At 69.6% G+C, this 56,571-nt stretch carries 53 protein-coding genes (1 of these 53 running past the window's edge); 23 read left to right on the top strand and 30 right to left on the bottom strand.

The features are described from left to right. The 5 genes from dpdF to ACWF7A_RS05865 form a co-directional block, all read right to left on the bottom strand. Window positions 1–2,161, bottom strand: partial view of a protein DpdF gene (dpdF, locus tag ACWF7A_RS05885; protein WP_452249279.1) — the 5' portion only. Its footprint begins 389 nt before the window's first position; 2,161 of the gene's 2,550 nt are visible here — the first part of the coding sequence; its start codon is at window positions 2,159–2,161; the stop codon falls past the left edge of the window. After that, the gene (dpdE, locus tag ACWF7A_RS05880; RefSeq protein ID WP_452249278.1) at window positions 2,146–5,277 is read right to left on the bottom strand and encodes a protein DpdE; all 3,132 of its coding nucleotides are present in this window, start codon (window positions 5,275–5,277) and stop codon (window positions 2,146–2,148) included. Before dpdE ends, dpdF begins: the two co-directional genes overlap by 16 nt. A gap of 1,765 nt (window positions 5,278–7,042) precedes the next feature. Next, entirely contained in the window at window positions 7,043–7,399 is a 357-nt protein-coding gene (locus ACWF7A_RS05875) for a 5-carboxymethyl-2-hydroxymuconate Delta-isomerase (protein WP_452249277.1), read from the bottom strand. A 4-nt stretch (window positions 7,400–7,403) separates the two neighbouring features. Next, window positions 7,404–8,066, bottom strand: coding sequence for a GNAT family N-acetyltransferase (locus ACWF7A_RS05870; protein ID WP_452249276.1), 663 nt, complete (start codon window positions 8,064–8,066; stop codon window positions 7,404–7,406). Beyond that, a complete protein-coding gene (locus ACWF7A_RS05865) occupies window positions 8,063–8,566 on the bottom strand; it encodes a winged helix-turn-helix transcriptional regulator (RefSeq protein ID WP_452249275.1) in 504 nt (167 codons plus the stop codon). Before ACWF7A_RS05865 ends, ACWF7A_RS05870 begins: the two co-directional genes overlap by 4 nt. Window positions 8,567–8,654: 88 nt before the next feature. Here ACWF7A_RS05865 and ACWF7A_RS05860 point away from each other — a divergent pair, with 88 nt between their 5' ends. The 4 genes from ACWF7A_RS05860 to ACWF7A_RS05845 all read left to right on the top strand — a co-directional run bounded on the left by ACWF7A_RS05860 (window position 8,655) and on the right by ACWF7A_RS05845 (window position 11,175). Then, entirely contained in the window at window positions 8,655–8,945 is a 291-nt protein-coding gene (locus ACWF7A_RS05860; protein ID WP_452249274.1) for a putative quinol monooxygenase, read from the top strand. Beyond that, window positions 8,945–9,442, top strand: a complete 498-nt coding sequence (locus ACWF7A_RS05855) for a PaaI family thioesterase (RefSeq protein WP_452249273.1) — start codon at window positions 8,945–8,947, stop codon at window positions 9,440–9,442. The genes ACWF7A_RS05860 and ACWF7A_RS05855 overlap by 1 nt, the downstream gene beginning before the upstream one ends. Further along, complete coding sequence (locus ACWF7A_RS05850) at window positions 9,439–9,567, top strand: hypothetical protein (RefSeq protein WP_452249272.1); 129 nt, start codon at window positions 9,439–9,441, stop codon at window positions 9,565–9,567. Before ACWF7A_RS05855 ends, ACWF7A_RS05850 begins: the two co-directional genes overlap by 4 nt. A 147-nt stretch (window positions 9,568–9,714) precedes the next feature. Then, entirely contained in the window at window positions 9,715–11,175 is a 1,461-nt protein-coding gene (locus tag ACWF7A_RS05845; protein WP_452249271.1) for an alpha/beta fold hydrolase, read from the top strand. Between the two features lies 1 nt (window position 11,176). Here ACWF7A_RS05845 and ACWF7A_RS05840 read toward each other — a convergent pair whose 3' ends face one another. Next, the gene (locus ACWF7A_RS05840; RefSeq protein ID WP_452249270.1) at window positions 11,177–11,938 is read right to left on the bottom strand and encodes an SDR family oxidoreductase; all 762 of its coding nucleotides are present in this window, start codon (window positions 11,936–11,938) and stop codon (window positions 11,177–11,179) included. Window positions 11,939–12,039: 101 nt separating this feature from the next. On the opposite strand from ACWF7A_RS05840, the gene ACWF7A_RS05835 reads away from it, so the two are divergent. Beyond that, window positions 12,040–12,879, top strand: a complete 840-nt coding sequence (locus ACWF7A_RS05835) for a helix-turn-helix transcriptional regulator (RefSeq protein WP_452249269.1) — start codon at window positions 12,040–12,042, stop codon at window positions 12,877–12,879. Here the strand turns inward: ACWF7A_RS05835 and ACWF7A_RS05830 are convergent. Both ACWF7A_RS05830 and ACWF7A_RS05825 read right to left on the bottom strand, forming a co-directional pair. Beyond that, window positions 12,872–13,348, bottom strand: coding sequence for a GNAT family N-acetyltransferase (locus tag ACWF7A_RS05830; protein WP_452249268.1), 477 nt, complete (start codon window positions 13,346–13,348; stop codon window positions 12,872–12,874). The two genes, ACWF7A_RS05835 and ACWF7A_RS05830, sit on opposite strands and share 8 nt — an antisense overlap. Beyond that, window positions 13,345–14,367, bottom strand: coding sequence for an alpha/beta hydrolase-fold protein (locus ACWF7A_RS05825; RefSeq protein ID WP_452249267.1), 1,023 nt, complete (start codon window positions 14,365–14,367; stop codon window positions 13,345–13,347). Before ACWF7A_RS05825 ends, ACWF7A_RS05830 begins: the two co-directional genes overlap by 4 nt. A 54-nt stretch (window positions 14,368–14,421) precedes the next feature. Between ACWF7A_RS05825 and ACWF7A_RS05820 the strand changes: the two genes are divergently transcribed. The 5 genes from ACWF7A_RS05820 (at window position 14,422) to lnt (ending at window position 20,483) form a co-directional block, all read left to right on the top strand. Continuing rightward, window positions 14,422–15,003, top strand: coding sequence for a TetR/AcrR family transcriptional regulator (locus tag ACWF7A_RS05820; RefSeq protein ID WP_452249266.1), 582 nt, complete (start codon window positions 14,422–14,424; stop codon window positions 15,001–15,003). A gap of 47 nt (window positions 15,004–15,050) precedes the next feature. Continuing rightward, window positions 15,051–15,821 (top strand): SDR family NAD(P)-dependent oxidoreductase, encoded by a 771-nt coding sequence (locus ACWF7A_RS05815; RefSeq protein WP_452249265.1) that lies wholly within the window; start codon window positions 15,051–15,053, stop codon window positions 15,819–15,821. A 92-nt stretch (window positions 15,822–15,913) separates the two neighbouring features. Beyond that, window positions 15,914–17,485: a sigma-70 family RNA polymerase sigma factor gene (locus tag ACWF7A_RS05810; protein ID WP_452249264.1), complete on the top strand. Its 1,572-nt coding sequence runs from the start codon at window positions 15,914–15,916 to the stop codon at window positions 17,483–17,485. 99 nt (window positions 17,486–17,584) lie between these two features. Then, a complete protein-coding gene (gene mptB / locus ACWF7A_RS05805; protein WP_452249263.1) occupies window positions 17,585–19,015 on the top strand; it encodes a polyprenol phosphomannose-dependent alpha 1,6 mannosyltransferase MptB in 1,431 nt (476 codons plus the stop codon). Continuing rightward, window positions 19,002–20,483, top strand: a complete 1,482-nt coding sequence (gene lnt, locus ACWF7A_RS05800; RefSeq protein WP_452249262.1) for an apolipoprotein N-acyltransferase — start codon at window positions 19,002–19,004, stop codon at window positions 20,481–20,483. The genes mptB and lnt overlap by 14 nt, the downstream gene beginning before the upstream one ends. An 86-nt stretch (window positions 20,484–20,569) precedes the next feature. Here lnt and ACWF7A_RS05795 read toward each other — a convergent pair whose 3' ends face one another. The 3 genes from ACWF7A_RS05795 to ACWF7A_RS05785 all read right to left on the bottom strand — a co-directional run bounded on the left by ACWF7A_RS05795 (window position 20,570) and on the right by ACWF7A_RS05785 (window position 23,674). After that, window positions 20,570–21,493: an ArsR/SmtB family transcription factor gene (locus ACWF7A_RS05795; RefSeq protein ID WP_452249261.1), complete on the bottom strand. Its 924-nt coding sequence runs from the start codon at window positions 21,491–21,493 to the stop codon at window positions 20,570–20,572. Window positions 21,494–21,672: 179 nt separating this feature from the next. Then, on the bottom strand, window positions 21,673–22,095 hold the full coding sequence (locus ACWF7A_RS05790) for a peptidase inhibitor family I36 protein (RefSeq protein WP_452249260.1): 423 nt from the start codon (window positions 22,093–22,095) through the stop codon (window positions 21,673–21,675). A gap of 133 nt (window positions 22,096–22,228) precedes the next feature. Beyond that, on the bottom strand, window positions 22,229–23,674 hold the full coding sequence (locus ACWF7A_RS05785; protein ID WP_452249259.1) for a phenylacetate--CoA ligase family protein: 1,446 nt from the start codon (window positions 23,672–23,674) through the stop codon (window positions 22,229–22,231). An 89-nt stretch (window positions 23,675–23,763) separates the two neighbouring features. Here ACWF7A_RS05785 and ACWF7A_RS05780 point away from each other — a divergent pair, with 89 nt between their 5' ends. The 3 genes from ACWF7A_RS05780 (at window position 23,764) to ACWF7A_RS05770 (ending at window position 27,566) form a co-directional block, all read left to right on the top strand. Next, complete coding sequence (locus ACWF7A_RS05780) at window positions 23,764–25,461, top strand: choice-of-anchor B family protein (RefSeq protein ID WP_452249258.1); 1,698 nt, start codon at window positions 23,764–23,766, stop codon at window positions 25,459–25,461. 55 nt (window positions 25,462–25,516) lie between these two features. Then, window positions 25,517–26,380, top strand: coding sequence for a hypothetical protein (locus ACWF7A_RS05775; protein WP_452249257.1), 864 nt, complete (start codon window positions 25,517–25,519; stop codon window positions 26,378–26,380). Between the two features lie 73 nt (window positions 26,381–26,453). Continuing rightward, window positions 26,454–27,566, top strand: coding sequence for a glycosyltransferase (locus ACWF7A_RS05770; protein WP_452249256.1), 1,113 nt, complete (start codon window positions 26,454–26,456; stop codon window positions 27,564–27,566). Here the strand turns inward: ACWF7A_RS05770 and ACWF7A_RS05765 are convergent. Genes ACWF7A_RS05765 through ACWF7A_RS05740 form a run of 6 tightly spaced genes read right to left on the bottom strand, consistent with a single transcriptional unit; the run spans window position 27,538 to window position 35,588 of the window. Further along, window positions 27,538–28,815: a cation:proton antiporter gene (locus ACWF7A_RS05765; RefSeq protein ID WP_452249255.1), complete on the bottom strand. Its 1,278-nt coding sequence runs from the start codon at window positions 28,813–28,815 to the stop codon at window positions 27,538–27,540. The two genes, ACWF7A_RS05770 and ACWF7A_RS05765, sit on opposite strands and share 29 nt — an antisense overlap. 16 nt (window positions 28,816–28,831) lie before the next feature. After that, entirely contained in the window at window positions 28,832–30,127 is a 1,296-nt protein-coding gene (locus ACWF7A_RS05760; protein ID WP_452249254.1) for a cytochrome P450, read from the bottom strand. Further along, complete coding sequence (locus ACWF7A_RS05755) at window positions 30,121–31,116, bottom strand: alpha-hydroxy acid oxidase (RefSeq protein ID WP_452249253.1); 996 nt, start codon at window positions 31,114–31,116, stop codon at window positions 30,121–30,123. Before ACWF7A_RS05755 ends, ACWF7A_RS05760 begins: the two co-directional genes overlap by 7 nt. Next, window positions 31,113–32,651 carry an NAD(P)-binding domain-containing protein gene (locus tag ACWF7A_RS05750; RefSeq protein WP_452249252.1) on the bottom strand — a complete coding sequence of 513 codons (1,539 nt, stop codon included), beginning with the start codon at window positions 32,649–32,651 and terminating at the stop codon, window positions 31,113–31,115. Before ACWF7A_RS05750 ends, ACWF7A_RS05755 begins: the two co-directional genes overlap by 4 nt. Beyond that, complete coding sequence (locus ACWF7A_RS05745) at window positions 32,636–34,057, bottom strand: class I adenylate-forming enzyme family protein (RefSeq protein ID WP_452249251.1); 1,422 nt, start codon at window positions 34,055–34,057, stop codon at window positions 32,636–32,638. The genes ACWF7A_RS05750 and ACWF7A_RS05745 overlap by 16 nt, the downstream gene beginning before the upstream one ends. Continuing rightward, window positions 34,044–35,588: an NAD(P)-binding domain-containing protein gene (locus ACWF7A_RS05740; RefSeq protein WP_452249250.1), complete on the bottom strand. Its 1,545-nt coding sequence runs from the start codon at window positions 35,586–35,588 to the stop codon at window positions 34,044–34,046. Before ACWF7A_RS05740 ends, ACWF7A_RS05745 begins: the two co-directional genes overlap by 14 nt. A 63-nt stretch (window positions 35,589–35,651) precedes the next feature. On the opposite strand from ACWF7A_RS05740, the gene ACWF7A_RS05735 reads away from it, so the two are divergent. Then, window positions 35,652–37,148, top strand: a complete 1,497-nt coding sequence (locus ACWF7A_RS05735; RefSeq protein ID WP_452249249.1) for an aromatic amino acid ammonia-lyase — start codon at window positions 35,652–35,654, stop codon at window positions 37,146–37,148. Window positions 37,149–37,155: 7 nt separating this feature from the next. On the opposite strand, the gene ACWF7A_RS05730 is transcribed toward ACWF7A_RS05735, so the two are convergent. From ACWF7A_RS05730 to ACWF7A_RS05710, 5 genes are all read right to left on the bottom strand, one after another. Next, window positions 37,156–38,394 carry a sensor histidine kinase gene (locus ACWF7A_RS05730; RefSeq protein WP_452249248.1) on the bottom strand — a complete coding sequence of 413 codons (1,239 nt, stop codon included), beginning with the start codon at window positions 38,392–38,394 and terminating at the stop codon, window positions 37,156–37,158. Beyond that, window positions 38,391–39,080 (bottom strand): response regulator transcription factor, encoded by a 690-nt coding sequence (locus ACWF7A_RS05725; protein WP_452249247.1) that lies wholly within the window; start codon window positions 39,078–39,080, stop codon window positions 38,391–38,393. Before ACWF7A_RS05725 ends, ACWF7A_RS05730 begins: the two co-directional genes overlap by 4 nt. A 202-nt stretch (window positions 39,081–39,282) precedes the next feature. Further along, window positions 39,283–40,074 carry a glycoside hydrolase family 20 zincin-like fold domain-containing protein gene (locus ACWF7A_RS05720; RefSeq protein WP_452249246.1) on the bottom strand — a complete coding sequence of 264 codons (792 nt, stop codon included), beginning with the start codon at window positions 40,072–40,074 and terminating at the stop codon, window positions 39,283–39,285. Between the two features lie 34 nt (window positions 40,075–40,108). After that, the gene (locus ACWF7A_RS05715) at window positions 40,109–41,806 is read right to left on the bottom strand and encodes a HAMP domain-containing sensor histidine kinase (RefSeq protein ID WP_452249245.1); all 1,698 of its coding nucleotides are present in this window, start codon (window positions 41,804–41,806) and stop codon (window positions 40,109–40,111) included. Further along, on the bottom strand, window positions 41,806–42,492 hold the full coding sequence (locus ACWF7A_RS05710; protein WP_452249244.1) for a response regulator: 687 nt from the start codon (window positions 42,490–42,492) through the stop codon (window positions 41,806–41,808). Before ACWF7A_RS05710 ends, ACWF7A_RS05715 begins: the two co-directional genes overlap by 1 nt. Window positions 42,493–42,572: 80 nt before the next feature. Here ACWF7A_RS05710 and ACWF7A_RS05705 point away from each other — a divergent pair, with 80 nt between their 5' ends. From ACWF7A_RS05705 to ACWF7A_RS05690, 4 genes are read left to right on the top strand one after another with little or no spacing between them, the layout of a single operon-like run. Further along, on the top strand, window positions 42,573–43,616 hold the full coding sequence (locus ACWF7A_RS05705) for a peptidoglycan-binding protein (RefSeq protein WP_452249243.1): 1,044 nt from the start codon (window positions 42,573–42,575) through the stop codon (window positions 43,614–43,616). Beyond that, window positions 43,613–44,320, top strand: coding sequence for an ABC transporter ATP-binding protein (locus ACWF7A_RS05700; RefSeq protein WP_452249242.1), 708 nt, complete (start codon window positions 43,613–43,615; stop codon window positions 44,318–44,320). The genes ACWF7A_RS05705 and ACWF7A_RS05700 overlap by 4 nt, the downstream gene beginning before the upstream one ends. Continuing rightward, the gene (locus tag ACWF7A_RS05695; RefSeq protein ID WP_452249241.1) at window positions 44,317–45,486 is read left to right on the top strand and encodes an ABC transporter permease; all 1,170 of its coding nucleotides are present in this window, start codon (window positions 44,317–44,319) and stop codon (window positions 45,484–45,486) included. Before ACWF7A_RS05700 ends, ACWF7A_RS05695 begins: the two co-directional genes overlap by 4 nt. A 17-nt stretch (window positions 45,487–45,503) precedes the next feature. Then, entirely contained in the window at window positions 45,504–46,040 is a 537-nt protein-coding gene (locus tag ACWF7A_RS05690) for a hypothetical protein (RefSeq protein WP_452249240.1), read from the top strand. 29 nt (window positions 46,041–46,069) lie between these two features. Here the strand turns inward: ACWF7A_RS05690 and ACWF7A_RS05685 are convergent, their stop codons facing one another. Continuing rightward, on the bottom strand, window positions 46,070–47,092 hold the full coding sequence (locus tag ACWF7A_RS05685) for an LLM class flavin-dependent oxidoreductase (RefSeq protein WP_452249239.1): 1,023 nt from the start codon (window positions 47,090–47,092) through the stop codon (window positions 46,070–46,072). Then, window positions 47,089–47,673 carry an NADPH-dependent F420 reductase gene (locus tag ACWF7A_RS05680; protein WP_452249238.1) on the bottom strand — a complete coding sequence of 195 codons (585 nt, stop codon included), beginning with the start codon at window positions 47,671–47,673 and terminating at the stop codon, window positions 47,089–47,091. The genes ACWF7A_RS05685 and ACWF7A_RS05680 overlap by 4 nt, the downstream gene beginning before the upstream one ends. 85 nt (window positions 47,674–47,758) lie before the next feature. Between ACWF7A_RS05680 and ACWF7A_RS05675 the strand changes: the two genes are divergently transcribed. Beyond that, complete coding sequence (locus ACWF7A_RS05675) at window positions 47,759–48,511, top strand: class I SAM-dependent methyltransferase (protein ID WP_452249237.1); 753 nt, start codon at window positions 47,759–47,761, stop codon at window positions 48,509–48,511. Here ACWF7A_RS05675 and ACWF7A_RS05670 read toward each other — a convergent pair. After that, the gene (locus ACWF7A_RS05670) at window positions 48,495–49,274 is read right to left on the bottom strand and encodes an alpha/beta fold hydrolase (protein WP_452249236.1); all 780 of its coding nucleotides are present in this window, start codon (window positions 49,272–49,274) and stop codon (window positions 48,495–48,497) included. The genes ACWF7A_RS05675 and ACWF7A_RS05670 overlap by 17 nt on opposite strands. 67 nt (window positions 49,275–49,341) lie before the next feature. Between ACWF7A_RS05670 and ACWF7A_RS05665 the strand changes: the two genes are divergently transcribed. The 3 genes from ACWF7A_RS05665 to ACWF7A_RS05655 all read left to right on the top strand — a co-directional run bounded on the left by ACWF7A_RS05665 (window position 49,342) and on the right by ACWF7A_RS05655 (window position 51,991). After that, on the top strand, window positions 49,342–50,811 hold the full coding sequence (locus tag ACWF7A_RS05665; protein ID WP_452249235.1) for an ABC transporter substrate-binding protein/permease: 1,470 nt from the start codon (window positions 49,342–49,344) through the stop codon (window positions 50,809–50,811). Then, window positions 50,808–51,575, top strand: coding sequence for an amino acid ABC transporter ATP-binding protein (locus ACWF7A_RS05660; protein WP_452249234.1), 768 nt, complete (start codon window positions 50,808–50,810; stop codon window positions 51,573–51,575). Before ACWF7A_RS05665 ends, ACWF7A_RS05660 begins: the two co-directional genes overlap by 4 nt. Before the next feature lie 107 nt (window positions 51,576–51,682). Then, on the top strand, window positions 51,683–51,991 hold the full coding sequence (locus tag ACWF7A_RS05655; RefSeq protein ID WP_452249233.1) for a DUF1540 domain-containing protein: 309 nt from the start codon (window positions 51,683–51,685) through the stop codon (window positions 51,989–51,991). Here ACWF7A_RS05655 and ACWF7A_RS05650 read toward each other — a convergent pair. The 3 genes from ACWF7A_RS05650 to ACWF7A_RS05640 all read right to left on the bottom strand — a co-directional run bounded on the left by ACWF7A_RS05650 (window position 51,988) and on the right by ACWF7A_RS05640 (window position 54,030). After that, window positions 51,988–52,413: an MgtC/SapB family protein gene (locus ACWF7A_RS05650; protein ID WP_452249232.1), complete on the bottom strand. Its 426-nt coding sequence runs from the start codon at window positions 52,411–52,413 to the stop codon at window positions 51,988–51,990. The genes ACWF7A_RS05655 and ACWF7A_RS05650 overlap by 4 nt on opposite strands. 196 nt (window positions 52,414–52,609) lie before the next feature. Continuing rightward, window positions 52,610–53,197, bottom strand: a complete 588-nt coding sequence (locus ACWF7A_RS05645) for an SMI1/KNR4 family protein (RefSeq protein ID WP_452249231.1) — start codon at window positions 53,195–53,197, stop codon at window positions 52,610–52,612. Window positions 53,198–53,205: 8 nt separating this feature from the next. Continuing rightward, window positions 53,206–54,030 (bottom strand): aldo/keto reductase, encoded by an 825-nt coding sequence (locus tag ACWF7A_RS05640; protein WP_452249230.1) that lies wholly within the window; start codon window positions 54,028–54,030, stop codon window positions 53,206–53,208. Between the two features lie 30 nt (window positions 54,031–54,060). On the opposite strand from ACWF7A_RS05640, the gene ACWF7A_RS05635 reads away from it, so the two are divergent. Next, entirely contained in the window at window positions 54,061–54,702 is a 642-nt protein-coding gene (locus ACWF7A_RS05635) for a TVP38/TMEM64 family protein (RefSeq protein ID WP_452249229.1), read from the top strand. Between the two features lie 70 nt (window positions 54,703–54,772). Here ACWF7A_RS05635 and ACWF7A_RS05630 read toward each other — a convergent pair whose 3' ends face one another. Further along, window positions 54,773–55,117 carry an RNA polymerase-binding protein RbpA gene (locus tag ACWF7A_RS05630; protein ID WP_030466135.1) on the bottom strand — a complete coding sequence of 115 codons (345 nt, stop codon included), beginning with the start codon at window positions 55,115–55,117 and terminating at the stop codon, window positions 54,773–54,775. A 238-nt stretch (window positions 55,118–55,355) separates the two neighbouring features. Then, entirely contained in the window at window positions 55,356–56,111 is a 756-nt protein-coding gene (locus tag ACWF7A_RS05625) for a thymidine kinase (RefSeq protein WP_452249228.1), read from the bottom strand. Window positions 56,112–56,571 lie beyond the last annotated feature (460 nt).

Raw genomic sequence — 56,571 nt, 5'->3', positions numbered from 1 at the left:
GGGCCCCGGCGGCAGCTGCGAGAAGATCCAACTCTGGAACCGCGTCCGAGCTGAGCGGCCAGGCTTCGGGAGGGCTCGGAAGAGGGAGTTCCGGAGGGCTGACGCCGTCGCGACGACATCCTGGGCACCTACCGCATGGCGGGCTCGGTGCGGCCAGTTCCGCTGCGCGTCCGAACAGTTCATATGTGCGGTCCGTGGGGCGGTAATAGTGGGCGATGCTTTCGCACGCCCGTCCACCTCGCTGAGCAAGAGAAACGATTGAGCTGAGCGACTGCTGAGACCGCGCGATCTCGGCAGCCTGCCAAGGCCCCCAGCGCTTTTGCCAAAAAGCTTCATCGTCGAGATCACCGCGTCGAAGCTTGAGGCCGACCCAATCGGACGGCCTGTGGTCATGCGTGCGCAACCTCGTGCGGTCCTCGTAGTCGATCTGGAGACGAGAGCAGACGTCCAACTCGACCAATCCCTGCACTAGTTGAGCGTTCCAGCGCCGGTTGTATGATCCCTCCGCGACGTCGCCGCTGCTTCCCTCCAGGTCGATGACGTAGTCGCCATCCAACTCCTGGCGGTGGTGCCAGATGTCGATCCACCGCTTCATCGCTTTCTCCGGGCCCAGCACGGTGGTGGTCAAACGGCGGGCCTCGGCCTGATCCCTGGGCTCTGTCACGAGCAGGCCGATCGAGGCATCACCGTCACGTCCGCCGCGGCCGACCTCCTGGTACCAACGGTCGACGGTCTCCGGGAGACAGGCGTGCACCACCGAGCGGATGTGTGGGTAGTCAATCCCGAGACCGAACGCGGACGTTGCCACCACCAGGTCGATTGCGGAGGGTGACTCGGGTGAGCTCCGCAAGCCTTCCAGTACCCGAATCCGGTCTTCTGTCGTGGTCTCGCCTGTGACAGCGGCCAGGCGGCGGTAGCCGCGTGCTCGGAGTCGGTCCACCCACGTAATGGCGTTGTGCGGTGAGGTCACGTACAGAACAGCGGGTCGTGACAGGTGAGCGAGCGCGTCCAGGACATGGGACTGCCTGGTCTCCGCATCGCTGTCGGCATGGATCCACAGTTCGGGCTCCGCTCGGAAGGCGTTGGCGGCGATTAACGTGCACGGCCCGGGCTTCCCGAACAAGAAGTTCAGATCTTCCAGTTCGAAAGATCCGAGTGTCGCACTGAGAAGCAGCGTCATCGGAACCTGAAGTCCGTGCCTGAAAGCGCTATCTACCAGTTCCGTCCGCAACGCGGCGAGTGTGCGGAACTCCGGACGGAAGTCGCGGCCCCATTGAGCTACGAGATGTGCCTCGTCGATCACGAGCGCACCCAGCCGGCCGATACCGGCTGCTTCGAGGAGGACTTCGCGCAAGGCGCGCGTCATCGACTCAGGCGAGGTGACCAGTAGCCGCTGCCTGCCTTCCTGCACCCGCGACTTCATCACAGTTCGCAGTTCAGGAGACGTGTCGGCGGTCCACGCGAAGTGGAGCGCAGTCTTGTCCACTGCGGGGTTGCGTTTCGCGTAGTGGTCGCGAAAACGTCGTTCGAAGTCGTATGCAAGAGCCACCGTGGGCACCACGATCAAGGTGACGGCGTGCTGGAAGCGTTCGGCCAGACAGAGAGCAACCTCGGTTTTTCCGGATCCTGTCGGCAACATCGCGATGATCGTGCTGCCGGAGGGCATTGACACGACCGCGCGGCATGCCGCGCGCTGCCCAGGCGTTCGGTATCGCTGATGCCCTGTGTACTCCTCGAAGAAGGGGTCGGCGGGCAGTTCCCCGCTGTGGAAGCGCTTGCCACGGCTTGTGCCCGCAACTGCCGCCGCATCCGGAACTCCTTGTTCCAGCCAGTCCGGTTGCCAGGGCGTGGCAGCCCACACATCAGAACGAATCTCCCACAGCCCGACCGAGTCCGCGGCCGTGCGCAGCCGGGCCGAGAGCAACGGCCCCATCGCGAGACGACTGCCGCGTTCGTCCCGGAGCGACCAGCGCCGAATCAGTTGTCTGACCAACACCGCGAAGTCGAGCTGGCTGCCCTCCGATGACAACGCCAGGTGTGCCACGCGTGCGTGCAGGTCGTCGGAGAAGGGAGGCCAAGTCGCCGACTTGGGGTCTGCGAGGAGCCGGCGCAATGTCTCTTCCTCGTCCGGAAGCCCAGGAAAGATCATCGTGTCGGCCACAGGACAACAGCACCACAGGCCACAACAGACACCGCAGCATTCTCGACACCTTGCACCAACGCCTCGCCGAGCTTCTTCTCACGGGCGAGATCCAGACTCGCGGCCTTGCGTTCGGCTTCCGACGGGAGTCGCTGCGAGCGTGCTTCCAGAACAGCCAACCGTCGACTTGCTTCTCGGCGAGCCTGGTCGGCTGCGCTTGCCGGTGCTGTCGTCAGCGCGGGTGTGGCACGCACGGTTTCCCAGGCCGTCTCAGCCCCGGCTGTGCACAGTCCTCGCCAGTCCGGTAGTTCCGCGAGCACACTCCGCCACTCGGAGCCTTTGAGCAGCCGGTCGGAACGGTCCGCAAACGGCCGGTCCAGCACCTGGGCGGTGACGCTGTCGGCCGGGCCCGCGTCATCCGTCCAGGTGCGCTCGATCGTAGGTGGCAAGAGCGCATCTCCCCGTCGTCGCAACCTGCGCCTCACGGCCTCGTTCTCCGCCTCTAGATGGGAGGCGTCGAACTCGACCAGAAAGTCGCAGGACACCCAAAGGGTCGGCACATTCACTCCTGCATAAGGACGTACAACCGCGCGTGCGCGTCCTCGCTCGTCGACCCGGAGGTAGTGTTCCAGCCAGTCGACCAATGGGTCGCCCAATCGTAGTGGCGCAACACCGGTCCGACTCGTCGTGACATGTCTGGAAAAGGCTCGTGGCTGTTTGAGCAGCGGAAGCAACTGGGCTGAGATGTCCTGTGGCACGCCGAGGATCGATCGTTCAGGCGTGCTGTCCATCTGTACAACCCCCGAGATGGGGTGCTCCATTGGACGAAGTTCGAGACCTCCACGGGGGGAGGTGAGATGCGCGAAGGCAGCACGTAGCGCAGAGGCGTCGGCCTCGGCCTGTTGCAGTTCAGCGACTCCTGCGTCGTCGAAGTCGGATGCCACGGTTACGGATTCGAGTTCCTCCAGCAGATCGACGTCTGATTTTTCGTCCTCCAGGCTTTCTCGAAGAGTGGCGAGATCAAGCTCGAAAGCGAGACTTCCATCTGATTGAAGCTTGTCGGTGAGTTCGTCGAGTACCATTGCCAGTTTCTGCTGGAGAGTGGCGACTGACGAATCAAATATTCCGATCCCCTCGTGTAGTAATCTGATGTGTGAAGTTACCCATTCGCTGTTGGGTTCCGTCACCACCAGAACCATCGCGGGTTCGGTTCGCCTGGCGAATCGGTCGAGGCGGCCGATCCGCTGCTCAAGGCGATTCGGATCGAGCGGAAGATCGAGGTTTACAAGAACATGCGCGTTCTGGAGATTTCGGCCTTCCTCGATTGTGTAATCGCCGACCAGTACGAAGCCATTGCTAGGGCTCAGGAAGCGGGCAGTGTCGGCGTCGCGGGCTCGAGCGCTCATTGAGCTGAGGTGACCGCCGACCATGTCTTTCCACCGGGATGTCGCAATATCGTAGAACTCTTTTGCGGTAACGGCAGAGGTTCCGACCACGACTACGGTTTCGCCGGCGTCCAGCCTCTCTTCCACGAAGTCCAACACCGCATCAAACCGTATGGAAGTCCCCGCTAGGTCGAGCTTCGCCGCGGTAGCTTTGAACAGTGCACGTTCGTGTTCGGTCACATACAGTTTGTCCTGCGGAGCAACTGTCAGCCGATGCTCAAGATGCCGAAGCAATGGACGTGGTCCACCTAGTCCGTGCACCACCATGCGCCCGAAAAGAACAGGATCAGTACTGCGACCGTGCAGGTCGCAATACTGATTGAGGAAGTCGTCGACGATCGCGCGGGCTGGGTCGCTGATGGGAAGGAACTTCGCGGTTCGACCGGCGACTGGATACTGCTCCGTGGGCTCGGTGTTGCGGCGATGGCGCACCATGCGGCGACTGATTCGATATGTTTCACGAACGTAGTGAGCAAGTTCCTTCCAGGCTGGAGCATCCGGGTTGGAAACCCTGCACTCCTCGACAAGGCGCGCAAGTATCTGGTCAGTGCTGTGCATTGTCTGCAGTTTGTCGAGCACTGATCTGCGCACGGTCAAACTTGCCCGGTTGGAGGTGAGCACATCGAGGCTCGTCGCTTCGCTCTCTCTTGCAGCGATGCGATGCTCAAAGTCCTGGATGCTTTCATGTGGAAATGCGATTGGGTCGATGAGGTTCAGGAGGCTGAGGAATATTTCAAGGTTTCCGCGCATGGGTGTTGCGGAAAGAAGCAGAAGGCCCTTTGTGGAATGTATCTCACGTTGTAGTCCCGGCGTCTTTTCGATGTACTCCAAAGCGTTGTGTGCCTCATCAATGGTCACGAGTGCGTGCTCGTGCAGACTGGCTTCATCGGTTAGTTGTTCATGGGTGATCAGCTTGATCCGGCCGGCAGAGAGCTCTCTGCTCAGCAGCAGTCGGCCCCGCAATTCGCTAAACCACTGCTGGATCAGAGGTTCCGGCACCGCGACCAGTGCAGTTGCCTGAGGATCGTCCAGTAGAAGCTGACGCAGGATCAGTCCGGCCTCGATGGTTTTTCCAAGTCCTACTTCATCTGCAAGGAGGTAGCGTATGACAGGGTCTGAAAGGACTCGCGCAACGGTGTCGAGTTGATGGGGGAAAAGATCGACAGCAGCTGACAGCACGCCGGTGAATCCGCGGCTCATCTTGCGTTGAAGTAGCAACTGATCCCGAAATGCGCGTCGCGCTTCATAGTACTCAGGAGAGTCGCATATACCGCTCGTAAGTGCTACTAGCGGGTTACTCAAAGGTCGATTCCATCTGACCCGAAAGAGGTCGGCCTTGATCTTTGCGTCTCTTGGCAGTCCTCGTATTCGTACACGGTACTCGCCAAATCCGGTCGCGTCAGTTACTTCTGCGGCGTGCCATCCGTATGGGTCACCTCTGACCCAGACCCTAGTGCCCTTGGCAACGCGCGCAACTTCAAGCTCGTCGAAAGGAACTACAATCCTCTTGGCAACGACGCCGGGGATGTCCGTGTACTCGACGAGGGCGCCGTCGGGCCGCCGTTCGACACAGTAACCATAGCCGTAGTCGTTTGATCGAACCTTCACCCACTGGTGGACGAACCGGCTTGATGGCGAGAACTTGTTCAGCAATTCAGTACCCACAGTGGCCTCGCCGGTCGACGTCGTCACCTGGCTGCAGGTGCGCCATCACGGTGAACCGCATGACCGCTCAACCGCCTTCTGATAGAGATCGTCGCGTTCCGATGACCCCGCTCGGAGCGAAGGCTCGCCGGAGTCGGTCATTCAACCGGCATGTCGTGCGATCCTTGCCGCGCACGACCATTCTGCCCGTGGTCTCTGCAGCTCCTCCTGATGCAGATGTACCTTGAGTATCGAGTCGTCCAATGCATGCCTTACACGATTGGCGCAAGTTCCCCCTAATGGACGAATCGTTCGGTTTCGAGAACTTGGTCGTGAGGGACTGAGGAGGCCCGGGCGGCGGGCGGAGCTATGTATGTTAACAGAGCCGTTGGCGTCCTGTGGCCCGTTGAAAGGTGACAGTGGGTTCGCGTGTCGCCGCCCGCCAACCGGGGACTGGACTGGGCCAAGATGGCCCAGCATGCCAAGCGCATCTATCGTCACCGGTCTAACACCCTGCATGGCGGTGAACCGTTTCAGCTGCCGATGCCCGAACAGCCCCGGGACGAGGCGAACGGCGCCATCCAAGAAGTCCACTGGGGCCTCAACACTGGCGGGGCTTGGTGGCGTCTGGGATGCCGAGGAAGCCCCGATGCTCCTATCTACGTCCGAGTAGATTGCGCGTGGCTCCCTCCTGAACTGGTGGGACGAACTGCGCACATCGCCTGGTGCCGGCGGTCAAGAAGTTCGCTGATCTGTGCGTTGCCAATGACGCCTAGCGCGCGTACGTGGTGTCCAGTTTACTGTCGGGCACTGTCCACCTGTCCATATCGGGCGAAACTGCGTACTTCGACGCGAAGCTTCGCCTGAACACTGCACCGAACAGGTGCAGGCTGCAGGTCGCGCGTGCGGCGGTCTGTTCGGTGCTGGGCGGCGATCACGGCAGATCACAGCACTGTCTAGGTAGAGCGGCTGATGTCGAGAACATAAGGAATGATGTGCACGCCGTGCGTACGTTCGTCCTCCGCCTGCTGTTCCAGCTTCTCCAATAGATCAGCAGCGGCCGGATTCGCCGAGCGTGCCCAGTTCGTTGGTCGTTGGTCTGGGCGAATCCAGTAGGACGAGGTAGATGCTGTGGCTGAGCTCAGGAGGTTTGAGGTAGAGCCCGATGAGCTGCTGTTACAAGCCAACTGTTACGCGGAACGGTTTGTCGGCACTGTTCGACGAGAGCTCACCGCCCGGCTGCTGATCATCAACGAACGTCACCTCAACTCATGTTGAACCGCCATGTATCCCACTACAGCCACGAACGACCACACCGATCTCGACACCACACTCCACCACGACCCGATCATCCGACCGGAGACCAGGTTGTAAATCCGTACATCGTCGGTGAGTGCTTGGCGGCTTGAGCAACGAGTACGAACGTGCAGTAGTTGTCGACCCCGCCTAGGGCGAGCACTGCGCCAGCGTCCTAATGGTGGCCGCCGTGGAGTTGAGCCAGCGCAGATACGTCAGGTCGCGGGGGCGGCTGTCCAGTTCTGCCAGGTGTCGACCGTCTCGGGCGGCAGAACATGGCCGACGAGCGGTTCTGCCTCGGTCATCACCGCGAAGGCGCCGATGATGGGGCGACGCCGATGTGAAGGCGACCAACGAGCCAGTGCAGCAGCCGAGGTGGCTGGACTGGGAGCACGTTCCGGGAGCAACGGGGAGCGGAACCATGCGCCGAACGTGCCAGTACGTCCTTCAGTGAACTTGGCCGTAGCCGCACTGACCTGCAGGAGTTGTATTTCCGCAGCTCAGGGCGGCGGCTGTGTCAGATGACGACCTTCTGGTACTGCTCGCGGTCCATGTCGTAGACCTCCAGGGTCAGCTGGGTCGGCAGCCCCTCGACCGGCTTGAGGTGGTCGCGGGCGATCCCGAGGCTCACCTGCCCGACCTCCTGCTTGAGCTCGACCGACCGGCCCGTCAGCAACCCCACCCTGATGTGGATCATCGTCGCGGGGGAGCCGTCGCCGATCACGGACTCCTGGATCTCGCGGAAGCGCGTCTTGAACGCCGCCACCTCCGCGCTGACCAGCGGGCCGACGGTCCGGTGCAGCTCGAGGGCGAAGCCTCGGCGGTCGAAGCCCTCGCTCAGTTCGGCGGAGTACTCGACGGTGATCTGTGGCATGCGCTCACGCTACCGGCGCTGTGACGATCAGGAGCTCCGTCTCGAGGCGTAGGCGGAAGCCGAGCTTCTCGTACAGCCGGACGGCACCGGTGTTGGTCTTGAGCACGTGCAGGAACGGCGTCTCGCCGCGTTCCCGGATGCCGTGCGCGACGGCCAGCAGCAGCCGCGTCCCCAACGCCTGGCCGCGCGCGTCCGGGTGGGTGCACACGGCGCTGATCTCGGTGTGGCCGGGCACGCGCAGCCGTTCCCCGGCCATCGCCACCAGCCGGCCCTCGCGGCGGACGCCGAGGTAGGTGCCCATCTCGATGGTGCGCGGCAGGAACGGGCCGGGCCGCGTGAGCTCGGCCAGCGCGATCATCTCGGGAACGTCGGCGGTGGTGAGGCGGACGGCCTCGGGCTCCGGCGCGTCGGCGACGCCGTCGCTGACGTACTGCAGCAGGGGCAGGCGGTCGTCCACCTGCCAGCCGTCGGGTGGTTCGAGGCCGGTCACGGCGGACCGCGGGGCCGCCGCGGCGAGGTCGAGCCAGTCTGCGTCGGTCGGTTCGGGCGGCAGCGCTACGAACGGCGACATGTCGGACGGGTAGCGCAGCACGTTGCCCTTGTGCTCGGCGAAGTGGGCGTGCGGTCCCGTCAGGGCCGAGTGGGCGGCGTGGTCGAGAGGGTTCACGAGAGCGGCTCCAGCAGCCGGCGCGGGGTGCCGAGCAAGGCCGAGACGGGATCGGGTTCGGTCGTGCCCGGTTCGTACCCGGGCCCCGGCTCGATGGTGATGCCGGGAGGCGTGACCACGGCGCCACAGGAGGAACAGCGGCTCGTGGCGTCGAGACGGCCGCCGTCTGCCTCGTGCCGGAACGTGCGCCGGTCGCCGCCGGGGGAGTAGTGCTCGTCGCCCCACGCCATCATCGCCCGCAGGATCGGCCACAGCTGGACGCCCTTGGGCGTGAGCAGGTACTCGCCGTCGGTATGTGCGAGGACGTCCTCCTGCACCAGGAACTTCAGGCGGTTGGTCAGGACGGCGCGGGGGATGCCGAGCTGGGTGGCGAAGTCGCCGAAGCGGCGGATCCCGAGGAACGCGTCGCGGACGATCAGCAGCGTCCACCGCTCGCCGACGATCTCCAGCGATCGTGCCAGCGAGCAGTTGCGGTCCGCGTAGGTGCTGGGCAGTGCCATGACTCCAGCTTAGTTCATTCACCGAACTGCCATGCTACGGTTCGGCTAGTTCAATGAATGAACTTGCCTTCGAGAGAGGTCGCCGCCCGTGTACCAGTTCCTGGTGTCGTTCACCGTCCAGCCCGCCCGCCGCGAGGACTTCGTGAAGATCGCCCGCAAGACCGCGGAGGACTCGCTCGCGCACGAGCCCGGCTCGCTGCGGTTCGAGGTCATCGTGGACGAGGAGAACCCGGATCTCTTCTACCTCAACGAGACCTACGCCGACGTCGACGCGTTCCAAGCCCACGCGGGCGGTCCGTACTTCGGCGCGTTCTTCGCCGAGGCCAGTGCGTACGCCGAGGGCCCGACGTGGCTCATGAAGGGCACCGTGGCCGCCTGATGACGACCGAACGCACGCGGAACGTCACGTGGGCCGATCCGCACAGGACCGCCGCGCTGGCGATGAAGCTCGACGGACTGGACTTCCTGCGCGGCATCGCGTCCGGCGAGATCCCGCCTCCGCCCGTCGCCGAGCTGATCGGCGCCCGGATGGTGTCCGTGGACAAGGGATCGGTCGTGTTCGCGCTGGAGCCGGAGGAGTTCCACTACAACCCGATCGGCTCGGTGCACGGTGGCATCTACGCGACGCTGCTCGACACGGCGGCCGGATGCGCCGTGCACTCGGTGCTCGCTGCCGGGACCGGGTACACGAGCCTCGACCTGGCCGTGCGCTTCCTCCGTCCGATCAGGACGGACACCGGCACGGTCACCTGCGTCGGAACCCTGGTGCACCAGGGCAGGCGGACCGCACTCGCCGAGGCACGCCTCGTCGACGGCGCCGGGCGGCTGCTGGCCACCGCGTCGAGCACCTGCCTCATCCAGGAGGCAAGGAGTTGATCCTCGTCACGGGCGCCACCGGACGTCAGGGCGGCACCGGCACCCACCTCGTACGGCGGCTGCGCGAGGAGTCGCGCGGCACGGCTCGACCACGTCGGCGGACGCGGCGGCTCTCGCGCTGCTGACCGGCCGCGAGCCGGTGATGTTCCGGGAGTTCGCCCGGAGCCTCTGATCAGCCTCAGGTCGGACGCGCGGGTCATCCGTCCGCATGATCCGCGCGCACGACCCGTCTTCCTACGCTGGCGCCGACCGGATCCCGGGGAAGAAGGCTCATGTCCACCACACTCACCGTCATCGGGCGCTGCGCGGCCGTCGCCGTGCTCGCCGTCCCGCTCGTCACCGCGACTCCCGCTCTCGCGGCGCCGTTGACCTGGCAGCCGTGCAGACAGGTCGAGGAGCACTGGGACTCGGAGGACAGCCTCTCGGAGTGCACCAAGGTCACCGTGCCGCTCGACCACTCGCGCCCGCACGGCCGCAAGATCGACCTGGCCGTCAGCCGGATCAAGGCCACCGATCCGCAGAAGCGACGCGGTGTGCTCTTCACGAACCCGGGCGGTCCGGGCAACCCCGGCCTCGGCATGCCGTTCACGATGCGGCAGTCGAAGCTCGCCGACCTGAACACCGACCACGACCTCATCGGCTTCGACCCGCGCGCGACCGGGTCCAGCGGCGGCGTCGAGTGCGAGGCCACCCCGGAGGACGGCCCCGAGCCGGACCCGAAGGCGAGCCCGGAAGTGCGGTTCCGCCAGGACTACGAACGCAACGCACGCACGAACGCCCGCTGCATCGGCTACGACCGCGAACTGCTGACGAACCTCTCGACCAGAGCTGTCGCCGACGACATGGACCTGATCCGCGCCGCCCTGGGCGAACGGAAGATCAGCTTCTTCGGCATCTCCTGGGGCACCGCGCTCGGCGCCGTCTACCGCAGCCACCACGACCACCGGGTCGACCGCATGCTGCTCGACTCCGTGATGCCGGCGGACTTCACGCTGGAGACCATGAACCTCGGCGCCTCCGCCGCGAAGCAGGCCAACTACGAGGTGCTGGCCGGGTGGCTGGCCCAGCGGGATCGTCTCGGCGCCACCCCGCAGGCGGTGACGAGGTCGATCAGCGACCTGGTGGCGAAGCTCGACGCCACCCCGGTCACGGTCACCCCTGCGGACGGCAGGCCGCGCACCTACTCCGGCAGCCACGTGCGCACGATGCTCACCTACAAGCGCACCACCTGGCCGCAGGTCGAGGACTCGATCGTGGCCCTGCGCGACGGCGGTGTGCCGCCGCTGACCGGCGACGAACCCGAGCTGGAGGGCTTCGGCCTGACCCCGGTCTGGTACGGCGGCCTGCTGATGCAGCGCGCTGTCGTCTGCAACGACCAGGGCAGGGCACCGGACGTCGACGAGGCGTGGCGCCAGGTCCGGCATCGCGAGGAGACCTACCCGTTCTTCCGCAACGGGCACGGCTACGGCAACTGGTGCGCGGGCTGGCCGCTGCCCGCCACGCCGTGGCGGCTGAAGCGGGCGAGCAGTCCGCTGCAGCTCTCCGGCCACCGCCACGAGACCAACACACCGCTCTTCTTCGCCGAGCAGATGCAACGGAAGATCGGCGGCGCGCTGCTGACCGTGGACGACAGCACGCACGGCTCGTTGTGGTTCAGCGACTGCGCCGGGAAGGCCGTGCGGTTCTACCGCACGGGGCAGACCTCGAACGACGCCTGCCCCGGGATCTCCTAGCTCACTTGCCGTGCGGGTCCGTGGCGTTGAGCGCGGCGACGACCTGGTCGTAGTCGCCGCGCGCTTCGCCGTAGCGCAGGAACTTCACGCGCTCGACCTGGATCTCACGGGCGTCGGGCTGCGTCTCGATGATGCCCATGACCTCGGTGACGTACTCGTCGAGCGGCATGGCGTGCTCGTTCTCCGCGTGGCCCGGCATGAGGTCGGTCTGCACGGCCGGCGGCTCCAGCTCCACGACCTTCACCGAGGTGCCCGCGAGCTGCAGCCGCAGGGTCTCGCTGAGCATGTGGATCGCGGCCTTGGACGCGTTGTAGCTCGGCGTGATCTTCAACGGCGTGAAGGCGAGTCCGGACGAGACGGTCATGACCGTGGCGTCCGGCAACGACTGGAAGTGCTCGACGAACGCGGCGATCAGGCGGATCGGGCCCAGCACGTTGGTGACGACGGTGTTCTCGGCGGACTCCAGGAACGACGGGTCGCGCCAGTCCTCGGCGCGCATCACGCCCGCCATGGTGATCAGCACGTTCACCGCCGGGAAGCGGCTGATGACGTCCTTGGCCGCGGTCTCGACGCTCGCGGCGTCGGCGGTGTCGATCCGGACGGTCTCGACGCCGGGGTGCTCGGCGGCGATCCGGTCGAGCAGTTCGGTGCGCCGGCCGCCCACGATCACGGTGTTGCCGCGCTCCCGCAGGGCGAGGGCGAGCGCCAGGCCGATGCCGCTGGTGGCGCCGGGGATGAAGACGGTGTTTCCGGTGATGTCCATGGCACTGAGCTTCTGCCGATCTCCGGGGCTGCGGCAGAGAGCCCTTGTCGGGGGATCGGCGATCCCTGGTTCGCGGCGCGAGGGCCCGGATACTGGGGTTCATGGATCGGGTCGAACTCGCGGGATTCCTCCGGCGCCGCCGCGAAGAGCTCAGGCCGGAGGACGTCGGGCTGCCGGTCGGCGCGCGCCGGCGGGCACCGGGGCTGCGGCGCGAGGAGGTCGCCGCGCTGGCCGCCATGTCCACGGACTACTACACGCGTCTGGAGCAGCAACGCGGCCCGCAGCCGAGCGAGCAGATGCTGACCGCGCTGGCCCGTGCGCTCAGGCTGAGCGTCGACGAACGCGACTACCTGTTCCGCGTGGCCGGTCGCAACGCCCCGTCGCCCCAGGCCACCGCCACCCACGTGGCACCGGCTCTGCAACGGGTGCTGGACAGGCTCACGGACACGCCCGCGCTGATCCTGTCGAACCTCGGCGAGGTCCTGGTGCAGAACCGGTTCGCCGAGGCGCTCTACGGCGACTCGTCGCGGTTCACCGGCCACGCGCGCAGCGGGATCTACCGCTGGTTCACGGACCCGGGCGAACGCCTGATGTACCCCGAGCACGACCGCGACCGGCAGGGCCGCACCCAGGTCGCGAACCTCCGCGCCGCCTACGCCTCGACGGGCCCGCGCTCCCGGGCCGGCGAGCTGGTTCGCGTGCTGCGGAAGGAAAGCGCGGAGTTCGCCGAGCTGTGGGAACGGCACGAGGTGTCCAAGCGGTACGAGGACCACAAGGTGCTGATCCACCCCCAGCTCGGCGAGATCGAGGTGGACTGCCAGGCGTTGTTCACCGAGGACCAGTCGCAGGCGCTGCTGGTGCTGACCGCGCCGCCACGCACCGAGGCGTTCGACAAGATCGCGCTGCTCGGTGTGCTGGGCACGGAGAAGTTCGTCAGCTGAGGACGAGGATCGTCTCCTCGGTCTCGGCCCTGCGCGCCGCCGCGTAGCCGACGTCCGTGCCGACGACCTGGAACCCTGCCCTGGTCAGCACCCGCAGCGAGCCCGTGTTGTCGCTGGCGGCCCGCGCGTGCAACGGCCGGACCGTCACGAGCTCGAGCAGCAACGCGACCGCGCGCCCGGCCACGCCCTGACCCCACACCGCGCGGTCGACCCAGTACGTGATCTCCGTGTCGCCCTCGATCACGAAGCTCGCGATGCTGCCGACGACCCGTCCGTCGCCGACGATCACGAGGTTCGTCGTCTCCGGGTTGGAGAGGTTGCGGCTCAGCCACGCGTCGAACGCCGGGCGGTCGTCCGGGTTCTCGTGGGTGAACGCGGCCATCGCCACGGACTCGGGGTCTCTCATGAACTCGAAGAGGTCGTCGAAGTCGGCGTCTTCGACAGGCCGCAGCGTGACTTCCCGGATCATCGAGCAAGCCTGGACGCGAGCCACGCCAGGGAGAGCGGATAGCGGAAGTCGATCGCGCCGTGGCCCGCGTCGAAGAGTTCGAAGTGGACCCGGTCGTCCGGGAGGCCCGCCCGCGCGATCTCCTTGCGGAACGCCTCCGCGCCCAGGTCGAGGTAGTACTCGTCCCTGGTGCCCGCGTCGATCCACACCGCCCGCAGCGACCGGACCGCGTCGGCGTGACCGGGGACCATCCGCACCGGGTCCCAGTCGAGCCAGCGCTGCCACAACTCCGGGATCGGCGCGCCGGTGACCGGGTCGAACGGCAGCCGTGGCGTGCCATCGTCGTCGGCCGAGAAGCAGGCGGCGACACCGAGCATCCCGAGCAGGTCCATGTCCTCGGGTTTGGTGAACGCCGTGCGGCTGGTGAAGTCCGCCCACCACTTATGGACGTCGTGGTCGTAGCCGCGCAACGCCCGTGCGGCCTTGCCGAAGTCCGCGAGGTAGCAGAGCTCGTACAGCGAGTCACCCGCGTGCGTGGCCAACGCGCCGAACAGGTCCGGGCGCAGCATCGGCGTGATCATCGCGCCGAACCCGCCCGAGGACTTGCCGGCGATCGCCCGCGACTCGCGGTCCGGGATCGTCCGGTAGTGCGCGTCCACCCACGGCACGATCTCGTCACACAGGTACGAGTGGTAGCGGCCGGTGCCGGGGGAGTCGACGAACTGCGAACCGCCGTAGGCCGTCCACGCGTCGACGTAGACGACGATGCAGCCGGGCGCGCCCTGCGCGAACACCGCGTCGGCCGTCTCGATGAACGGCTGGCGGAACGGCGTGCGGTTCGCCCACATCGCCACGTGCCCGGTGTAGCCCTGGATCAGGTAGACGGTGGGGTAGCGCTCGGCGCTCCCGTCGTAGCCCGGCGGCACGTACACCCACAGCGGCCGCTCGTGCGGGTCACCGAGCGGGTTGTCGCGCAGCAGCGCGGAGTCGATGGTGCGCCGGTCCAGCCGACCGGCGAGCGGTCCCTCCCAAGGCAGCATGGGCCCAGTCAACCACAGTGGACTCGGCGGTCCAGAAAACCTAGTCTCGGCGTCATGGCACTGACGACGAAGGGGCGCGCGACCAGGCAGCGCATCATCGAGGGCGCCGCGGCCCACCTGCGCGGCGACGACCCCGCGGGCGTGACGCTGGACGACATCCGGGCGATCACCGGCACGAGCAAGAGCCAGATCTTCCACTACTTCCCGGACGGCAAGGAGGAGCTCTTCCTCGCCGTGGCCCGCTTCGAGGCCGGCCGCGTGCTCGACGACCAGCAGCCGCACCTCGGCGCGCTCACCTCGTGGGCGGCCTGGGAGCGCTGGCGCGACTCGGTGGTGGCCCGGTACCGCGCGCAGGGTCGTCAGTGCCCGCTCGGCACGCTGATGGGGCAGGTCGGCAACACTCCGGGCGCGCAGGAGGTGGTCAGCACGCTGCTGAGCCAGTGGCAGGCCCACGTGCGCAAGGGGATCGCCGACATGCAGGCGGCCGGGCTGGTCCGCGCCGGCCTCGACCCGGACCGGGTCTCCGCGGCCTTCATCGCGGGCGTCCAGGGCGGGGTCGTGGTGCTGATGAACACCGGCCGGGTCACGCACCTGGAGGCCGTGATGGACACGTTGACCGACCACCTCCGAGGCTAGATTTTCTGGACTTGCTGGTCCAAAAAATCGCTCGTAGCGTCGGGGACATGACACAGCGACTGCGGGGCAGGACGGCCCTCATCACCGGTTCCACCAGCAACATCGGCCGCTCGATCGCGGTCGCCTTCGCCCGCGAGGGGGCGCACGTCGTCGTCTCCGGCCGCGACGAGGCCAGGGGAGCGGAGGTCGTGGCGGAGATCCGGGCGGACGGCGGCAAGGCCGACTTCGCCCGCGCCGACCTCGACGGCACCCCCGCCCTGAGCCAGGCGCTCGCCGCCGAGGCCTCCTCACTGCTGGGTGGCCGCGTCGACGTCCTCGTCAACAACGCGGGCATCTACCCGCCCTCGTCCACCCCGACGACCGACGAGGAGACGTTCGACCGGGTCTTCGGCGTCAACCTGAAGGCCCCGTTCTTCCTGACCCAGGCCCTCGCTCCCGCGATGATCGGCGCGGGTGGCGGCGTGGTCCTCAACCTGGGCTCGTGGATCACCCGGCTCGGCGTGCCCCGCGGGGCGATCTACAGCACCAGCAAGGGCGCGATGGAGACGCTCACGCGAGCGTGGGCCTCGGAGTTCGGTCCGCAGGGCATCCGGGTCAACGCCATCTCGCCCGGTGTCATCGCCTCGGCGGGCTGGGACGAGACCACCCGGAGTGCGGCCGACGTCATGATGCGCGGCACGCCCGCCGGCCGTTCGGGGCACCCGGACGCGATCGCCGCCGCGGCCGTCTACCTGGCTTCAGACGAAGCCGAGTTCGTGCACGGCATCGTGCTGGACGTCGACGGTGGCCGGACCGGCGTGGCGGTGGTCGCAGTGTGACCCCGGTCACCTTACGGCCCGGTTTCTGTGACCTGAGGTGAGACTCGCCGGTCTCCCATGGCGTGCAGGAACAGTCGGCGAAGGGTGCGGAAGTGACGGGTCGGGAGTGGCTGGGGCAGGTGGACGCGGAGCAGGTGCAGGCCGCGCGGGCCGGTGATCGGACGGCGCTCGACGCCGTGATCGCGGGTTCTCTGCCGCTGGTCTACAACGTCGCCGGTCGGGCGTTGCACGCCGATTCCGAGGTCGACGACGTGGTGCAGGAGACGATGGTCCGCGTGATCCGCGGCATCGACGCGCTGCGGGAGCCGGACCGGTTCCGGTCGTGGCTGGTCGCCGTCACGATCAACCAGGTCCGCGAGCACTACCGGCGCCGCGACCTGGCCCCGGCCTCGCTGGAGGAGTACGACCGGGCCGATCCGGGCGCCGAGTTCGTCGAGACCGCGCTGTCCCGGCTGCACTTCGCCCAGCAGCGCCGCGAGGTCGACGAGGCCGCGCGCTGGCTCGACCCGGCCGACCGGGAGCTGCTGGCGCTGTGGACGCTCGAACGCGTCGGGCAGCTCACCAGGGCCGAGGTCACCGACGCGCTCGACCTCGGCGCGCACGCCGTCACGGTGCGGGTCAGCAGGCTCAAGGGCCGGCTGGAGACGATCCGGCACCTGGTGCGCGCGTTGTCGATGGAACCGCGCTGCGATGGCCTCGACCGCGCCGCCCAGGGCTGGAACGGCGAGCCGAGCCCGTTGTGGCGCAAGCGGCTCCTGCGGCACGTCGACGAGTGCGGCCGCTGCGGCAGGGGCGTGGACGACGCGATGCCGGTCGAGCGCATTCTCACCGGTGCCGCGCTGCTCGTGGTCCCGGCCGCCTACCTGCCGCGGCTGCTCGAGAACCTCGGCGACGTCACGCCGGACCTCGCGGCGCACGCGGCCGAGCTCGCCCCGAACCACCTGGCCGAACCGGTGGGCGTGTTCGCGAAGCTCGCCGCCAAGCCCGTGCTCGCGGTGGCGGGCGCCGCGGCGGTGTGCGCGCTTGTCGGCGTGGTCGGCACGGTGGTGCTGCTGCCGTCGGACCCGCCCGCCGCGGTCGCCGGGCCGAACACCACCCAGGGCCTCGCGCTCAGCACGTCCTCGTCGCAGGCGCCGGACACCACGTCCGCGACGTCGAGCGCGCCGTCGTCCTCGACGACCACGACCACGACGACGACGACCACCACGATCGCGCCGCCCGAGCCCGCGCGCGCGGCCACGCCGGAGGAACGCGTCCTGGCGCTGATCAACGAGACCAGGGCAAAGGACGGCCTGGCACCGTTGAGCGTCGACCCGGCGCTGGTCACCGCGGCCGACCGGCACACCAGGGCGATGATGAGCAACGGCTGCGGCCTGTCGCACCAGTGCCCCGGCGAGAGCGGCCTCGGCGAGCGCAGCAGCGCGGCGGGCGTGAAGTGGAGCTCGGTCGCGGAGAACGTCGGCATGGGCGGCCCGGTCAAGGACAACGTCGAAGCGATCTCCAAGATGGCGCTCGGCCTGACCCAGGGCATGATCGACGAGAAGCCGCCGAACGACGGCCACCGCAAGAACATCCTGAGCAAGTCGTCCACCCGCATCGGCATCGTGGTGATCCGCGACGCCAAGGGAACCGTGTGGATGACGCACGACTTCGCCGGAAGTTGAGCCGCGAAACCAGTTTAAAAAAGATCATCCTGAAGTAGTACGTGGGAACGCGACCACAGTCGGACGCGTGACGATCCGCCGGGCAAGCACTGTCCTACCGTGCAGACCGTCACGTACCGCTGGCCGACCGCGGTGACCACGACCACGATCACCCGCACCCCGGAACTGTTGCGCTGGACGGGTTTCGGCGGTGCGCTCCTGCTCACCGCCGGGGCGTGGGCCGTGAGCGCCAGAACCGGTGGCGCGGTGGCACTGGGCGTCGCGATCGCGGGTGCCGGACTGGTCGTGCTCACATGGGCGCTGCTCGGCCGCACACGGCCGGACCCGCGGTGGCTGCGCCGGACCCTGGCGTGGTGGTGCGGGCCGCTGCTGGTGGCCCCGCCGTTGTTCAGCGGCGACGTCTTCAGCTACCTGGCCCAGGGCGAGGTGGCCGCGAACGGGCTCGACCCCAACGTGGTCAGCCCGGCGGTGGGCGCGAGCGCGGAGGCGGTGGCACGGGTCGGCGTCTACTGGCGTGAGACGCCGTCGCCGTACGGGCCGTTGTTCACCACGGTCGAGCGGGCGATCACCGAGATCACCGGCGGCGACCCCGTCCTGGGCATCGGGCTGTACCGCCTGGCCGCCGTGCTGGGCCTGCTGCTCGTCGTGTGGTCGGTGCCGAAGCTCGCGGAGATGACGGGCGTCGAGGAACGCACGGCGTTGTGGCTGGGCGTGATGAACCCGTTGGTGCTGTGGCATCTCGTCGGCGGTGTCCACAATGACGCGTTGATGCTCGGCCTCATGCTGTCGGGCACTGTCGTCGCGTTGCACGCACTGCCCGAACTGAAGTGGTGGCAGTTCACGGCCGGTGTCGTCCTCATCGGACTGGGCGCCCAGATCAAGCTGCCCGCACTGGTGGCGCTCGCGGTCGTCGGCACGGCGCTGGCGCGCAGGCTGGGAGGCGGTGGGGGCAGGTTCGTCGTGGCGGGGCTCGCCATGGTCGCGGCCGCCGGGGTGGTGTCGGTCGTGACGTCGCTGGCCGGCGGATCCGGTTTCGGCTGGGTGCAGGCGCTCGGCACACCGTCCAAGGTGAACAGCTGGATGGCGCCGACGAACTGGCCGGGCTATCTGGCGGGTGCGGTGTTCGGCCCGCAGGCCGGGCAGGCGATGATTTCCGCGGCACGGATCGCGGGGCTCGTGCTGATCCTGTGCGGGGTGGCGGTGCTGGTGGGCCGTCAGCTGCGCGGACGGATCTCCGAGGTGACGTCGCTGGGGTTGATGATGAGCCTGATCGTGGTGCTGGGGCCGGTGATCCAGCCGTGGTACCTGCTGTGGGCCGTGCTGCCGCTGGCCGCGTGCCTGCCGGTGGGGACGTGGCGGACCAGGGTCGCCGTGCTCGCCGGGGTGTTCGCGCTGCTGGTGCCGCCGCTCGCGGGCAACTTCGCGGGCCGCGTGCCCGAACTTGTCGGTGCCTACGTCGTCGGGATCGCTCTCGTCGGTGGCGCGTACCTCGTCCTGCGCCGGGCGAGGGTGTCCGTTGCGCAAGCCTGATCTCGCCCGCTACGGCGCGGCGGCGCTCGCCGGGGGCGCACTGGCCCTGAGCTTCCCGCCGCGCACGCTCTGGTGGCTCGCCGTGCCCGCGTTCGTCGTGTTCTGGCTGGCCCTGAAAGGCGCGGGTGCGCGACGGAGCGTCGGGCTCGGGTTCGTGTTCGGGCTCGCGTTCTTCCTGCCGCACCTGTGGTGGATCCAGCACTTCCTGGGCACCGACTTCGGGCCGTGGCCCTGGCTGGTGCTCAGCGCGTTGATGGCGTTGTTCATCTGCGGTGTCTGCGCGTTGTTCCCGCTGGTCAGCCGCCTCCCCGCGGCACCGGTGTGGGCCTCGCTGCTGTTCGTGCTGCAGGAGACCCTGCGCGGCCTGGTCCCGGCCAACGGCTTCCCGTGGGGCCGCATCGCGTTCGGCCAGGTCGACGGGCCTTTCGCGAAGCTCGCCGTGATCGGCGGCGCGCCGCTCGTGACGTTCGCGGTGGTGTTCACCGGCTTCGGCCTGGCCGCCTGGTTCCCGCGCTGGACGCGGGCCTGGGCGCTGGTGCCGATCGTCGCCGCCCTCGCCGTGAGCCCGGTGGTCTCGATCGAGGCCCAGAACGGCCGGCGGACCGTGGCCGTCGTGCAGGGCAACGCCCCCGACCTGGGCCTCGGCCTGCTCACCGAGGGCGCCACCCTGCGCGAGAACCACCTGCGCAAGACCGCCGAACTGGCCGCGCTGGTCCGAGGCGGCGCGCTGCCGAAGCCGGACCTCGCGGTCTGGCCGGAGAGCGCGACCAGGACCCGTGACCGCGACCCGGTGCTCGACGGCGCCATCGCCGACCTCGGCGTCCCGACCCTGGTGAGCGCGCTGCGCGACGACCAGAACTCCGTCATCGCGTGGGACCCGGAGACCGGGGCGGGCCAGTCGTACGCCAAGCAGGAGCTCGTCCCGTTCGCCGAGCACATCCCGCTGCGCCCGCTCGCCCGGATGTTCACGCCGTTCGCGGACCAGGCCGACCTCGAAGCAGGGACCAGACCCGGTGTCCTCGACATCGCGGGCACGCGCGTGGGCGTCGGCATCTGTTACGAGGTCGCCTATGACTACGTGCTGCGCGAGAGCGCGGCCGACGGTGCCCAGCTCCTGGTCGTGCCGACGAACAACGCCTGGTACGGCCGCGGCGAGATGACCTACCAGCAGCTCGGCATGGCTCGCCTGCGCGCGATCGAGCACGGCCGCGCCGTCGTGGTCGCGGCCATCAGCGGTGTGAGCGCGGTCGTGCGGCCGGATGGAAGCATCGTGCGGTCGACGGGGATGTTCACCGACGACCTGATGGTGGACACCGTGCCGCTGCGCACGGACCTGACGTTCGCGACGAGGTTCGGCGGTGCCGTTCACGTCCTGCTCACCGGCCTGGCACTGGGCGCGTGCGCGGTGGCTCTGTGGTCGCGAGTGCGCGCACGACGGGCAACGGCCTCCCGAGCCGGTCAGGACTGAGACCGCGACGGGCGTGCGTCCCAGCTTGCCGGAACGCACGCCCACGACCGCAACCACCTCTCCGGCGCTCCGGTCTCGCGGCGACCTCAGTTCTTGCCGAGCAGCGCCGACCCCAGCAAAGTGCGCTGGTGCAGCACGGAGAGCCCCTGCCTCTCCGTCGTCAGCAGCCCGGCCTCCCGCAGCACCGTCGTGTGCCGGCTGACCGACGACGGGGACGCCCCGAGCCGTTCCGCCAGCTCGGTCGTCGTCGCCCCGGCGCCGACCGCGGCCAGCACCGCCGACCGCGTGTTGCCGAGCAACGCCGCGAGCGCGCCCTGCTCACGTCGGCCGCTCGCGAGCTGCCGCTGCCACGTCCAGTCGTGGTGCAACGGGTACACCAACGTCGGCGGCAGCCCCGGATCGGCGAACGCGACAGGGGACCGGCGGCAGAAGTACGACGGCACCAGCCGCAACCCGCGCCCGTTGAGGTACAGGTCGCGGTCGTGCGCGTACTGGACCTCCAGCACCGGCGCCCGCCAGTTCATCAACGGCCACATGCCCCGCAGCAGTCCTTCCACGGTGCACGCGGCGCCGTTGCGGTGCACCCGATCGGTCTCGACGGCCTCGTCGATCAGATCGCCGTACGGCTCGATCACCTCGCGGTGGTAGCGGGTGAGCGACTCGGTGAGCTCCATCAGGGACTCGCCGTCTCCCGCCGCCAGCGGACGTGTCCACTCCGGTGTCGGCCGCACGCCGTCGAGCAGCCCGAACTCCTCTCGCAACCGGTGCCGGGGTGTGGACCGGATCGCGGCCAGCGCGCTGCCGAGTCCCTGCGCACCCTCGGGCGGTGTGAGGAAGTCAGGAAAGTACGGCCCCAGCGGAGCGAGCACGGACAGCATGCGGACGCCGGACGTGATCACCTGCCGGTCGCCGTTGCGGCGGACGTGCCGCAGCCACGGCTGCAACAACAACCCGCTGTCCAGCTCCGTCAGCCGGAGCCAGCTGAACACCATTTCCCAGAGCGGATCCACCCTTTCTGCTACCTGCGTACGCTCCAGATCACCGTTGGAAAAATGGATGCGCAACACAGCAACCTCCCCAGGCCAGGTCACCGCGCATAATGCTACTGGGCGTGTCGATCCGCCATTTCGCGCAACGAAAACCGGTCGCGGGACCAGGTCCCGCGACCGGTTTTCGTGCTAGGGCCGGATCAGCCGCAGCTGGTGCTGACCCACTGGTGCGAGCGGATCTTGTAGGTGCCGGCGAGGTCACCCTTCTTGCCCTGCTTCGTGCAGCCGATCGAGCCGTTGTAGCCGGTGTCGCGGTAGAACCTGACGCCCTTGGCGGAGGACGTGCCGCGGTTGTAGACGGACTTGACCTCGGTGTCGTACCAAGAACACTTGTAGGTCCCCGAGGCCCAGTCCGAGTCGGCCACGTCCCACATGCAGCGCTTGCCGGTGCCGCCGAAGTCGTTCCAGAAGCAGACGTTGCCGGTGTTGCAGGCCCAGGCCGCGAGAGCCTGGCCGGTCTCGGCGTCGTACGCCGCGCCCACGGCGGCGGCCTCGGTGACCGGAGCCTCCGCCTGCGCGCTCGGCGCCGCGAGAGCGACCGTGAAGAGCATGACGAGCGGCATCAATGCCGTCAGAATACGCCGAACGAAACTCAACGGATTTCCTCCCCAGTCCTGCAATCAATTCGAACGACGCCACTTTAAGCAGGTCGGGGAAGTTTCGAAAAGCTATTTCTCCGTGGCGCAAAAGCGCTTTTCACGCTCGTCGTGTGTACCTGTGTTTCACGCCCGCCGGGAAGTGCTCGGGATCGCCGTGCGGACGCAGCACCACCTCGGGAAGCTGCCGCTCCGCCGGGACGTAGTGCGCGTACTCGCTGTTGAGCCTCAGCAGCTGGACCTTGATCGCCTCGGCGATCGCCGCCGCGTCCGCCGTCGCGCCCGGCGCGGTCTCGACGATGATCCGCAACCGCCGGTCGCGATCTTCGTCCTCGACCGACTCGATCACGAACTTCCCCGTCACCACGTCGCTGATTCCGGGCTGTTCCAATCCGACGGTCACGTTCTCCGGATAGACGTTCGCGCCGAAGAACGACACGGTGAACAGCGACCGTCCGAACAGGAACACGAACGGCAGCTCCGGCCCGGGCGGGGGAGTGAACCCGTGCCGCGCGCAGTACGCGAGCAGCTCGGCGTGCCCGAGAACCCCGCCCTCGTCGGCGATCCGGTAGCGGACGAGCGGGATCCCGCCGTCCGCGGTGAACACCAGCGTGCCGTCGTGCACCTCGAAGAACCGGCTGGCCGGGTCGTACTGCACGAGCGTCGGCAGGCGCGAGTCGCCGAACACCTCCCGAGCGTGGTCCGGGTGGTCGGCGAAGAACCGGCGCACGGACGCGGACAGCGCCGTCTCGTTGCCCAGCACACCGGAATCCGCTGTGCCGTAAAGGGAAGCGACGTCGGCCGCCGGGTCCGCGATGCCGGCGCGGCGCGACACCAGGTCACGCCACTGCTCGCTGAACACCTCGCCGGCCAGCACCAGCTTGATCCGGTACGCGGCCCAGTCGACGCCCTCCGCGAGCCCGGTGTCGACCACGTCCTTCACGAACGGCGGGTAGCCCAGCAGCACGACCTGCTCGAAGTGCGGCGCGAGCTCGGGCAGCACCCGCAGGATCTCGGCCTTGTTGTTCCCCGGCGCCACCACCGTGATCGGGCACCCCTTGGCCGCGAGATGCCGCACGCACGCCTGCGTGAACAGCCCGCCCACCCACGTGCCGAGCGGGAAGCACACCACGGCCAGCGTCCTGCGCTCGTCCGCGTGGAACCCGTCCACCAGCACCTGCTCGAAGCGCCGTGCCACGTGCAGCTCGTCTTCGATCCCGCGTGGCCAGATCGTCGGCCTGCCGCTGGACCCGGACGACACCGCGATCATGTCGCAGTTCTCGAGCTTCCCGTCGCGGCAGAGCTCCGGCAGCGGGTAGCGGTCGTGGTAGCTCGGCTTGTCGAGCAACGGCAAGCGCTGGAAGTCCGCGAACGTCGTGATCGACGCGGGATCGATCCCGTTCTCGCGCAACAGCTTCCCGTACGCGGGCACGGTCGCGGCGGTGCGCTGGAACAGGTCGAGCACCCAGCTCTCCGACTTCGGCTCGGCGGCCGCGAAGAAGTCGTCGAACGCCTCGCGCACACGGGTCTGGCGGCTGCTGTCCATGGCCCGAGGGTATCGATCCGGCCGTCATTCCATCCGGACCAGACGAACGACGGTTCACGGGCAGTGCCCGGCACTTCTACCGTCTGTGGTTGACCGGGAACTCCCTGCTCCCCGGTCCGAAGGAGTCCAACTTCATGAAATCCCTGCGCATGGGGGCGCTGGCCGTCTTGACGGTCTCCGCGGTCGCCCTCTCGATGACGGGCGCCTCCGCCCATGATCCGAACACCGCCGAAGGACAGGCCGCCGCGAGGACGTTCCTCGCGGACCACGAGCCCGCCGCCCGCCACGCCGTCACCGGCCAGGCCGCCGGTGTGCCGTGCGTCGACGGCAAGGCCGACATCTACCCCTGCAAGAACGTGGACCTGCTCAGCGTCCTGCCCCTGTCCGCGATGGGCGGTGGCAACGGCAACGACATCTGGGGCTGGACCGACCCGTCCTCCGGCAAGGAGTACGCGATCGTCGGCCGCACCAACGGCACCGCGTTCGTCGACGTCAGCACGCCCACGGCGCCGAAGTTCCTGGGCAACCTGCCCTCCAACGGCGGCAGCAGCTCCTGGCGCGACATGAAGGTCTACAAGGACCACGCCTTCATCGTCGCCGACTTCATCACCGGCCACGGGATGCAGGTGTTCGACCTGACCCGCCTGCGGACGATCACCACGCCTCAGACGTTCACGGCTGACACCCTGTACAAGGAGTTCGGCCCGGCGCACAACATCGCCATCAACGAGGAGACCGGGTACGCGTACGCGATCGGCTCCAACACGTGCAGCGGCGGCCCGCACATGGTCGACATCCGCACGCCGAAGTCGCCGAAGAACGCGGGCTGCGTCGCTCAGGACGGCTACACGCACGACAACCAGTGCGTGATCTACCGCGGCCCGGACGCGACCTACCGCGGCAGGGAGATCTGCTTCAACTCCAACGAGGACACGCTGACGATCGTCGACGTGACCGACAAGGCCAAGCCGGTCCAGATCGTGCGCAAGGCCTACTCCGGCGCGCAGTACTCGCACCAGGGCTGGCTGACCGAGGACCAGCGCTACTTCCTGCTCGACGACGAGCTCGACGAGTCGCGCGGCACCGACAAGCGCACCAAGACCTACATCTGGGACCTCGCGTCGCTGGCGAACCCCGTGCACACGGGCGTCTACAACTCGCCCGCCACGGCGATCGACCACAACCAGTACATCAGGGGCAAGTACTCCTACCAGGCCAACTACCAGGCTGGCCTGCGCATCCTCGACGTCAGCAACGTCGCGTCGGCGCAGCTGACCGAGGCCGGCTACTTCGACATCTACCCGGCGGCCAACGAGGCGAAGTTCAACGGGGCGTGGAGCAACTACCCGTACTTCGCCAGCGGCATCGTCCTGGTCAACGGCATCGAGCAGGGCCTGGTCGTGGTCAAGCCCAACCTCGGCGCCGTCGAGCCGCCGCCCACCGGTGGCAAGTTCGAGAACACGGCCGACGTGCAGATCCCGGACAAGGGCGCCGCGGTGACGTCGCCCGTCTCGGTCTCCGGCGTGCCCGGCAAGGCTCCGTCCGCGCTGAAGGTGAACGTCGACATCAAGCACCCGTACCGCGGTGACCTGGTGATCGACCTCGTCGCGCCCGACGGCACCTCGTTCCGCCTCAAGGGTTCCGGCAACGACTCCGGCGACAACGTGGTGACCACCTACACGGTCAACGCCGCCGCCGAGGACGCCGCGGGCACCTGGCAGCTCAAGGTGCAGGACGTCGCCAGCTCCGACGTCGGCTACGTCGACGCCTGGAGCCTTCAGTTCTGACCCTGACGCGGGTGGGCGGTCCCCGGGCCGCCCACCCGCGCCGCGAGGAGTTGTCATGCGCAAGCTGAGCATCACCGACTGGTTCTTCGTCCTGCTCGCCGTCGCCGTGGTGGCCGGAGGCGGGGTCATGGTGTTCGCCAGGTCCGCACCGCCGATGCAGCACCAGAACATGGGCGCGGTCGTGCCCGCCGCGCACAGCGACGGACTGTCCGATGTGGAGAGCGGCTACCGCTTCGAGCCGGTCAGCACGCCCGGCACGCGGGGTACGGCGGTGCCGGTGGCGTTCCGCATCCTCGACAGCGCGAACAAGCCCGTCACCAGGTTCCTCGACAACCAGACCAAGCAGATGCACTTCTTCTCGGTCCGCGAGGACATGGCCGTCTTCGAGCACCTGCACCCGGTGCTGGACGGCGACACCTGGCGCACCACGGTGTCGTTGCCCGACGGCGGCGTCTACCGGATGTTCGCGGAGTTCGTGCCGCTCGACACGGCGGACCCCCGCCACCCGGTCGTGCTCGGCGTGCCGTTCAGCGTCCCCGGCGACACGACCATCGCCGCGGTGCCGGCCCCGTCGGACGGCATCACGGCCACCGACGGCTACACCCTCGTACGCGTGGACCAAGGCGAGCTCAAACCCATGAGCGCTCACACGTTGCGCCTGTCGATCCGCGCGCCGGACGGCACGCCCGTGAGCTCGCTGGAGCCCCACCTCGGCGCGAACGGGCACATGACCGGCTTCCACACCATGCTGCTCTCCGCCACGCACCTGCACCCGGTCGAGCTGGCGGGGATTCCCCTGAACAACGGCGAGCTGAGCTTCCAAGCAGTGTTCGCCGACCGGGGCGAGTACCGGCTGTTCCTGGAGTTCGTGCACGGCGGCCAGCTGCACCGCGCCGCGTTCACCGTTGGTGTTGTTTGACTCTATTGCTTCAGTGTTGACTGAACTAAGTGTTCGGCGCGGTTCTCAGGAAAAGATCGTTAGCTTGGACGAGGTGCGCATCCTCTTCTCGTGCCGCCCCGCCTACGGCCACCTGTTCCCGCTGGTCCCACTGGCCAGGGCGGCACAGCGGGCCGGCCACGAGGTCGTGTTCGCGACCGGTCCGGGTTTCGTGGAGAAGGCGCGGGAGCTGGGCTTCGAGGCGCACGCGTCCGGCATCTCGATCGCCGAGGCCGAGGCGGAGGCCCGCAGGACGCACGGCGACGCGGACGTCCCGCGGCTGCTGATCACGATGTTCGCGGACCTGGTGCCACGGGCGACGGTCAGGGATCTCGGCGCGCTCCTTCCGCGGGTCCGGCCGGATCTGGTCGTCTACGAGCAGAGCGACGCGGGCGCCGCGAAGGCCGCGCGCGACGCCGGGATCCCGTTCGTGTCGCACGTGATCGGCCGCTCGTTGCCGCCCGCGATCCAGGAGAGGGCCGCGGGGGAGATGGCGTGGATGTGGGACGGCACCGAGCCGGCCGACCTGATGCTGGGGGACGTCGTGGTCGACCTGTGGCCGGACGTCGTGCGGGACCCGGTCGTCGCGGCGCTGCCCACCGTGCTGCGGATGCGGCCGTCGGCGTTCGACCTGGACGTGCCGATGCCGGAGATCGACAGCACGAAACCGTTGGTGTACCTGACCCTGGGAACGGTGTCGCACACCGCGACGGAGGTGTTGCGGCAGGCGATGGACGGCCTTGCGCGGCTTCCGGTGAGCGTGCTGGTCGCCTTGGGCCCCGGCGCGCCGCCGGAGGACGTGCCGCCCACTGTGCGGGTCGCGGGGTTCGTGCCGCAGGCGGAGGTGCTGCGCAGGGCTGATCTCGTGGTGCACCACGGCGGGACCGGAACGGTCCTGGGCGCGCTGGCGGCGGGCCTGCCGCAGCTCGTGCTGCCGCAGGGCGCGGACCAGTTCGTCAACGCCGACGTGCTCGCGGAGTCGGGCGCGGGCGCGAAGCTCGTGGGGCCGGAGATCACCGCCGACGCCGTCGCCGCGGCGGCGGGCCGTCTGCTCGACGACCCGGCCGCGCGGGAGGTGGCGGACAGGGCCCGGTCCGAGATCGCGGACATGCCGGACCCCGCCGCCGTCGTTCAGGAACTCACGGAACTGGTGCGGGAGAGGGTTTGACGTCGGCGCCCGCCTCCAGGTGGTCGGGCAGCGACGCGCGGTAGATCGGCATCGCCGCGGCGGTGGTGACGATGGCGACCGCGACCAGGATCGCGAACATCTCCGGAGTCACCAGGTCGTAGGCGAGGCCGATGTTGATGAAGATCAGGATCATCAGCCCGCGCGCGTTCATCAGGCCGCCGACCGCCGACGCGTAGCGCCAGGAGTAGCCCTGCGCGCGGACCACGAGGCCGCAGCCGAGGTACTTGCCGGCGAACGCGGCCAGCATGATCACCGCGAGCGGGAACCACAGCGCGCCGCCGGAGCCGAAGCCGTCGATGCGGGTGTTGAGGCCGCTGAACGCGAAGAACACCGGCAGCAACAGGATCGAGTTGAGGTCGGAGAGCTTGGTCTCCAGCTCGTGGCGGACGACCTTCGACTTGGGCATCGCGAGGCCGGTGATGAAGCCGCCGAACACGGAGAAGACGCCGATGTAGTCGGTGTACCAGCCCGCGACCAGCACGATCAGCAGGATGACCGCCACCATGTCGCGGCTGAGCCTGCCGTCGCGCTCGGCGCGTTCGCCGAGCTTGGCGAGCCACTTGCGGCCGAGCGTGAGCATCAGGCCGGCGAAGATCGCCGCACCGAGGATGGTGCGCAGGGCGCCGGACGGGCTGCCGGACGTGCCGACCGCGATGATCAGCGCGAGGAACGCCCACGCCACGGCGTCGTCGATGGCGGCGGCGACGAGGGTGAGGCCGCCGATGGGGGTGTTGGCGATGCCGCGTTCCTGCAGGATGCGGGCGAGCATGGGGAACGCGGTGATCGAGAGGGCGCCGCCGACGAACAGCACGAACACCCACAGGCTCGATCCCTCGGGGCTCAGGGTGTCGAAGAAGATCACCGCCGCGCCCGCGCCGAGCAGGAACGTCGGCACGATGCCGGACACCGCGAGCACGGACGCCTTGCGCGCGTTGGCTCCGGTGGTGAGTCCGTGGTCCAAAGAGGACCCGACGAGGAACATGTAGAACGTGAGGCCGATCGTGCTGAGCACGTAGAGGGTGCTCTTGACGTCGGCGGGGAAGAGCTGGGCCTGGACGCCGGGTGCGACGGCACCGAGGAGCGCGGGGCCGAGCAGGACGCCGGCGACCATCTCGCCGACGACCCTGGGTTGTTTGATCAGCATGGCGAGGCGCCCGCACACCGTGGTGGCGACGAGGACGACCGCCAGCGCGGCGAAGACCTGCAGCGCGAAGTGGATCTGGTTCACCGGGCATCTCCTGGGATCAGTGCCGGACCGGGCAACCCTGCGTGTCGTGCGTGTCGAAGTAGCGCCCCGCCAGGCGGAGCCGGTGGGCGTGCAGCACCATCGCGGTGCCGAGGACGAGCTGGGCGACGCTGCGCCAGACGTCCTCCCACCGGTCCCGCACGCGCATCAGCGTCAGCCTGGACCGCGGCGCGGGGCCGTCGCGGACGAGAAGGCACGGTCCGCGGCTGGGCAGGGAGCGGGTGTGCGTGACGGTGGAGTGGAGCGTGACGCGGCGCAGGACCTCGCGGGCGGACGCGCGCATGACGACGGGGGAGAGGCGCCACGCCGGGCAGGGGCGGTTGGCGGCGACGCCGAACGGGATGTGGTGCTCGCGGCGGGCGCCGGTGTTCTCCCAGCGGCCGGGGTCGAACTCGTCCGGGTTCGCGTAGCCGGTGGCGTGGTAGGCGGGATAGCTGAAGCACAGCACCGATCCCGCCGGGAACGACGTGTGCTCGTCCAGCACGATGTCCGCGGTCGTGATGCGGTGGGCGATGCCGAACAACGGGTAGAGCCGGAAGGTCTCGTCGAGCACGTGGGCGAAGTACCTGTCGTCGTTGACCTTGCTGGCCGCCGTGGGGTGCTGAGCGAGGGCGAGCAGCAGGTGCGTCATGGCCTCGGCCATCTGCACGACGGCGGTGTTGAAGTAGGTGCCCTGCAGGTAGTGGACCTGTTCGGTCTCGGACAGCGTCCCGGGCAACGGGTGCCGGACGTCGGCGAGCCGGACCCGCAGGTAGCGGGTGAGGCGGGCGCGGCGGGAGGGATGCCGCAGACCCGTGCACTTCAACGAGGTCACGACGTCGGTGGCGTGGTCGACGATGAGGTCGCGGGCGTGGCGCGGGCACGGTTCGGCGAACACGAGCTCGTAGAAGTACTCGGCCCACACCGGCATCATCAGCTCGCGCAGCCGCACCGCCGTGACGCGGCCGGCGAGCACCTCGTCGAGCACCTTCGCGGTGCAGCGGGTGGCGGCGGCGGACAGTTCGGCGCTCGTCCCGGAGAGGAAGGCGCGGGTCGCGCGGGCCACGTCGTCGTAGCGGGGCCCGGCCTCCAGGTGTTCCTGGTGGACCTCGGGGCCGGGGGAGAGCCAGTACCAGAACAGGTCCGAGAGCCCGGCGCCCTTGCTGCGGCCGTTCGCGGCGGGGTGGCTGTAGAGCTCCTGGAAGCGGTCGGGGCCGACCTGGTCGTTGGGGAAGGTGATGGCGTTGTCCCCGTTGACCTTCTCGAACACCTTGGCGCGCAACGCGACCACCCGTTCGGGCAACCAGCTCAGCACCGGGCCACCACCATGTCGCGGGTCAGCTCGCCGCCGCAGAGCGCGAGGACGTGCCGGAACTCGTCGCGCAGCACGTCGAGCACGCGCCGCACGCCCTGTTCGCCGTCCGCCGCCAGTCCCCACAGGACGGGTCTGCCGATGCCGACGGCCGATGCTCCGAGTGCCAGTGCCAGCGCGATGTCGCCTCCACCGCGGACGCCGCCGTCGAGCACGACCGGTACCCGTCCGGCCACGGCGTCGACGACGGCGGGAAGTGCGTCGAGCGACGCCGGTACGAGGTCGAGCTGTCGTCCGCCGTGGTTGGACACGACGATGCCCGCCATGCCGTGGCCGACGGCGGTCACCGCGTCCATCGGGTGCAGGATCCCCTTGACCCACAACGGGAGCGAGGTCATCTCCCGCAGCCGGTCGAGGTGGTCCCACGAGATCGCCGCGGACATCTCGATGTCGCGCAACGGCACCCCGGCCAGGTCGCGCATGTTCTCCGCGGCGAGTCCGGCGGGCAGGTCGTGGAACCCGTGCGCGATGTCCCGCCGGTGCCGGCCGAACACCGGGGAGTCGACCGTGACCACCAACGCCGTGCAGCCCGCCTGTTCGGCGCGCCGCACCAGGGCCTCCGTGACGTCCATGTCGGGCTGGACGTAGAGCTGGAACCACACCGGCCCGCTCGCGGCCGCCACGACGTCGGCGACGGGCACGGTCGAGGCCATGCTCGACACGAGCACCGTCCCGGCGGCGGCCCGCGCGGTCGCCAGCTCGCCGTCGGGGTGGGCGAGCCGGTGGAACGCGGTCGGCGAGACCAGCACCGGGAAGTCGTCGGGGACCTCCTTGCCCCGCAACACCCTCGGTAGCAGGGCGAGGCGCCGGAACGCGGCCTCGTTCTCCGCGAGCACGACCTCGTCCCCGACCCCGCCCGCGAAGAAGTCGTAGTGGACGGGGTCGAGCACCGCGCGTGCCTTGTCGTGCAGTTCCGCGAGCACCGGGTTCACCGCAGGTACTCCCGCAGCGGGGCCTTGTGGACCTTCTCGCTGTCCCACTCGTTCTCGAGGTTCTCGGTGACGTGGTGCTCGTCGACGAGCACGCCGCCGCGGAACCGCCGCACGACCGGGTGCAGGTAGCGGCCGTCGAGCCCGCTGGTGTCCTCCTGGGAGTTGCGGCCCGCGGTGATGTCGAACGGGTTGACCTTGTCGTGGTCCTCGCCGTACTCCAGCGTCACGGTGAGGTACGACTCGACGTCGCCGAACTCACCGCGTTCGACGGCCTCGTGCAGGTGCGCGACGGGTACCTCCTCCAGGTACCGGACGGTGCCGTCCGCGCCGGTCAGCACGACGTCGGCGAGGAAGCCGAACAACTGCCACAGCGCTGAGGTCCGGTTGACGCGCTCGATGATCGCCTCGGTGACGTCCTCGACGGACCGGCTGGGCCAGTCGACGCCGTGGTAGCGCTGTTCGGTGATCCGGTGCAGTGCGCGGACGCCGTAGCGGAAGCCGTGGATGAACCCGCTGGTCGACTTCTTGAAGTCGCGCATCTGCGTGATCGTGCCCGCGAAGAACAGGTCGGGGACGTTCACCGACTCCCACGCCGCCGTCTGGTCCGGGAAGCGCGACTTGATCGTCAGCCGCGGGCGGCACTCCGGTGCGAAGATCGAGGCGTCGAACCGGAACCCGGTCGCCAGGATGACCCGGTCGTACCGGATCTCCTTCACCACCTCGTCGACCCGCTGGAAGCTGACCTTCACGAGGTAGCCGTCGCCGTCGCGGCGGATGCCCTTGACGTGCCCGTCCAGCAACGCGTTCTGCGACTTGAGCTGGTAGGTGTCGAGGAAGTTGTTGTTCACGGCCCGCAGGTGGCCGACGAAGTGCGTCTGCCACGCGAGCTTCAGCGACCCCGGCCCGGCGACGTGGATGACCGACGTGGTCTCCATGAGCGCGTCGGCGGTCTCGAACGCCGAGTTGCCGCGCCCGATGATCAGCACCCGCTTGTTCACGAAGTCCTGCGGGTCGACGGAGACGTCGTAGTAGTGCTCGGCGTGTTCGGCGCCTTCGATGTCCGGCACGTACCGCTGCGACACGCCCGTCGCGACGATGACCCGCTTCGCGCGGTAGGTGCCGCCGTGCTGGTCGCGCACCACGAAGTCGTCCGGCCGCGTCACCGACACGACGCGGGTGTCGTAGCGGACCGGCAGGTCGTTCTTGACCGCGAAGTCGCCGAGGTAGCGGACCATGTCGTCGGCCTGGGGGAAGTAGCGCGGGGTGTAGCCGGTGAACAGCAGCGCGGGATCGTCGGACAGCAACGAGTTCCAGTCGACCCGCAGGTTCAGCTCGGGGTCGTCCCAGCCGGTGTAGATCTTGTTGATGGAGATCAGCTGCCGGTGCCGGGGGAAGCGGGTGAAGAACGTCCCCGCGGACTGCCCCGCCTCCAGCACGAGGTGCTCACGGCCATCCTGTTTGAGCAGGTGGGAAGCCTGCAGGCCCGCGGGGCCCGCGCCGATCACCAGACACTCGGTCGTTACCTCGCTCGACACGACGTTCTCCTTAGCTCGCGCTTGTCGGGTTTGCCGCTGGGAGCGACGGGAGGTTCGGAGATCGCGGTGACCTTCGCGGGGGCGCAGGCCGCGCCCAGCCGTCCGGTCACGAGCGTCCGCAGCTCTTCCAGCTCCGGGACGCGGTCGGCCTTCGGGACGACGAACGCGTGCACTGCCTCGCCGGTGTCGTCGTCCGGCACGGCGACGACGTAGGCCTCCGCGACGTCGGGGTGTTCCGCGAGCACCTGCTCGATGGGGCCGACGTGGTGCAGGTTCGCGTAGACGATGACGACGTCCCTGGCCCGCCCGGTGAGCCGCAGGTAGCCGAAGGCGTCGAACCGGCCGAGGTCGCGGGTGCGGACCCAGCCGTCGACGAACACCTCGGCCGACTCCTCGGCGTCACCCCAGTACCCGCCTGCCTGGCCGGGGGTGCGGACGAACAGCTCGCCGTCGCGCAGCTCCACCTCGACCGGCGGTCTCCCCACCGTGCCGGGGGGATCGTGCGGTGTGGCCATGGAGATCATGCCGGTCTCGGTCTGCCCGTAACCGTGGAACAGCACGGGTCCCAGGACTTCCAGGGCTTCGCGGTGCCGTTCGGGCGTGAGGGGAGAACCGGAGACCAGCAGGGCCTTCAGCGTTCCCAGGTCGGCGGGGTCGCGTTTCTGGGAGGCGACGAGCTTCGCCAGGCCCGGCACGGTGATCACGCGTGCGGTGGCCCCGAGGTCGGTGATCGCGGTGGCCGGGTTCTCCGCCACGACGATCGTGCCGCCGGCGGTCAGGGTGAGGGCCGCGTACTCGAACATGACCTGGCTCGACAGCGATCCGAACACGAGGTAGCGGTCGAGCCGGGTCGCGAGGTCCTGGATCGCCGGTGGCCAGGCTTCCGGGCGCGCGGTCCAGGCGTTGGTCATGGAGGCGTAGGTCTGGGCGCAGGCCTTGGGGGTGCCGGTGCTGCCGCTGGTGTGGAGGAGGCGGGCGACGTCGCCGGGGCGGCCGTCGCAGCGCAGGGGATCGGGGGAGTGGCGGAGCAGGTCCGCGGTGGTGAGGGCCGGCGGGTCGTCCGGTGCTCCTGCCCCGTCCCTCACCACCGCCTTGATCTCCAGCCCGAGCAGGTGCCTCACCTGGGCCTCGGTCAGCCCCGGCCGCACCCCCACCACCCGCGCCCCCACGGCGTGCCCGGCCAGGATCGTCGCGAAGGCCTCGGTGTTCACCCCGAGCAGCAACGCCAGGCCGTCACCGGGCCCGATCCCGTTCGCCCGCAACCCGGTCGCGATCCGCGCCGTGAGCGAGAGCATCTCCGCCCCGGTCACCATGCGGGTGCCGTGCTCGAACACCGGCCGGTCCACCGCGGCGGCGAGCACGTCGAGCAGCGCGCGCGGGAACTGCCCGGTGTCACGCGCCGGCAAGGCATTCCTTCACGAACACCGCCAGCGGCTGCTGGTGCACCTCCGGCACGTCCCAGTGGTTCTCCAGGTTCTCGGCAAGGTGGTGCGTCGCGGCGAGCACGCCGTGGCGGTAGTAGCGGACGACCGGGTGCAGGTAGCTCGCGTCGGCCGCGTTGAAGGCGTCGTTCTCGGCCACGCGCGGGATGCTGATGTCGAACGGGTCGACCGTGTCGTGGTCCGGCCCGTACTCGAGCGTCGCGACGAACCGGTGCTCCGCCGGGCCGAGGCCGCCGTCCGCCACGAACGCGACCGGCACCTCCTCGGTGTGGCGCGCGGAGCTCCCGGTGACGCTCACGACGTCGCCGATGACGGCGAACTGCTGCCACAGGCACGAGGACGTGTTGACCCTGGCGACGACCGCGTCGCCGATCGCCTCGGGTGACAGCTCCAGATCGGTGCCCCGCCAGTCGACGCCGTGGTTGCGGGCGCTCAGGACGCGGTGCAGCGCGCGGGCGCCGTAGCGGAAGCCGTGGATGAACCCGCTGGTCGACTTCTTGAAGTCGCGTGACTGCGTGATCGTGCCCGCGAAGTACAGGCCGGGGATGTTCACCGACTCGAACGCCGAGGTCAGCTGCGGGAAGCGGTCCTTGATGACCAGCGCCGGCCGGCAGTCCTCCGCGAAGACCGAGGAGTCGAACCGGAAGCCGGTGCACGCGATGATGCGGTCGTACTCCAGTTCGCGGACTTTCTCGGCCGTGCGCGCGTAGCGGAACTGGATGCGGAAACCGCCTTCGGGCCTGGGTTCGATGTTCTCGACGTTGCCGTCGATGACCGCGTTCTCGCTCTTGAGCTGGTAGGTGTCGAGGAAGTTGTTGTTCACCGCCCGCAGGTGCCCGACGTAGTGCGTCTGCCAGGCGAGCCTCACCGAGTGCGGGCCGGCGACGTGGATGACGGCGGCGTGCTCGACCAGGGCGTCGGCGGTCTCGAAACCGGAGTTGCCCTTGCCGATCACGAGCACCCGCTGCCCGGTGAACGACTCGGGGTCGGTGTCGAAGGTGTCGTAGCGCTCGGCGTGCTCGATGCCGGGGATCGGCGGCACGTAGAGCTGCGAGACCCCGGTCGCCATCACGAGGTTCTTCGCGTGCCACGTCTGTCCGCTGTGGTCCTGCGCGACGAACCCGTCGTCGTCACGGGAGATGCGCGTGACGTCGATGTCGTAGTGGATCTTCAGGTTCGCCGCGCAGTCCTGGAGGTAGCGGACGATGTCGTCGGCGTCCGGGAAGTACCGGGGCGTGTAGCGGGTGAACAGCAGCTCGGGGTCGTCGAGCAGCAGCGAGTTCCAGTCCATCCGCATCCGCTGCTCCGGGTCGGTGAACCCGGTGTGGACCTTGTTGATCGAGATGAGCTTGCGGTGCCGCGGGTAGCGGGTGAAGAACGTGCCGGCCCCGCTGCCGCGCTCGAGGACGGCGTAGTCACGACCGTCCCGCTCGAGCAGCGCCGCGAGCTGCAACCCGGCCGGTCCCGCGCCGATGATCAGGTAGTCGTGAGCCATGGACGGGGAAGCTACCCACGCGATCTCAGAACTCTCTGAGATCGGCTGCCTACCGTCCGTCCCGTGACCACGACCGCCTCAGACACGTCCGTGGACCTGGGTTCGCCCCTGACTCCCGCGCACCTGCGACGCTCGTCCGCACCACTGGACGTGCTCGTCGGCTCCGGCGTTCTCGACCGCGTCGAACGGGGCCGCGCCTACCTGCGCACGGTCCTCGCCGACGACGAGCGCCCGGTGTACGGCGCGAAGACCGGATTCGGTGCCCTGGTGGGCTTCGCGGGCAGGTCCTCCGAGGCCGACCAGTGCGACAACACCCTGGCACACCTGGGCGCGGGCCAGGGCCCCGACCTGCCCCTGGACGTCGCCAGAGCCGCGCTGCTGGTGCGCACCTGGTCGCTGGCCCAGGGCCTGTCCGGCGTGTCCGCGCACGTCGTCGAGGGCCTGTCCGCGATGTTCGCGACGACGTTCGTCCCGGCCGTCCCGCGCTACGGCTCGGTCGGCGCCAGCGGCGACCTCATCCCGCTCGCCTACGCCGCCCAGGCACTGCGCGGCCGCGGCCACGCCTACCTCGACGGCGTCCGCCTCCCCGCCGCCGAAGCACTGACCTCGGCCGGCCTCACCGCGTTGCAGCTCGACGGCCGTGACGCCCTCGCCCTGGTCAACGGCACCTCCGTGACGACCGCCGCCACCGCCCTGGCCCTGTCGTCGGTCCGCGCCTCCCACCGCGCCCTGGCCGACCTCACCTGTCTGCTCGTCGACGTCGTCGGCGCCGACCCCGGCTTCACCGACCACCGCCTGATCTCCGCGTTCGGGCACACCGGCGCCGTCACAGTGGCGTCTTGGATGCGCTCCATGCTCGACGGCACGACACCGAGCGGCCTGCGCGCGTTGCAGGAGCCGTACAGCATCCGCTGCTCACCCCAGCTCCTCGGCGCCGCGGAGGACGCCCTGCGCTACGTCGACAGCGTCGTCGCCGCGGACCTGGGCGGAGTCAGCGACAACCCGCTGTTCTTCCCCGAGGACGACCTCGTGGCCCACGGCGGCAACTTCTTCGGCCAGCCCGCCGCCTTCGCCGCCGACGTCCTCGCCATGGTCACCGCCTCCCTGGGCAACCTCGCCGAACGCCAGCTCGACCTCCTCGTCGACCCGGCCCGCAACACGGGCCTGCCCCCGATGCTCGCCGCCGGACCAGGTCAGCAGCACGGCTTGCAGGGCGTCCAGCTGGCCACGACCGCGTTCGTCGCCGAGATCCGGCGCGGGGTGCTGCCGGCCAGCACGCAGAGCCTGCCGACCAACCTGCACAACCAGGACGTGGTGCCGTTCGGCACGCAGGCGGCGTTGCGCGCGTACGACCTCGCGGAGTTGCTGCGGCTGCTGTGCGGCTCGCTCGCCCTGGGGCTGCGGCAGGCCGTGCACGTCGGGGGCCGCCGGCCGACCGCGCCCCGGTGCGCGGCGTTGCTGGACGCGCTGGCGTCGGCGATCGAGCCGGTGGATCCGGACCGGCCGCTCGACGTGGACGTCCGGGTGGCGGCGGAGGTGGTGATCGACGGGCAGTGGTGACGAGACCTCACGGGCAGGCGCTGGCGATCCGCTCCCGGACCGTCGGCGCCGCCCCACCCACCGGAATCCGCAACGTGAACCGAGCCCCCACCCCGGGCCGCCCCACCGCGGACACCGTCCCCCCGTGCCCGGTCACGATCTCCCGCACCAACGCGAGCCCCAGCCCGAACCGCCCCTCCCCGGCCCCGCGGTGGAACCGCTCGAACAACCGCCCCGCCTCACCGGCCTCGAACCCCTCCCCGTTGTCCGCCACCACCAGGGAGACCACTCCGTCGCCGCCACGCACGCTCACCGAGATCCGCCCACCCTCGGGCGTGTGCCGGACGGCGTTGGCCAGCAGTTCGTCGACAGCCCGCCGCAGCCCGGTCTCGATCCCGTGCACCACCACCGGGTGACCGGGATGGTCCAGCGTCAGGGTGATCCGGCGCTCGGCAGCACGTTCGGTCTCGCCGACGACCGCGGCCTCCGCTACGTCCGCCAGGTCGACGGGTCTGCCGAGGCGCTGGTCGAGCTGTGCCGACTCCAGCAGGTCGTCCACCACGTCGGCGAGCCCTCGGATCGACCTGGCCAGCGCGTCGAGGTCGGTGCGCTGGGCGTCGGGCAGGTCGACGGCGGCCGCGAGCAGCTGGGCGCGGAGGTAGGCGCGGGCGATCGGGGTGCGGAGCTCGTGGCTCGCGTCGGTGACGAACCTGCGTTGCCGGGCCAGCGCCTCCGCCAGCGGGCCCACTGTGCGGCGGCTGACGCCGAGGCCTATCAAGGCCGCGACCACGAGGCCGCAGACCAGTGCGATCGCCAATGCCTGCAGGAGGTTCGTGCGGTCGGCGAGCTGGTAGCGCAGGTCGAACACCGCCTGCACGGTCGTGCCGTCCGCGCCCGGTGCCGTGAGCACCATGTACTCCGTGCCGTTCGCCACGACGTCACGGGGCACCGAGGCACCCGACCTGTGCACCGCGTCGATGTCGCCGCGCAGGGGGAACCCGTCCGGCACCTCCAGCGGCCCCTCGTGCAGCACGCCGTCCTCCAGCACGAACACCCACGCGCACCGGGGCGCGATGCCCGGCACGCCGTACTGGGCGTTGTACCGGAGCTCGCGCGACACCTGGGTCTCCTGGGCGTGCGCCATGACGGTGTACGCGATGGCGCCGACGAACGCGATCATCAGCGTGATCGCGAGGCCCACCAGCACGCTGACCCTCAGCCGCGCCCGCCTGATCTCGGCGCGTTCCGCCTCGGCCCACGACCTCACAGCGCCCCCAACCGGTAGCCGATCCCCTGAACCGTCTGGACGACCGAACGCCCGACCTTCGACCGCAGGTAGTGCACGTAGGTGTCCACAATGGACTGCGAGGGCGCGTCGCAGAACACCGTGCGCCGCAACGCCGCCCGCGTGTGCACCGTCTCGGGGTGGGTGGCGAGCACCCGCAGGAGCGCGAACTCCCTGGTGGTGAGCGGAATCTTCTCACCGTCGGGGAGCACGACCTGGTGTTGTTCGAGCTCCAGGCGGCCGGCGCCGATGCGCAGCACCGCGGCCAGCTGCACGGCGCGCCGGCACAGCGCCCGCAGTCGTGCGGTCAGCTCGCCCAGGTCGAACGGTTTGGCGAGGTAGTCGTCGGCGCCGGCGTCGAGGCCGTCGATCCTGTCGTGCACCGACCCCATCGCGGTGAGCATCAGGGTCTGGGTGCGCACGGACCGGGAACGCAACCGGGACACCAGGTCCAGCCCGTCGACCGCCGGCAGGACGCGGTCGATCACGACCACGTCGTAGGGGTGGGTCAGGGCGAGGTGCAGACCGCGCTGCCCGTCGAAGGCGACGTCGACTTCGTAGTCCTCACCGCGCAACACCGCGGCGAGCAGCTCCACCAGTTCGCGGTCGTCGTCCACGAGCAGCAGCCGGAAGCGGGGGGCCGGCCGCGTCTTCGAGGAGATCCGCACGATGACAACGATCGCACCGCGCACGGCGCCGAACCAGGACGCACAGCCAACGGACAGCTCGGCCGCCGGACCGGGAACGCCGGGGGCGGCGGAAGTTCCCCGGTCGCACGGCTTCGCCGCCCGCCGGGCCCCGGCTGATCAAAGATAAACATGTGAAGCCGGTCGTCGCGTGACCTGCGATCACGCGACGACTGTGAACGAGCTACCAGGCGGGTGCCACGGCGGAGATGGTGCGCAGCTCGCCGACCCAGCCCGCGGTCGCGATGGCGCGCAGCACGTCGTCGCCCTCGGCGAGCGTGCCGTGCGGGCCCAGGACGGCCGCGTCCCCGTCGTGCCAGCGCACCGGCAGTTTGCCGTGCCGTTCCAGCAGACCGGCGAACTTCGTCGTCAGCTTGGCGGTACCGATGTGCACCCAGCGGCTCGGGAACAGCTCCAGCAGCTCGATCGTCGCCGGGCTCAGCTCGGGCACGACGGTGATGCCGTGGTCGCGGCCGTACTCGACGAGATCGCGCAGCGCGTCCGCGTCGCCGTCCGGGAACACGTGCAGCACGTTGAGCTTGTAGGCGGCCATCCGGTCGATCGCCCTGCGCATCTCGGCGGGTGCCAGCAGCGCGCTCGACACACCGCGCCACGCGAACGCGGGGGAGTCGCGCAGGTCGGCCGCGCGGACCGTGCCGTCGCGGGTCATCAGCTGCCGGAACGACTGCACACCGTGCCGCAGCCCGGCCTGGGTGCCCGCGCGCAGCATGATGGCGTCGTTGCTGACCAGCAGCGCGTACCCCTCGGGGCCGAGTCCGCGCATCGCCGGGTCGTGCGACACCATCAGCATCCCGTCGGGCGACTCCGCCAACAGGTAGCCGGTCTCCCGGAAGACGTGCTCGCGCAGCATCGCGGCCGCGGTGCGCGCCTGCCCGGTCACCCGGACGGTCACGTCTTCGGTCAGTACGAACGAGCCCGTGCGACGGGGCGCGCTCGAGGGCATGGGAACAATCACCGGTTTCCTCTCCAGCGAACTAACGCTGGGTGTATCAGGTGAGTTCCGGCAATCGGACGCGGAACGTGGTTCCGGTGCCTGTCGTGCTGGTCACATCGACCGATCCGGCGTGCGCCTCGACGAGCTTGCGGACGATCGCGAGGCCCAGCCCGCTGCCGCCCGTGCTGCGGCTGCGCGACTTGTCCGCGCGCCAGAACCGGTCGAACACGTGGGGGAGGTCCTCGGCCGGGATGCCCGAACCGGTGTCCGCCACCGTGATCACGACCTCGCCCTCCCCGGACGTGGCCTCGACCGCCACCGAGCCACCGGCGGGCACGTACCGCAGCGCGTTCGCGACGAGGTTGTCGAGGATCTGCCGCAACCGCAGGGCATCGGCGCGCACGACCAGCGACCGGTCCGCCGACACCGTCAGCGTGACGCCCGCCTGTGCGGCACGGACCTCGTGCGCCGCTTGGACCTGTTCCAACGCCGACGCGACATTCACCCGTTCGAGCGTCAGGCGCAACGAGCCCGCGTCGGCGACGGCGAGGTCCTGCAGGTCGTCCACGACGTGCTGCAGCACGAGCGCCTCCTTGAGCAGCAACGTGATCAGCGCCGGGTCGAGGTCGCTCACCCCGTCCTCGGCCGCCTCCAGCCAGCCCCGGATGTTGCTCAACGGCGTCCGCAGCTCGTGCGCCACGTCGCTGACCATCGCCTTGCGCGCCTGCTCCAGCTGCGCCCTGTTCGCCGCCATCGTGTTGAACGCCCTGGTCAGTCCCGCGATCTCGTCCTGCCCTCGCACCGGCACCGGCGCGATGTCGCCCCCGGCGGACAGGTGCTGGGCGGCCGCGGTCAACGCCCGCAGCGGCCGGGTGATCCGCGCGCCCGCGAACGCCGCCACCCCGACCGCGGCCAGCAGCACCGCCGCCGCGGCGCCCACGACCTGCCCGCCGTTGCCGGACAACGAGATCGCGGCGGTCGGCGGGCCTGTCGGGTTCGTCAGGTACAGCAGGGCCGGCGGCGCCACGTACGGCGCGAGCTGCTCCTTGCGCGACGCTGCCACGCACTCGGCGACGGCCGGTTCGTCCGGTGGCGGCGCCCCACCCGACTGCTTCTGGGCGGGCGTGTAGTCGGGGTCGAGGTCCGTCGGGGGCAGCGAGCGGCGCGCCAGGCAGGCGTTGACGAGGTCCTCGAGGTCGAGCAGCGCGTAGAAGTCGGCGGCGGTGTCGAACGGCAGGTCCCGCTCCCGGCAGTCCAGCCGCGTCTGCTCCTTCTTGACGAGCCGCAGGCAGAACAGCGTTCCGGTCGGGTCCTCGCGGTCGCGGAAGTCGATCGGCGTGCGGAACGGCCCCAGCACGCGCTCGTCGATCCGGTCCGCGGGCGCGCCGGGCACCAGCACCGGGTCGACCGCCAGCGGGTCCACCACCGCCGCGGCCCTGGACGGCAGCTCGCCGCCGTCCCCGCCCCGATCCGCGACCGTGCGGCCGTCCTTGGTGACGAGCACGACGCGGCGGCCGGGATGCTCGCCCACCAGCGACTCGACGTAGCCGTCCACTTCGGACCAGTCGCGGTGCCCGGCCGCGTAGGCGAGCAACGTCGCGTAGATCCTGTTGTCCGAGGCCAGTTCCCGGCCCTGCTCCCGGGCGATCGACGCCTTCGTCAGCTGCGTCGCGAGCCACGCCGTCGCGGCGATCGAGCACACCGCGATCAGCACCACGACCACGAGCAGCCGGGTGAAGACGCTTCGGCGCATCAGCGCGTCCCGGCCGTGAGCTTGTAGCCGATCCCGTACACCGTCACGAGATGTGCGGGCGTGCGCGGATCGGTCTCGATCTTGCGACGCAGGTTCTTCACGTGCGTGTCGATCGTGCGGGCGGTCAGGAAGCTGTCGATGCCGTGCATCCGCTCCAGCAGCTGCTCTCGGCTGAACACCCGGTCCACTTCGGACGCCAGCACCTCCAGCAACCCGAACTCGCCGGGCGTGCACTCGACCAGCACGTCGCGCACCCGCACCTCGTGCCGCAGCTGGTCGACCACGATCGGCCCGACCTCCAGCATCGGCCTCGGTGCCCGCACGGGCAGCCGGCGCAACAACGTCCGCACCCGTGCCACCAGCTCGCGCGGGCTGAACGGCTTGGTCATGTAGTCGTCCGCGCCGATCCCGAGCCCGTGCAGCAGGTCGTCCTCGGTGGACCGCGCCGTCAGCATCAGCACCAGCACGTCCGACGAGGCCCGCAACGCCCGGCACACGTCGAGGCCGCCGAGGCCCGGCAGCATCAGGTCGAGCACCACGAGAGCGGGCCGGTGCAGGCGGACCACGTCGAGCGCGTCCCGTCCGTCGTGGACGACCAGCACCCGGTGGTGGTCCTGTTCCAGGTAGCGGCGCACCAGCTCGGCCTGGTTCTCGTCGTCCTCCGCGACCAGGATGAGAGCGCTCACCCGGCCGATCATAAGGACGCCCTCGGCCCGATCACCGGTTCGACACAGGATCCTCACAAGTGCCTCCGAAGATCCACGGCATGCGCAAGACAGTCATCGCGGCCTCGGCGCTCGCCGTGGTCGTCGCCGCCACCGCGACCGTGGTCCTGGTGGTGCGCGGCCGGCCCGCCGAGCCCGCCGCGGCCCCACCACCGGCGGTCAGGACCACCACCGTGAGGAAGGGGGACCTCACGAACACCCGCACCCTGCAGGGCCAGCTCGGCTTCGGCGCCGCCCGTACCGTGAAGAACTCCGCGGGCACCGTCACGAAGCTGCCCGGTGCCGGGCAGACCACTGAGCTGGGCAAGGAGCTCTACCGCGTCGACGACCAGCCGGTCGTGGTGTTCATCGGCGCCACACCGCTGTTCCGCGCCCTCGACGCGCCGGGGCTGAAGGGGTCGGACGTCGCCGTCGTCATGGACAACCTCGCGGCCCTGGGCTACAAGGTCGGCACGCGCCCCAGGGAGGCGGCCAAGGCCGAGTTCACGCCGCTCGTGGCCGAGGCGCTCAAGAAGTGGCAGAAGACCCTCGGCGTCGAGCAGACCGGCACCCTCGCGCCCGGCCGCGTGCTCGTGCTCGACCGCCCGATGCGCGTCGGCACCGTGAAGGCCCAGCTCGGTGACCCGGCCACGGGAGACCTGTTCGAGCTCACGCCCACCACCCGTCTCGTCACGCTGCAGGTGCCGGTGAGCGAGGCGGGTGTGCTGAAGACCGGCCTGCCCGTCACGATCGTGCGCCCCGACACCACACCGGTGCCCGCCAAGGTGACCTCGCTGACCCCGGTCGCGACGCCCGCCGAGAACGGCGGCGGGCCGAAGGTCGACGTGGTGATCACGCCCGACGACCCGGCCGCGGTCGGTGATCTCGACACCGCCCCCGTGCGCCTCACCGTCACCACCGAGAGCCGCACCGGCGTGCTGACCGTGCCGCTGGCGGCGCTCGTGGCGTTGAAGGAGGGCGGTTATGCCGTGCAGCTGCCGTCGGGCGGTCTGAAGGCCGTGCAGACCGGTCTGTACTCGCAGGACAAGGTCGAGATCTCCGGTGACGGAGTGGTGGACGGCCTGGAAGTGGTGACGGCCCAGTGACCCCGGTGCTCGCCCTGCGCTCGGTGACCAAGCGGTACCCCGGCGGCGTGACGGCCCTCGACGACGTGTCGTTGCAGGTCGGCTCGGGAGAGCTGCTCGCGATCGTGGGACCGTCCGGCTCCGGCAAGTCCACCCTGCTGCACCTCGTCGGCACCCTGGACCTGCCGTCGTCCGGCACGGTGGAGATCGACGGCCAGGACGTGTCCCGCCTGCCCGACCGCCGCCTGTCCGCGTTGCGCGGCAGCAGGCTGGGGTTCGTGTTCCAGCAGTTCCACCTGTCCGACGGGCTGTCCGCGGTGGAGAACGTCGCGACCGGCCTGCTCTACGCCGGCGTGCGCCGCAAGGACCGCCGGGGGATGGCCGTGGAGGCGTTGCACCGCGTCGGCCTCGGCCATCGCACCGACCACAAGCCCCAGCAGCTGTCCGGCGGCGAACGCCAGCGCGTCGCCATCGCCCGTGCCGTCGTGAACGACCCGTCCCTGGTGCTGGCCGACGAACCGACCGGGGCGCTCGACACCGCGAACGGCCTGGCGGTGCTGGAGCTGCTGCGGGACCTCAACCGGCAGGGCACCACCATCGCGTTGATCACGCACGACCGCGACATCGCCGCGTCGCTGCCCCGCCGGGTGGAGCTGCGCGACGGGCGGATCGTCGCGGACACGGCCGACGCGACCGTCCAGTTCTCCAGGATCGGGGAGCGATGACCCGCCTCTCGCCCGTGGACCTGCTGTCCGTCGGCTCGCTGGGCATGCGCACCCGCAGGCTCCGCGCCGCCCTGTCCGCGCTCGGCATCGCCCTGGGCATCGCCACCGTCGTGGTCGTCACCGGCATCCCCGCCTCCAGTCAGCAGGCCCTGCTCGACGAGCTCACGGCCCTGGGCACCAACCTCCTGCGCGCCCAGCCCGTCCAGCGCCAGGACGACCCGGTGCTCCTGCCGGAGTCGTCGGTGGCGATGGCCCGGCGCATCGGCCCGGTCACCGCCGCCGCGGCCGTCGCCAACACCCACACCCGAGTCCGCCGCAACGACCTCCTCGACCCCGGCCACAGCTCCGACATCACCGTGCTTGCCGCCACAGCGGGCCTCCTGGACACCGTGAACGGCCACGTCCGGAGCGGGGAGTTCCTGCCACGTCCCGACTTCCCGGACGTCGTGCTCGGCCACGTCGCCGCCCAGCGCCTGGGCATCCCCGAGGTGGGCGAACACCCGGCGGTGCTCGTGGGGGACCGGTGGTTCACCGTGACGGGAGTGCTCGCCCCCACGCCCCTGGCGCCCGACATCGAACGCTCGGTCCTGGTCGGCTGGGACGCCGCCCGCACCCAGCTCGGCTTCGACGGCCATCCCACGGTCGTCTACGTGAAGGCCCGCGAGGAGTCCATCGAGGACGTACGGGCGATCCTGCCGGCCACCCTCCACGGCGAGGTCCCGGGCCTGGTGCAGGTGAGCCGCCCCTCCGACGCCCTGGCGGCCAAACGCGCCACCCAGAACACCTACAGCGCCCTGTTCCTCGGACTGGCGGGCATCGCCCTGCTGGTGGGCGGCGTGGGCGTGGCGAACACGATGGTGATCTCCGTGCTCGAACGCCGCAGCGAGATCGGCCTGCGCCGCGCCCTCGGCGCCACACGAGGCCACATCCGGGCCCAGTTCCTCACCGAGGCGGTCCTGCTCTCCGGCCTGGGAGGCCTCGCGGGCACCGCACTGGGAGCACTCGCGGTGGCGGGTTACGCCACCCTGCACCGCTGGCCGCTCGTCCTCCCGCTCGAAGTACTGGCCTCGGGCGTGCTCGCCGCGTTCGTCGTGGGCGCCGCCGCCGGCCTCTACCCCTCCCTCCACGCCGCCAGGCTCACCCCGACGCAGGCGCTCGCCGCGTGACGAAAGGAAACCCGACGATGAAGAAGGCCATCCCGGCCCTCCTGCTGCTCCTGGCCGCGTGCGGCACACCCGAGGCCCAGCCCCAGGTCGCCTCGATCTCGACCCCGCCGAGCAGCGCCGCACCCACGTCGGCGCAGCAGGAACAACGCCCCCGCGAACGCCTCGACATGACCCCGGAGGACCTGGAGGCCCTCACCGTCCCGTACGACCAGTGCCTCGCGAGCTTCGGCCTGGACAAGAAGGGCCGGGCCGCCGAGGGCAGCGGACGCCCCCAGCCCACCAAGGAGGAGCTCGACAAGGCACTGCAGGCGTGCGAGTCGAAGTCGCCGCTGCCGCCGTGGGAGAAGGACGCCACCAACCCGGAGGCCGTCGACTTCGCCAACCGCGTCGTGCAGTGCCTGCGCGGCAAGGGAGTCCGCTACGTCGAGGTGCACAACGAGCCGGGTTCCACGATGGTCAGCTACGCGCTGGGCGGGCCGAACAACGACGCGGCGTCGATCTCGCTCGGCCTGGAGCACGCCAAGGAGTGCGAGATCGCCTCGTCGAAGAAGTGACGTGGTGGGGCCGCTCGCGCGGCCCCACCTCAGGCGAGCATGTCCTTCACCAGCGGCACGACCTTCGTCCCGTACAGCTCGATCGTCCGCATCAGAGACTCGTGCGAGAGCCCGCCGATCCCGTACTTCAGGTCGAACCGGCTCGCGTCGAGCTTCTTCATCGTGCGCGCCATCTTCTCCGCGACCGTCTCCGGCGAGCCGACGAACAACGCGCCGTGCGGCCCCACCTCGTGCGCGTACGACTCGGGCGTCGGCGTGGCGAACCCGCGCGTCTTGCCGAGCCGGCCGATCACGTCCAGGTAGTGCGGCCAGAACTCCTCGCGCGCCTGCTCGTCGGTCGGCGCCACGTGGCCGGGGGAGTGGATCCCGATCGGCAGCGGCGCGCGGTCGAACTTCTCCAGCGCGTGCTTGTAGAGCTCCGAGAACGGCGCGAAGCGGCCGGGGTGGCCGCCGATGATCGCGAGCATCAGCGAGAAGCCGTACGACGCCGCGCGCACCACGGACTGCGGGCTGCCGCCGACACCGATCCACGTCGGGAACGGCGCGGTGTAGGGCACCACGTCCTGCTCGTGCAGCGCCGCGCGGGTCTTGCCCTGCCAGGTGATCGGGCCGCCCTTGAGCAGCTCCGCGAAGAGGTGGGTCTTCTCCTCGAACAGGTCCTCGTAGTCCGCGAGGTCGTACCCGAACAGCGGGAACGAGTCCACACTGGACCCGCGGCCGAGGATGACCTCCGCGCGACCGTCCGACAGGGCGTTGAGCGTGGAGAACCGCTGGTACACGCGCACCGGGTCGTCCGAGCTGAGCACCGTCACGGCCGAGCCGAGGTGGATCGACGACGTGCGGGCGGCGATCGCGGCGAGCACCACGTCGGCCGCCGACAGCGGCATGTCCGGGGTGTGGTGCTCACCGATGCCGAAGAAGTCGAGGCCGACCTCGTCGGCGTGCACGCCCTGCTCGACCAGGTTGCGGATGGTCTGGGCGTGGGTGAGCGGGGTGCCGGAGGCGTCGTGCGTGACGTCGCCGAACGTGTCGAGTCCGAAGGTGGTGGTCATGACTGCTCCTTGACGAGGTTCTCGAATTCCTGCCTGCCGGCCGCGACGCCGAACACCGGGCCACCGGGCTCCAGCAGCCGTCCCGCGGCCAGGGACCCCACCGGCACCGGGTCGAACCCGATGCCGTCCAGGAACGACGTGACGGCCGCGACGGCGTCCGGTGAGTCACCGGCGACACCGACCGCACGCCCGCCCGCGGGTTCCATGTCCTGGTAGGCGACGTGGTTGAGGGTCTTGACGACCCGGGCGCCCGCCAGCCGCGCGGCCACCTGCTCGCTCGTGCCCAGGGGCGCCTCGGCGGGCGGCCAGTGGTTCATCGAGTCGACGACGACCTTGCCCGCGAACATCCCCGGCTCGAGCGTGGGGAAGCGGTGCCACGGAATCGCCAGCACGACGAGGTCGGAGTCCGCGACCGCGTCGGCGGCCGGCAGCGCGACGGCACCGGGCGCGAGGAAGTCGATGATCATCTCGATCCGCGACGGGTCACCGGACCCCGCGATCCTCACCTCGTGGCCCGCCGCCAGGGCGAGGCGCGCGATGACGGGACCGACGTGGCCCGCACCCAGAACAGCGATCTTCACAGCCCACCCGATCTCGCTGGTTGATATGTCATCCAGCTTAACCGGACCAGCCCCCGTTTAATTCCGGCGGGGGTACCGTCGACGCATGTGGGGACTGGGTGACGCCTACGAGCGGTACGTGGGCCGGTGGAGCCGGCCGGTCGCGGTGGAGTTCCTGCGCTGGCTGGACGTGCCGCCCGGCAGGAGATGGCTCGACGTCGGCTGCGGCACCGGCGCGCTGACGGAGACCGTGCTGGCACACGCCCGGCCGGCCGCGATCACGGGCATCGACCCGTCGGAAGGGTTCCTCGCGCAGGCGAGGGAACGGGTGCGGGGCGCGACGTTCGAGGTCGGCACCGCCACCGACCTGGGCGGGCGCACCGCGGACGTCGTGGTCAGCGGGCTCGTGCTCACGTTCGTGCCGGACGCGGCCCAGGCGGTCGGTGAGTTCGCCCGCGCCGCGCCGTACGTGGGTTCGTACCTGTGGGACTACACGAGCGGCATGCGGATGATGCGGCTGTTCTGGGACGCCGCGAAGGACGTCGACCCCGCTGCGGCCGGCCACGACGAGGGCCTGCGCTTCAGCACGGTGAGCGGCGCCGAGCCGTTGCGCGCGCTGTGGACCGGGGCCGGGCTGCGCGACGTCGAGGTGACCGGCATCGTCGTGCCCACGGTGTTCCGCGACTTCGACGACTTCTGGAGCCCGTTCCTGGGCGGCACGGGCGCGGCACCGGCCTACGCGGCCTCGTTGCCCCCGGAGCAGCTCGCCGCCGTCCGCGACCTGCTCCGCTCGCGCCTGCCCGAGCGCGGTCCGATCGAGCTGACCGCGAAGGCGTGGGCCGTCAGAGGGTCTCGCTGAGGAACCGCTCCACGTGCGGGGTCACGTCCGCGGCGTGCGTGAGGCTCAGGAAATGAGCGCCACCCTCGACGAGGACGAGCGGCGACGCCTCGGGCAGCCCCGAGACCAGCGCCTCGGCCTTGGCGACCGGGTAGGCGAGGTCGGCCGTCCCGTGCAGCACGAGAGCCGGCACGCCGATCTCCGGCAGCCGGTCGAGCACGCTCTCGCGGCCGACCAGTGCGTTCATGATCAGCCGCAGCCGGTCGGGCTCGACCTCGCTCCACTTCGGCGTCCAGTCCGACGGGTCGTAGTCGCCCAAGCAGATCTTCGCGACGGCCTCGATCACCGTTTCCGGCCCCTGCGCGATCCACACCTCCGCGAGCTGCTGGTACGCGGCGGAGATCTGCTCGTCCTCGGTCTCGGCGGACGTGCCGAGCAACACCAGCGCCGTCACCCGTTCCGGCGCGAGCAACGCCATCCGCAACGCCACGAACCCGCCCTGGCTGGTGCCGATCACGGCCGTCCGCCGCACGTCCAGGGCGTCGAGCACGGCGAGCACGTCGCGGGCGACGTCCCAGTGGTCGAACGGCTCGGTCGCGGGCGTCCCGCCGTGGCCGCGCTCGTCGATCGCGACCAGCCGGTAGCGGCCACCGAGCGCCTCGACCTGCGGTGACCACATCGTCGCGTCCATCAGGAAGCTGTGCAGCAGCACGACCGCCGGGCCGTCACCGCCGTGGTCGGCGTAGGACACCAGCTGACCGTCCGCCGTGGTCACCGTGGTCATGCCGCACACCCCGTCCCGCATAGTGGATCTTCAGCACCGCGTGCCCGGTTCGCTCTACCCTGCCCCGATGCGACAAGTGTTCAGGGGCGCGGTGCTGCTCCTGCTGCTGTTGATCGTCGTCCCCGCACCGGCGTACGCGCAACAAGAGCAACCACCGCTGGTCCGGGTCGGCACCGAGGGCACCTATCCGCCGTTCTCGTTCCACGACCCCGGGACCCAGGAGCTCACCGGGTACGACATCGAGGTCGTCAAGGCCATCGCCGCGAAGGCGGGCTGGCGGCTGGAGTTCGTCGAGACGCAGTGGGACGCGATCTTCCCCGCGCTCGACGCCCGGCGGATCGACCTCATCGCGAACCAGGTGTCGCGCAACCCCGAACGGGCCGCCAAGTACGGGCTGTCGAGCACGTACACCTACTCGCGCGGCGTGATCGTCCGCCGCACCGGTGACGACCGGATCAAGTCGGTCGCGGACCTGCGGGGCAGGACCACCGCGCAGTCCAGCACCAGCAACTGGGCGAAGGTCGCCCGCGACGCCGGCGCGAACGTCGAGGCCGTCGAGGGCTTCGCCCAGGCCGCGGCGCTGCTGCAACAGGGACGCGTCGACGCCATCGTCAACGACAACATCGCCGTCCTCGACTACCTCGCCACCACCGGCTCGAAGGACGTCGAGATCGCCGGGGACGCGGGCCAGGCGGGCAGCGAGCAGGTCCTGGCGCTGCGGCAGGCCGACTCGGCGCTGCTGTCGCAGGCGAACCAGGCGATCGACGCGTTGAAGGCCGACGGCACGTTGCGGGGCATCTCGCAGAAGTACTTCAAAGCCGACGTGTCCGTCGAGAACGGTGGGTCGGCGGACCTGTCGGAGGGGCGTGGCCAGCGCAGCACGTGGGAGATCCTGCGCTCGACGGCGTGGCCGATGTTCGTGGGCCTGGTCAAGGTCACCATCCCGCTGACCGCCCTGTCGTTCGCGATCGGCCTGGCACTGGCACTCCTGGTGGCGCTGGCCCGGATCTCGCCCTACCGGGTGCTGTCCGGGCTCGCACGGGCGTTCATCTCGGTCATCCGCGGTACGCCGCTGCTGCTGCAGCTGTTCATCGTGTTCTACGGCCTGCCGCAGATCGGGCTGAAGTTCCCGCCGTTCACCGCCGCCGTCGTCGCGTTCTCGCTCAACGTCGCCGGCTACGCGGCCGAGGTGATCCGCTCGGCGATCCTGTCCGTGCCGCGCGGTCAGTTCGAGGCGGCGTCGACGATCGGCTTCGGCTACACGCAGACGTTGCGGCGCATCGTGCTCCCGCAGGCCGCGCGCACCGCCGTGCCGCCGTTGTCGAACACACTGCTGTCGTTGCTCAAGGACACCTCGCTGGGGTCGGTCGTGCTGCTGACCGAGCTCTTCCGCGAGTCCCAGCTGGCCGCGGCCGAGAGCAACGAGTTCCTCGCCCTGTACTCGTTCGCGGGGCTCTACTACTGGGTGATCTGCGTGGCGCTGTCCGCCGCGCAGAAACGACTGGAGACCAGGCTGAACAGGTACGTGATCGCATGACCGACATCCGCATCGAGGTCACCGGGCTGCACAAGTCCTTCGGCGAGCTGGACGTGCTGCGCGGCATCGGCTTCAGCACCCCGCGCGGCACCTCGACCGTCCTGCTGGGACCGTCCGGCTCGGGCAAGACCACCCTGCTGCGGTCCTTGAACGCCCTCGACACCCCGGATCGCGGCGTCGTCCGCATCGACGACGTGCAGGTCGACTTCTCCGCCCTGCCACCGGGCAAGGCCGGACGGGCCGAGGCGGCGCGCCTGCGCGCGCAGAGCGGCATGGTCTTCCAGTCGCACAACCTCTTCCCGCACCGCACGGTCCTGCAGAACCTCACCGAGGGACCGGTCGTCGCCCAGAAGCGTCCAGAGGAGGAGGTCGTCGCCGAGGCACGGGTCCTGCTCGACCAGGTGGGCCTCGCCGACAAAGCTGATTCGTACCCGTATCAACTTTCCGGAGGACAACAACAACGCGTCGGTATTGCCCGCGCGCTCGCTTTGAAACCTCGCGTGGTGCTGTTCGACGAACCGACCTCCGCACTCGACCCCGAACTGGTGGGGGAGGTCCTCGCGGTGATCAAAGACCTCGCCTCGGAAGGGTGGACCACGGTCATCGTCACGCACGAGATCCGGTTCGCCGAGAAGGTCGCCGACCAGGTGTTGTTCCTCGACGGAGGAGTGATCGTGGAACACGGAACGCCTGGTCAGGTGATCGGCGACCCCCGCGAAGAACGCACTCGGCGGTTCCTGCGGCGCGTTCTCGACCACGGCTGAAATGATTCTTGAGGATAGGCTCGCCTAATTCATCTCGAATTGCGGGCTCCCTGCCGTGGTGGCATGGTCCGGAATACCGAACCTTTCCCACCACGGCAGGAGCGGACATGACCACCCTCGAGAACCCGGCGATGCCCGCAGTCCACGATTGCACCGTGAGCGACTGCTCCTACAACCACGACGGCTGCCACGCTTTCGCGATCACCGTGCGCGGCGACAACGGGGCGGCCGACTGCGGCACGTTCATCCCGCTGGGCACGAAGGGCGGCCTGGACAAGGTCGTCGCCCAGGTCGGCGCCTGCTCGCGCACCGACTGCACGCACAACGCCTCGCTGGAGTGCACGGCGCAGAGCGTGCGGGTCGGCCAGGGCGAGGGCGGGCACCACGCGAACTGCCTGACCTACGAGCCGCGTTAGACCTCCTCGTCCTTGCGGTCCACGGCCCGGCCCAGCTCCCGCAGGCCGACGTTGACCGCGATGATCGCCACCGTGCCGGCCGCCGCGACGACGTGCAGCCCGGCTCCCGCCAGTGACCCCACCGCGGCCGCGCACCACAGCGTGGCCGCGGTGTTCAGTCCGCGCACCGAGAGCCCGTCGCGCAGGATCACGCCCGCGCCGAGGAACCCGATGCCGGACACCACCTGTGCGGCGACGCGCGTGGGGTCGCCCTGGCCGTCGAAGCCCTGCGCGGACAGCAGGACGAACAACGCGGCACCCACCGCCACGAGGGCGTTGGTGCGCAGTCCCGCCATGCGCGAGCGGTACTGCCGTTCGAAACCGATCAACGCGCCGAGGCCCATGCTCTCGGCGATGCGCAGTGTCATGTCGAAGATGTGCATCGTGTGACTCCCCTTGTGTGCAGGGGCGGCGTCACACGCCAGAAGAACTCACGAGCGTGCGAGGTGTCGTGACCTGCGCGGGCTACTGTCGCCTGGCATGTGTCGCTCACCTCGCTTCCTCGTGTCTGATTGGTAGGACCGGGGAGCCACGTTAGCGGGCCGTGCGTGAGGCAGGAGTGAGAGTGGGACGCGCGTCTCACTCCCAGTGGAAGTCGTTGCGCTCGAACACGATCCGATGCTTCGTCTCGCCGCGCAACGCGCGTGCCGCATCGTCGAACATCGCGGTGACGTCGGTCCACAACGGACCACTGTCGGCGCCGCTGTACTTGTCCCACTCCATCACGCACCCGTGCGACGGCCCGCCGCGCAGGTCCACGAACAGCTCCCACCCGGACCCGTCCGACGCGACGGGGAGCCACGCGGGCAGCCAGATGTCCACACAGGGCGTTCCGGCGGGCTCCCGCAGCGCCGCGGCCTCGTAGTCCTTCTCCTCGCCGAGGGTCGCGAAGGCGATGCCGCTGATCGCCGCCGTCATCAACGTCCGCAGGCGCAGCGCGGTGGCGAGGCCGTGCGGCTGCCACATCGTCGGGACGAGCGGCCAGTGCGTGTACGTCTCGCCGATGCCGCCGAACCGGCGCCACCACGCGGAGACGTCCGCAGGCAGCACGTAGCCGAGCGACTCCTCCGCGTCCGCGACGTCCACAGCGGACGAAGGCGGGAGCAGCGCGGCGTGCAGCGCCGGGACCTTCTCGCCGATCCAGTCCTCGATGTCGGTCCAGCTCATCCGCGGAACTAAAGCATGGCGAGCGGCGTACGCCCAGCAGGGGGAGGGAAGGCGCGGTCGAGGTCGGCGAGGTCTTCGGGGGAGAGGCGGATGTCCGACGCTCGTGCGTTCTCGCGGACGTGGCCGGCCGAGCCCGCCTTGGGGATGGCGTTCACGTGGGGGAGGCGCAGCACCCAAGCGAGCGCGATCTGGGCGGGCGTGGCGTCGTGCCGTGCGGCGATCTCCGCCAGCGCGGGAGAGCCGAGCAGCCTGCCCTGTTCGACGGGGGAGTAGGCCATGACCGGGATGCCCGTGGAGGCGTGCCACGGCAGCAGGTCGTGCTCCGGGCCGCGGCGGGAGAGGTTGTAGAGGATCTGGTTGGTCTGGCAGGAGCCCGGCAACGCCGTCAGCTCGCGCACGTCGTCGAGGTCGAAGTTGCTGACACCCCAGTACCGGATCTTGCCCGCCTCCAGCAGCGCCGAGAACCCTTCCAGCGTCTCGGCCAGCGGCACACCGCCGCGCCAGTGCAGCAGGTACAGGTCGAGCCGGTCGGTGCCGAGGCGGCGCAATGAGGCCTCGCACGCGCGGACCGTGCCCGCCGCGCTCGCGTTCGACGGCAGCACCTTCGACACCAGGAACACCTCGTCGCGCCGGCCGGCGACGGCTTCGCCCACGAGCTCCTCGGACGCGCCGGAGCCGTACATCTCGGCCGTGTCGACCAGCGTCAGGCCGAGGTCGAGACCGGTCCGCAGCGCGTCGAGCTCCTGGGCACGCCGGTGCGGGTCGTCGCCCATCATCCAGGTGCCCATGCCGAGCGCGGGGACGGTCTCGCCGGAGGGAAGCAGCACGGTCATGTGCCCCAGCTTGCCGCGTACGGTGGTCTGATGCGACCTGCGGGACTGATTGCGCTGGTGGTGCTCGTCGTCGCACTGGCGGTCGCGGCACAGCTCGTCGACCTGCCCGACGGCACCGAGCTCCGGGCCCTGGTCGACCGCGCGGGGAACGCGGCGCCGGTCGTGTTCGTGGCGGTGTGCGCGCTCGGTACAACGGTGTTCTTCCCGAAACCGGTCCTCGCCACGGCGGCGGGACTGCTGTTCGGCGTGGGGTGGGGGAGCGCCCTCGCGATCGCGGGGTTCACGGCGGGCGCGCTGATCGCGTTCACGATCGCCCGCGGGCTCGGCCGCGACACGGTGAAGGGCTGGCTCGGGGAGCGGCTGCGGGTCCTCGAACAGGTCTTCGCGCGGCGAGGGGTCGAGGCGACGCTCGTGATCAGATTGTTGCCGATCCTGCCGTTCACGCTGGCGAACTACGGCGCGGGCGTGACGTCGGTGCGCGGCAGGCACTTCGCGCTCGGCACGGCGCTCGGGCTGGTGCCCTCGACGGTGCTCGCCGCGGTGCTGGGGGACGCCCTGAGCGATCTCGGCTCACCGCGCTCGATCGTCGCGCTGGCGATCTGGGCCGTGCTGGCGGCCGTGGGCGTGTGGTGGGGCCGGAACTTGATCACAGCGGCCGTACGGGCCTCCTAGAGGCCCTTACGAGGCACCCAAAAAGCCGTCCCGGCGGGAGACCGGGACGGCTTTTTGCGTCTGGTGTGGATCAGGCCGTGCGGGTCCGGCGTCCGCGAAGCTCTTCGAGGCGCTCGTCGAGCAGCTCCTCGAGCTCGGGGATGGACCGGCGCTCCAGGAGCATGTCCCAGTGCGTGCGCGGCGGCTTGACCTTCTTCACCTCCGGCTCGACACCGTCGATGATCTTCGACTCGGTGCCGTGGAGGCGGCATTCCCAGGTCGGCGGCAACTCGGCGTCGTCGGAGAAGGGGACCTCGAAGTCGTGTCCCTTCGGGCAGGCGTACCGCGCTGCCCGGCGCGGAGCGAGATCGTGGTTTCGGTCGGTCTCGTAGCTGACTGCTCCGAGCCGGCTTCCACGCAAAACGCGGTCGGCCATGGCGGTGTCCTTTCGCTCGGCTCAGGGCCGGGGCCCAGGCTTCTTGCTCACCGTGTGCAACGCCCGGATTGCTCCGTTTGTTTCCGGCTCGCTCTCATGGTCGCCCACAGTGACGTCGTTCACTCGTCAACGAAGGCTTCCTACTAATGGATGCGATCGCCACAGGATCGTGACGCGTTATCAAGCTCCTGCGCTCATGCATCACTCTAATGGCCCAGTGGACCCTGTGGGTAGTCGCCTATGCCAACCGAAGCTGACCACTTTGTGCGACGTCAGGGCCCAGGTCGCCCAACCTAAAGTGACGCCTGCAGAGCACTTGGTAGCGGACAGTAGTTTCCGTGGCGTCGCCCACACCGTTGCTCTCTGTACCCGATCGGTGCTGTTCCGTGTCCGTCGCCGTGTCGGCGACGAGCACCGTGTCGCCGGCCCGGATCACGAGTCCGTCCTGCACCCGCGCGTTGAACCGTCCCGGCACCCCGCACCAGCAGAGAACCTCGACCTGGATCGCCTTCAGCTCGTCGGCGAGCTCGAACAACCGCCGCGACCCCGGGAACATCTCGCCCCGGAAGTCGGTGGCGAGCCCGAAGCAGTAGACGTCGACCTGGACGTCGTCCGCGAGCTCCGCCAGCTGCTCCACCTGTCCGGGGGTGAGGAACTGCGCCTCGTCGACGATCAGGTAGTCCACGCGCCTGCCCTGCGCCCACTCCGCCCGCACGAGCCGGCGGAGATCGTCGTCGCGGATCTCCGCGGCCTCGCGCGTGATGCCGATGCGACTCGAGATCTGCGGCCGGCCCGACCGGTCGTGCCGCACCAGCAGCAGCCCGCGCCGGCCCTGGCGCGAGTTGTTGTGGTCGATCTGCAGCGCGAGCGTCGACTTGCCGCAGTCCATGGGACCGAAGAAGAACTTGAGGTGCCCGACCACCGGCGTCGAGCGCCGGGAACCAGCGACAGGGACAGCGGAAAGGGCGTCTGTCGGATCGGGAAGGGCGTCCACGGCGGGTCACCCTAGTGCCTGGATCCCGATCATGAGGAATCCCCACGGTCTGTCTCCCTCCGGCGCCGGGTGTTTCGAGTGCGACCTGCCATTTTCCGACGACATAGCCGCTGAGGAAGTGGTTCAAACCTCATCTGGGATCGAGTCACTCGATAGTTTCAGTGTGGACTGAGGCATGACTCGCCGCGGGGTGGTTCGGTGCCGTCGGCGAAGCCATGCCGAGTACGGCCGGGGGAGGAGACGGCCGTGACGCGAGACGAGGCGACTCGTTTCGCGTGGAATCAAGCGGGCAGGAGTGCAACGCGGCAGGGGAGCGGGCTGGGAGGGGAGCGGGCTGGGCAGGACTGGTCCGGTTGCTGGGCTCCGTTCGCGGCGGGGGCAAGCCCCCCCCCCCGGGCCCACGGCGGGTCAACACCCCCCACGGAGGGCGCCAACACGCGCCAAAAGCAAGAAAACAAAA

This window comes from Lentzea sp. NPDC055074 (assembly GCF_053608005.1).
Note: the sequence above shows the minus strand (reverse complement) of the source record. Positions and strands in the feature narration are given on the sequence as shown.

Excerpts from the sequence above, each read along its gene's own strand:
- ACWF7A_RS05875 (WP_452249277.1), bottom strand. The coding sequence starts at position 7,399 with ATGCCACAGATCACCGTCGAGTACTCCGCCGAACTGAGCGAGGGCTTC.
- ACWF7A_RS05865 (WP_452249275.1), bottom strand. The coding sequence starts at position 8,566 with ATGGCACTGCCCAGCACCTACGCGGACCGCAACTGCTCGCTGGCACGA.
- ACWF7A_RS05855 (WP_452249273.1), top strand. The coding sequence starts at position 8,945 with ATGACGACCGAACGCACGCGGAACGTCACGTGGGCCGATCCGCACAGG.
- ACWF7A_RS05845 (WP_452249271.1), top strand. The coding sequence starts at position 9,715 with ATGTCCACCACACTCACCGTCATCGGGCGCTGCGCGGCCGTCGCCGTG.
- ACWF7A_RS05840 (WP_452249270.1), bottom strand. The coding sequence starts at position 11,938 with ATGGACATCACCGGAAACACCGTCTTCATCCCCGGCGCCACCAGCGGC.
- ACWF7A_RS05835 (WP_452249269.1), top strand. The coding sequence starts at position 12,040 with ATGGATCGGGTCGAACTCGCGGGATTCCTCCGGCGCCGCCGCGAAGAG.
- ACWF7A_RS05830 (WP_452249268.1), bottom strand. The coding sequence starts at position 13,348 with ATGATCCGGGAAGTCACGCTGCGGCCTGTCGAAGACGCCGACTTCGAC.
- ACWF7A_RS05825 (WP_452249267.1), bottom strand. The coding sequence starts at position 14,367 with ATGCTGCCTTGGGAGGGACCGCTCGCCGGTCGGCTGGACCGGCGCACC.
- ACWF7A_RS05820 (WP_452249266.1), top strand. The coding sequence starts at position 14,422 with ATGGCACTGACGACGAAGGGGCGCGCGACCAGGCAGCGCATCATCGAG.
- ACWF7A_RS05815 (WP_452249265.1), top strand. The coding sequence starts at position 15,051 with ATGACACAGCGACTGCGGGGCAGGACGGCCCTCATCACCGGTTCCACC.
- ACWF7A_RS05790 (WP_452249260.1), bottom strand. The coding sequence starts at position 22,095 with ATGCCGCTCGTCATGCTCTTCACGGTCGCTCTCGCGGCGCCGAGCGCG.
- ACWF7A_RS05785 (WP_452249259.1), bottom strand. The coding sequence starts at position 23,674 with ATGGACAGCAGCCGCCAGACCCGTGTGCGCGAGGCGTTCGACGACTTC.
- ACWF7A_RS05775 (WP_452249257.1), top strand. The coding sequence starts at position 25,517 with ATGCGCAAGCTGAGCATCACCGACTGGTTCTTCGTCCTGCTCGCCGTC.
- ACWF7A_RS05740 (WP_452249250.1), bottom strand. The coding sequence starts at position 35,588 with ATGGCTCACGACTACCTGATCATCGGCGCGGGACCGGCCGGGTTGCAG.
- ACWF7A_RS05715 (WP_452249245.1), bottom strand. The coding sequence starts at position 41,806 with ATGCGCCGAAGCGTCTTCACCCGGCTGCTCGTGGTCGTGGTGCTGATC.
- ACWF7A_RS05705 (WP_452249243.1), top strand. The coding sequence starts at position 42,573 with ATGCGCAAGACAGTCATCGCGGCCTCGGCGCTCGCCGTGGTCGTCGCC.
- ACWF7A_RS05695 (WP_452249241.1), top strand. The coding sequence starts at position 44,317 with ATGACCCGCCTCTCGCCCGTGGACCTGCTGTCCGTCGGCTCGCTGGGC.
- ACWF7A_RS05690 (WP_452249240.1), top strand. The coding sequence starts at position 45,504 with ATGAAGAAGGCCATCCCGGCCCTCCTGCTGCTCCTGGCCGCGTGCGGC.
- ACWF7A_RS05685 (WP_452249239.1), bottom strand. The coding sequence starts at position 47,092 with ATGACCACCACCTTCGGACTCGACACGTTCGGCGACGTCACGCACGAC.
- ACWF7A_RS05675 (WP_452249237.1), top strand. The coding sequence starts at position 47,759 with ATGTGGGGACTGGGTGACGCCTACGAGCGGTACGTGGGCCGGTGGAGC.
- ACWF7A_RS05670 (WP_452249236.1), bottom strand. The coding sequence starts at position 49,274 with ATGACCACGGTGACCACGGCGGACGGTCAGCTGGTGTCCTACGCCGAC.
- ACWF7A_RS05665 (WP_452249235.1), top strand. The coding sequence starts at position 49,342 with ATGCGACAAGTGTTCAGGGGCGCGGTGCTGCTCCTGCTGCTGTTGATC.
- ACWF7A_RS05660 (WP_452249234.1), top strand. The coding sequence starts at position 50,808 with ATGACCGACATCCGCATCGAGGTCACCGGGCTGCACAAGTCCTTCGGC.
- ACWF7A_RS05655 (WP_452249233.1), top strand. The coding sequence starts at position 51,683 with ATGACCACCCTCGAGAACCCGGCGATGCCCGCAGTCCACGATTGCACC.
- ACWF7A_RS05650 (WP_452249232.1), bottom strand. The coding sequence starts at position 52,413 with ATGCACATCTTCGACATGACACTGCGCATCGCCGAGAGCATGGGCCTC.
- ACWF7A_RS05645 (WP_452249231.1), bottom strand. The coding sequence starts at position 53,197 with ATGAGCTGGACCGACATCGAGGACTGGATCGGCGAGAAGGTCCCGGCG.
- ACWF7A_RS05640 (WP_452249230.1), bottom strand. The coding sequence starts at position 54,030 with ATGACCGTGCTGCTTCCCTCCGGCGAGACCGTCCCCGCGCTCGGCATG.
- ACWF7A_RS05635 (WP_452249229.1), top strand. The coding sequence starts at position 54,061 with ATGCGACCTGCGGGACTGATTGCGCTGGTGGTGCTCGTCGTCGCACTG.
- ACWF7A_RS05630 (WP_030466135.1), bottom strand. The coding sequence starts at position 55,117 with ATGGCCGACCGCGTTTTGCGTGGAAGCCGGCTCGGAGCAGTCAGCTAC.